Below are 57,671 nucleotides of genomic sequence, written 5' to 3' on the forward strand. Positions count from 1 at the left end.
TGTCGAGGAATCTCGCGTGCTGATGCCAGATACTATCTTTCGTCAGCACGCGAGATTCCTCGACAAGCTCGGAATGACGTTCAATAAGCCTTTAAAACGACTTGATAATCTCCGTGAAGTCGCGGGACTTGAGGGACGCACCGCCGATGAGGCCGCCGTCTACGTCGGGCTGGGAAAACAGCTCGCGGGCGTTCTGAGCGTTAGCTGAGCCGCCGTAGAGAATGGTAGTGTTGTCGGCCGCTTCAGCGTCGTAGGCGCGGGCTACCTGCTCACGGATGAAGGCGTGTACCTCCTGGGCCTGGGCGCTGGTAGCGGTTTTGCCGGTGCCAATAGCCCAAATGGGCTCGTAGGCAATGACTACCTGAGCAAACTCCTCGTTAGACAGGTGAAACAGGCCGTCTTTCAGCTGCTTGCTGATGAAGTCGAAAGTTTCTTCGGCCTCGCGGGTTTCCAGAGACTCGCCGATGCAGAAAATCGGCTTCAGGCCAGCGGCCAGGGCAGCTTTCAGCTTCTGGGAGAGCAGGAAATCGTCTTCCCGGAAATACTGGCGGCGCTCGGAGTGGCCCAGAATCACGTACTCGGCACCCACCGATTGCAGCATTTTGCCCGACACCTCGCCGGTGTAGGCGCCGCTTTCCTTGTCGGAGCAATTTTGGGCGCCTAGGTGGAAATTGCTACCCTGAGGTAGCTGCTTGCCCACACTATATAGGAAGGGAAACGGCGGGCAGATTACTACCTGCACCGATGAGCCGGTGGCCTCGTCGGCTACCATGTTGGTGATTTCGGAAACCAGGGCCAGGCCATCCTGGAGCGTGAGGTTCATTTTCCAGTTGCCGGCAACAATGTTTTGGCGCATAGCGAAAGAGCGTAGAGTTGAAGATTCGTCCGCAAGTTATGAGTTGCCAGTTACCCGTTGCGAGTTAGGAGTTCTACACCACCTCTTTCTTGGCTAGTCTGCGGCCCTCGAATGCATCAATACCAACTCCTGACAACTACGCACAAACAACTACAACCCCGCCGCCGTTTGCAACCGCCGCCGCGACAACAACAGGCCGCCCACCGTCACTACCACCGCGCTGCCCCAGGCCAGCCACATCAACTCAGGATAGGCATTTTGCCGCGCTACTCCAATGGCAACCAGCGCCCACACCGCTACCAACGGAAACGCTACCTCCCGAAACGCATAAGCCACCAGCAAGCCTAGGGCTACCACTACGGCCAGCAGCAAAGCCGTGAGTAGCACGCGTACGTTTTCCTCACCGTGCCACCCCCAACTCCACAAGCCCAGCGTAACATTAATAACGGTAGCTACTGAAATCCACCCCAGAAACAGCGCGAAGGGCAGACTGCTGAGCATTGCGCTTTTGTTGGCCAGCACCAGTGCTCGCGCCCTACCGTACACCAAGATCAGGCTAATCAGAATACCCAGCATCACCAACGCGCTCAGCGCCAGCCGCTCGTACGCAAACACCACCAACCACAGCCCCGTGAGCACATTAGCCAGCGTGAGAGGTAGGGCCACGGCGTCGGGCAACGGATTGCGGCGCTGGCTGGGTAGCAGCTGCCACACCGCATATACCAGCAAACTCAGAAAAATCAGCCCCCAGATGCTGAACGCGTAGCCGGCCGGCGTGAGTAGGGTAGGATACTTGCCGGATACCGCGCCGTTGGTTTGCCCATTGAATGGGTGAGCCTGCGACACGTAGTTCAACGCAATATTGCCGATGATACTGGCTGCCGCCACCCACCGCCACAAGCGGCCCGGCAACACAGATTCAGAGGAGGGCAATGGGGTAGAAAGTGCAGTCATAAAGCAATGCTAAGTGCGGGTAAATAGCAGTCCGGCTTCATCGGCGCCGGATCAGTAAGCGCTTATTCTTTGGGCAATTGCGGCTTGGGCTGACCAGCTACAGGTGTGGTAGAGGAAGCCAGCGCATCGGTTTTCGCTTTTACCAAGAGCGCCTGAATCTGAGTCAGGACGTTCTCGTCCTCCAGTTTTTCGATGAAGGCAATCAGCTCTTTCTTTTTGTGGGCGGGTATCATAGGGAGTGCAGGTTAAGGTAGTTGGCAAGAGGCCAATGGAGGCTATACGCAAACGCCCCGAATGGTTGTCCATTCGGGGCGGGTAGGGTGTGCGTGTAGTACCAGTTGCTACAGCTTTTCGGCCAAGAAACGGGCCGTGGAGTTGGTATCTTTCAGCTTCACCATTTCCTCGGGCGTGCCCTCGAAAAGTAGGTGGCCACCGTTGGTACCGCCCTCAGGGCCGAGGTCAATAATCCAATCGGCGCACTTGATGATGTCCATGTTGTGCTCGATGATGAGCACCGAGTTGCCTTGTTCCACCAGCGCATTTAGGGCCGTCATCAGCTTGCTGATGTCGTGGAAGTGCAGGCCGGTGCTGGGCTCATCGAAGATGAATAAGATCTTATCTTGCTGGAGGGTAGCACCTTTGGTCAGGAACGAGGCCAGCTTCACGCGCTGGGCCTCGCCGCCGGAAAGCGTGTTGGCCGACTGCCCCAGGCGAATGTAACCCAGGCCCACGTCGTGCAAGGGCCGCAGGCGTTCCACAATCTTGGGCTGGTCGGCGAAGAACTCTACGGCGTCCTCCACCGTCATTTCCAGGATTTCGTCGATGCCTTTTTCCTTGTACTTGATTTCCAGAATGTCCTGCTTGAACTTGTGGCCGTTGCAGGCCTCACAAGTCAGGTAGATATCAGCCATAAACTGCATCTCAATCTTCACCTGGCCTTCGCCCTGGCACACCTCACAGCGCCCGCCTTCCACGTTGAAGCTGAAGTGCGACGGTTTCAGGCCCCGCGCCTTGCTCAGCGGCTGATCGGCAAACAGACTGCGAATGGCGTCGTAGGCCTTCACATAGGTAACCGGGTTGGAGCGCGACGACTTGCCGATGGGGTTCTGGTCCACAAACTCCACATGCGTCACCTGGCCCTGCACGCCCATCAGACGGTCGAACTTGCCAGTGGCTTCGCCCGCGCCGCCGCCCAGCTGCTTGAGCACGGCCGGCGCCAAAATGCGCTTCACCAAGGTAGACTTGCCCGAGCCCGACACGCCCGTTACCACCGTCATCACGTTCAGCGGAAACTTCACCGACACGTTTTTGAGGTTGTTTTCGCGGGCGCCGGTCACTTCCAGCGCGTTGCGCCAGGGCCGCCGGGTTTTGGGCACCGGCACTGCCATCTGACCGCTGAGGTAGCGCCCGGTGTAGGTGGTGTCGTTCTCCAAAATCTCTGCGTACGTGCCCTGAAACATCAGCTTACCGCCGCCCGAGCCGGCCTCGGGGCCAATGTCGATGATCTGATCAGCCTGCTCCATCATCTTGTCTTCGTGCTCCACTACCACCACCGTGTTGCCAAGCTGCTGCAAGGAGCGCAGCACACCAATCAGTTGCTCGGCATCTTTGGGGTGCAGGCCGATGCTGGGCTCATCCAGAATATACATAGAGCCCACCAGCGCCGAGCCCAGCGAGGTAGCCAGCGAAATGCGCTGGCTCTCCCCACCCGACAGCGTGCTGCTGAGGCGATTGAGCGTGAGGTAGCCCAGCCCTACCCTGTTCAGGTAACTGAGGCGGTTGGTCACTTCCGTCACGAGGCGCTCGGCTACTTTAGCTTCGTGCTCGGTCAGGCTCAGGTTGTTAAAAAACTCTACCGCCTCCGAAATGGGCAGCAGCACCAAATCGGTGATGCTCCGGCCGTCGATTTTGACGTACTGGGCATCGTGGCGCAGGCGCGTGCCGCGGCAGTCGGGGCAGGTGGTGCGGCCCCGGTAGCGACTTTGCAGCACGCGGTACTGGATTTTGTGCGTCTGCTCCGACACCCATTTAAAGTACTTGTCGAGGCCGTCGAAGTACTTGTTGCCCTTCCAGAGCAACTGCTTTTCGGCCTCCGTCAGCTCATTATAGGGCCGGTGGATAGGGAAATCGAAGCGGATACCGTTTTTCAGCAGGGGCTTCAGCCACTCGCTCTGCTTGTCGGTGCGCCAGGGCGCAATGGCCCCCTCATACACCGTCAGCGACTTATCCGGAATTACCAAGTCTTCATCGATACCCAGCACCGAGCCGAAACCTTCACAAGTTTTGCACGCGCCGTACGGATTGTTAAAGGAGAAGAAATTGACGTTCGGCTCCTCGAACGTAATACCGTCCAGCTCGAATTTATCGGAAAACGTACGCCGCTCGTTGTCGAGCTGCACAATGCACGCGCCATGGCCTTCAAAGAAGGCCGTCTGCACCGAGTCGGACAGACGGAACTGCAAATCCTCGTCGCCGGGCCGAATGACGGCGCGGTCAATCATAATGTACACGTCGCCCTGCACCTCGGGCTTACCCTCGCCAATAAGGTCTTCGATGAACTCGGTTTCGCCCTTCACCACCACCCGCGAGTAGCCTTTTTGCAGCAGCAAATCCAGCTCCTTGCTCATGAGCCTACCCTCCTCCGAGGGTAGCAGCGGAGCCAGCAGCATCATGCGGGTGCCGTCGGGTAGGGTGAAGAGGTAGTCCACCACGTCGGCCACCGTGTCTTTGCGCACCTGTTCGCCGCTCACGGGCGAGTATGTGCGCCCTACCCTGGCAAAGAGCAGCTTGAGGTAGTCGTACACCTCGGTGCTGGTGCCCACCGTGGAGCGGTTGTTCTTGATGCTGACCTTCTGCTCGATGGCAATGGCCGGCGAGATACCGCGGATATAATCTACGTCGGGCTTGTCCATACGGCCCAGAAACTGGCGAGCGTAGCTGCTCAGGCTCTCTACGTACATGCGCTGCCCCTCGGCATACAAGGTATCAAACGCCAACGACGACTTGCCCGAGCCCGACAGGCCCGTGACGACGATAAACTTGTTGCGCGGCAGCGCCACGCTGAGATTCTTGAGGTTGTGCACCCGCGCATTCTTGATCAGAATAAAGTCGCGCGGGTCGAGTTGGTCGATGGGGTCGGCCGCGGGGGCGGCTACTTGCAAGGAGTCTTGGGCCATAGAGCGGTAAACAGCCAGCACCGGGGGTTTGGTTTCCGGCGGGGGTAGGGAGTTTACGAAGGTACGAGGTACGCAACTGCTGACTACCTATCGAGTAGCGCCAATCATGCTGCTATTAATATGCTTTGCGCTACTATCTTGCATATTAAGCACTAGTTGATGCTACACAAAGTAGCGGCAATATAGATGTTAGGTGTAGATCAAAACAATGACTTTGAGACTTTTACCTATTTTATTAATTATTATAACATCATGTAACACTGAACAGAATACAACACCTGTTCAGGATATTTTACAACCGACAGATACTACAAAAGAGATTAAAAATGCAATTAGCAGACGGCACAACATAGTAGAGAAAAGTGACTCAACTACCATTTTAGGTATCTGGAAAGACGGAAACAGCGAGAATGCCACTTTTGACATAAGAAAAGATAGCATCTATTATATAGATCAGTTTGCTACTTACAAATATTTCATTATTGGTGACAGTATAAAAATTTATTATCCTGACCGTGCATTTACTGGATTGGTCAGTTTATCAAAGGATACCTTGACTATTACATCCGAGGACGGTGCGACTAAATTTTGGAAGTTTAAAAATTAATTATGCCTAACATTCAATTTTGCATTATAGTGGCTTAATGAACATACACTGGACAGTAATTTTTCAATATATATTTTATATTATATTCAGTTAACTAACCGCTGTTGCCGTCACTAATATAAACCCAGCACTCGTTATAGCCAATTCAATAAATCACGAATGATAACAGCTATCAAGGTATTACTCATAATATATGCATCTTGGTTTTCTGCAAATACAGCATGGTATGTCGTCTTTGAGAATGATTTTGTATACAAATCAAATATGACATTCGACGAAACAGTGGAAGCTTTTAGAAAAATTAAAGTTGAAGAAAAACACCTGATATCGCCTACAGCTTCAATCGACGGTAGAACAATTTTATCCAAGGACACTTTAATGACTGTAGCGAAATATCATATTAACTACTACGATACTCTTGAAAAAGCAATATATCATGTAATGATCTACCAAGATGGACCCAATAAGAAACATGCAAAAAATAAAACATACATAAGATTCTACTATTTAGAATATTCAAATGGACAGAGTATACCTTATGTTCGTGGAAAATTAAGAATCAGGGAGAATAAAATCAGGAGAAAGCGATTTGAAACTGTAGTGATTAATAAAGTACGAAAAGACTTACACAGTTTGAATCATCAAACAGGTTATAAGAATCGTGTAAAGAGAGTAATACATTTCCTTCAATAGGAAACAGGCTATAACGACACTTAAATGTTAGGCCAACGCCCTCACCCGCCGTCTAGCTCAGCACGTTGGCAGCAATTATAAACAGAACAAACCAGTTCGGCAGGATTTCTAATCAGGTTGTTCGGAGTGTTGGATTTGCAATGCGCCCGTTCGCACCTTTCTCACGATCAAAAAGATTAGGTATGTCTTCCTGCATTTTTTGAAACCCCGATTGCGCCAACAATCGGGGTTTCGTCTTTTTACAGACGACCATTTATTCTTCAACAGAACTCGCGCCCTACCCTACGCGTTACAACTCAAGCGACTTTTCGATATATCTGGCTGCAAGGGCTAACACTATGATAACGACAGCGCAAATCAATTGAGGAAAAGAATCTGGCAGATGGCGGCCGACAAGAAGCGCATTGCCAATTATTTAGAGAATCCCCAGCAAGGTATCCCGGATGGCATTAAGTTCATCAAGCCCTTCACCCTACCCGCTGCAAAATAGTCCGCAAGGCTACACGTTCGTTACCGACCACGGCACTCCACTCATTCTACCTGTTTTCTCAGCAAGCGTGGTGCCTTCCCAACGACGAATCCTACTTTGCGCTTGACACGTACTACCGAAAAACCAATATCTTTGTATCAGAACCACAAACGGCAGCCAGCGCCGGAACGCTGACTGCCGTTATCCTACGGATGCCCGAGCCAGTGGCTAACCACAGCTCGAACTGTTCCCCCTAGTGCCGCCTTAAACAATTCTAGGGAGATGCGAAACCATTCAGCCTTGCTAGCTGGTTTCGCCTTCATACGCACCTTTCTCATGGTTAAGAAGATTGGGTGTGTCTTCACCCGCTTCTTGAAACCCCGGCTGCGCCAACAGTCGGGGTTTCGTCTTTTACAGACTACCGTGTTGGCGGGGTGTTTACCGTACGCTTACATCAAAGGTAGCGTAAATACTACCACCTAAAACCCTCCCGCACACGCCCCGTTGAGTAGGAAAACCGTCTCCTATCCATGCCTGAAGACAACCCCTTTCCTCCCAACGCCTTCCGCCGCCAGGACGAAACGCCGGACGCCAACTTCTACCACTTCCCGCGCTTCGTGACGCATATCGACGCGGGCGCCATTGCGGCCGTTACGCAGCTGTACCGCGAGTATCTGCCGGCTGGTGGCGCAGTGCTGGATTTGATGAGCAGCTGGATTAGCCACCTGCCCGAGGACGTAGCGTACGGGCGCGTGGTAGGGCTGGGCATGAACGAGCAGGAGCTGCGCGCCAACCCGCGCCTGAGCAGCTACGTGGTGCAGGACCTCAACCACGCCCCTACCCTCCCCTTCGCCGACAACGAGTTCGACGGAGCCGGTATCTGCGTATCCATCGACTACCTCACGCAGCCGGTGGAGGTGCTGCGCGAACTGGCCCGCGTGCTGCGCCCCGAAGCGCCGCTGGTCATTACGTTTTCCAACCGCTGCTTCCCCAGCAAAGCCATAGCCGCCTGGCACGCCCTCGACGACCACGGCCACCTGCAGCTGGTAGCCCAATACCTGCAAGCCGCGGGCGGTTGGCACCAACTAGAGCTGTTGGACCGCAGCCCCAACGAGTATCAGTCCGACCCGCTGTTTGCGGTGGTAGGAAGGGTAGTTTAAGGTTGTGAGGGAATAGTTGTTAGTTGGCAGGAAAAGCCGCCTGTCATCCTGAGCGGAGCGAAGGACCTTGTCACGTCAGAACGACTACCGTAACAACGATTCGTTCTCGCGTCATAAGGTCCTTCGCTCCGCTCAGGATGACAGGCGGCTTTTCCTGCCAACTAACAACTATCCCCTCACAACTATACCCTCATAGAACACCCGCTCGGCGTTTTGGTGGCAGACTTTCGCCCGCACCTTGTCGCTTAGCGGCGCCTGCTCTATCCAGCGGCTGGCCGTTTCGGATTCTTCGAACGGATAATCCACTGAGAACAGCACGTTGTCGTCGCCCAGAGCGGCCAGGGCGCACTGCAACGATTCATCGGCGCACACGCCGGTGGTGGTTACGACGATGTTGGACTTGATGTATTCTGACGGCAGCCTGGTGAGGCCTGGGGGTAGGCCGGCGAGGCGGGCGCGGCTGTCGAGGCGCCAGAGCAGGTAGGGCAGCGTTTCGCCCATGTGGCCTAGGATCAATTGAGCCTTCGGGAAGCGCTCGAACACACCGCCAAACACCAGCCGCAGGGCATGCGTGGCCGTTTCTACGGTCCAGCTCTAGGTGGCACCCAGCAACTCGGGGTGGCCTTCGTAGAGCTGTAGTTTCTGGTAGGAGTTGGCGGGGTGTAGGTACACGGGCACGCCCAAGTCCTGCACCCGCTCCCAGAACGGGGTATACTGGTCTTCGTCGAGGTAGTGGCCGTTGGTGTGGCTGTTAATCATGGCGCCTCGGAAACCCAACTGGCGCACGCACCGCTCCAATTCGTCGGCGGCAGCGGTGGGGTCTTGCAGGGCCAGGTGGGCCAGTCCGCCAAAACGGGTAGGGTGCAACCCAATTTTTTCGGCCAGAAAATCGTTGGTCTCGCGGGCCAGACGCACGGCGCGGGCGGTGTCGGGCTCGGTCTGCACGCCGGGACTGGTGAGCGACAAAAACGACCGCTCGATACCGGCCGCATCCATCGCGGCCAAGCGCTGCTCGCCGAAATCCTGCAAGCGCGTCAGAATATTCTGCATGGCTTCCGGAGGTAGGTCGCGCATGTGTTGTTTGAACGGCTCGACAAAGGCCGGGGCAAGAAAGTGTTCTTCTAAAGCAATCTTTTTCATAGGGTTTGGCAGGGTATTTACTAGGGTAAGACCGTTGGAAATCAGTTCTGACAGCACACAGAGCAGCCGCTCTTGCCTACCTAAACGCAGCGCCGCGACACGCGGCGACGTAACTTTTTGGCCTTTGTGGGCGCTATTTTGGGAAGTTTGGCTGTTATAGTTGGGCTAATGACGCGTGACCCGGCCACCTTTCGGGCAGGCTCTTTTTCTTATTCCTTTCGTTTCTGAACACCCTGCGGGGCCCTTTCCACTGGTATGCGTTTTTCTTCTTTTGGTAGTTTATTGGTTGCCCTGCTTGGCGCATCCACGGCTTTTGGGCAGCGGCCTACGGCCAACCTTTCCGGTCAATGGAGTGGCAACCTGCGTATTCCCACCGGCGCTACCCTGCAACTGCAACTAAACGTGCAGGACCAAAGCGGCCGCCGCACGGCCACCCTCGACATCCCTACCCAAAACGCACGCAACATTGCCGTGGACCGGGTAGAAACCAAAGGCGACAGTCTGCTGCTCACGGTGTCGGCCATTCGGGCGCGCTTTGCCGGTCAGGTGGCCTCCGATGGAAGCACACTGCGCGGCTTCTGGCGCCAGAACAACGCCAAGCTACCCCTCACCTTCCAGCACACGTCTACTACTGCGGCGGCCACGGCTGCCGCGCCCGCCGCCAGGCGTAGCGGCAAGGCTGGCCGGCCGCAAGAGCCGCAGGCGCCATTTTCGTATCAGGCCGAGGAAGTGCGTTTCACCAATAAAAGCGCTGGCGTAACGCTGGCCGGCACGCTTACCCTGCCGCCCGGCAAGGGGCCGTTTCCGGCGGCTGTGCTGCTCACTGGCTCCGGCCCCCAGGACCGCGACGAGGCCGTGTTCGGCCACAAGCCTTTTCTGGTGCTGGCCGATTATCTGACCCAGCAAGGCATTGCCGTGCTGCGCTTTGATGACCGGGGCGTGGGCAAATCGACAGGCAACGCCGCCACCGCCACCCTCACCGACTACACCCAGGACGCCGAGGCTGCCATGGCGTTCCTGCGCAGTCGCCCCGATATCAATGCCAAGAAGGTAGGCCTGATTGGGCACAGCGAAGGTGGCACTGCTGGTGTGCGCACGGCCACTCAGGCCCAGCCCCCGGCGTTTTTGGTGTTGCTAGGTATGGCCGGTGTGCCGGGTAGCGAAACGGTGGTGCAGCAGGCGCTGGCCAACGCCCGCCTCAAAACCAAAGACCCCAAAATCCTGGCCGGCGTAGAGCAGCGCCAGCGTGCTCTTATTGCTATTAGCCAGCGCGTGGCCGATGCTCAGCAGGCGCAGCAGCAGATGATAGCCGTGCTGATGCCCGATATTTCCCTACCCGCCGAGCAAATGAACCAGCTCCGCGCCGCCGCCGCCGGCCAAGCCGCCGCCATGACCACCCCCGCTTTCCGCGCTCTGCTAGGCGACAACCCTGGCCAAACGCTGCGCAATGTGAAATGCCCCGTGCTGGCCCTAGGCGGCGCCAAGGACATGCAGGTGATTTCCAGCACCAACCTGCCCGCCATCGAAAAAACCCTGAAAAGTAGTGGCAACCGCGATGTGACCACGCGCGAGTTGCCTGGCCTCAACCATATGTTTCAGACCGCCTCTACCGGTGCCATAGATGAGTACAGCCGCATTGAGGAAACCTTCTCGCCGACGGCCATGCAGGCCATTAGCAGTTGGATTCTGTCTCGCACAAAGTAACGAGCCGTGCTATCAACAAAAGCCCCCGCACCGATACAGTGCGGGGGCTTTTGCTGATAGCACGAATTGCACGGAACGCCGTAGTGCTGCTGTCTTCTGGCAGGGGTAGGCGGCGCGGCCGTTCAATCAACAGACCGCTACTTTTTCAGGTAGGGCTTTAGCTGCTTGGTCCAGATGGCGTAGCCGGCGGGCGTCATGTGTAGGCTGTCGGACACGTATAGCTCCGGGCGCGGGCGGCCGTTTTTGCCGAGCATTGCGGGACCGAAATCCACATAGCGCAGGTGCTGCGGATGGCGGTCGATGTAGGCTTTAATCTTAGCATTAGCCTGCTGCATCTGCGGGTAAAGCTTCCATCGCGACGGACTCGGTTTAATAGCCAAGTACACCAATTCCACGCCGGGCAGGTCGCGGCGCATGCGGCTCTCGAAGGCCAGAAAGGCTTGATACACTTCATCCACCGTATTACCGGCGTTGATGTCGTTGTCGCCCTCATACAGCACCACTTGTTTTGGCTTGTATTTCAGCACAAGCTGATCGAAGTAGTGCACTGCATCGGGAAAGCGCGAGCCGCCGAAGCCCCGGTTGAGCACCGGGTAGCTTGCAAAATCGTGCTTCAGCGTCTCCCACTTACGTACCGACGAGCTACCTGTGAAAACGATGGGCGCCGCGGGCGGCTTTTGCAGACTATCCTGACGGGCAAATGTTTTGATTTCGCCGACCCACTGCCCAAAGTTGAGCGGCTCGGCACGGCGCGGCGCCTGCGCCCACACCACAATAGGCAAAAACAAGAAAAGCCCTAACAACAAACAACAGGAACGGGTGGGAAGCGGCATAGAGTGCGGCAAACAAAAGAGAACAGAAAGTGAATACTGCGGCCAACATACACAGATGTGGCCAGATAAGGTGACAATGGCCCAGAAACTATATCGAGCAAACAAGCTCCCTGGTAGCTCCTCACACTGGTCTCACCGGGTTGTGCTGTATGCTTTCAATGTGCAACAGGACGTTGGCAAGATTCTGGCATTTATCACTTTTTCACAAAGAATATGCTCATACCGCTGCAAATCGGTATTTGATTTTCACTTTATGCCCAGAGTTATACGTCTCGCCTTTCTTTTGCTCCTTTTTCTGCCGTATGCTTTGCGCGCGGCCGATGCTCCTCTAAATGGCCAATGGCAAGGCCCCCTCACCGTACCCGGCGGCTCCCTGGATTTGCTGATTACACTGGTTCCGCTCTCCAACGGCTCCTACTACGCCGCCTTGGACGTACCTAAGCAGAAAATCAGCCGCATGCCGGTAGAGGTAGAGCTGAAGGGTAGCGACATCACCCTGAAAATTGATCAGGCGGGCAGCAGCTTTACCGGGCAGGTGCTGGAAGGCGGCCGGGTACTAAAAGGAACCTGGAAACAGCCTGGCCTCACGGCGCCGCTCACGCTGGAGCGCCGCGCCATGCCCACGGCCTCAGCGGCCGCCCTCACCCGCCTGACCCCGCCCTACCGCGAAGAAAACATTAAGTTCAGCAACGCAGCCGCTACCGTAAGTTTGAGCGGTACGCTCACGGTGCCCGCCGGGCCGGGGCCTTTCCCGGCCGTAGTGCTGGTGTCGGACAGTGGCCCGCAGGAGCGCGACGCAGCAGTGCAGGACTACCGTATGTTTGGCATGTTAGCCGACTACCTCACCCGGCGCGGCGTAGCTGTACTGCGCTTCGACGACCGAGGGGTAGGCCAGTCGGGGGGACGCTACTTCACGACCACCACCGCCGACTTGGTGACCGACGCGCAAGCCGCTATGCAGTATCTACGAGCCCACAAGCTCATCAACCACCGCGAAATTGGTCTTATTGGGCACGGCGAAGGGGCCAACGTATCGTTACTGGCCGCCGCACAGCCACAACCCCCAGCTTTTGTGGTAGCGCTGGCTGGCTACGGACAGTCGGGCCACGAGGTACTATTGCATCAGCAACTGGAGATTATGCGCCTCATCGGAGCCGACCAAACGCAGGTGAAGGCAGCCATTGAGCTGTACGAGCGCATGGTCACGATTATCCGGCAAACGCCCAACGACAATCAGGCCCGCGGCAAGGTAGCCGGCACGTTGCGCCTCAGCAATACCAACATCGACCCAACCATGGCTCGTGCCCGCGCTATTCAGCTCACGTCGCCTTGGTCGCGCTACTTCCTCGATTTCGACCCGCTCCGCTCCTTACCCGATGTGCGCTGCCCTGTGCTGGCCCTCAACGGCACCGACGACCTACAAGTAGGCGCGGCTACCAACCTGCCCCTCTTGCAAAAGGGTTTGAAAAATAGCCGCGACGTAACGGTAAAAAAGCTCGCTGGCGTCAACCACCTGTTTCAACCCGACCCACAGGATTGGCCCTTGGTAAACGGACAGCAGCAGCCCAACTTCTCGCCTAAGGCGTTGGATACTATACGGGAATGGATTGCCAAGCGCACCACTGAGGCCCCCTCGGCAGCAGCACCGGAAAAGCCCGCCGCCAGCAAAACCAAGAATAACACGGCTAGCAAGTAGCCGCAGCTTATTCGGAGGGTGCGGGGGTAGGCGCTGGGGTCAGATCGAGGCGGCGAAGTTTGTCGGCTTTGAAGGCCGTTAACAATACCACCACAATCGTCATACCCCCGCCAAATACCACTGAGGGTACTACGCCCAGCAGCCGCGCCATCGCGCCCGACTCGAACGAGCCAATTTCGTTGCTGGAACCGATGAAGATGTTGTTGACGGCCGACACCCTCCCCTTCATGTATTCTGGCGTGAAGGTGTGCACCAGCGTTTGCCGCACAATCACCGATACGGAGTCGAATACACCCGTCATAAATAGCAGGAACAACGACAGCCAGATATTGGTAGAAAGTGCAAAGCCGATGGTGGCTACCCCAAAACCCGCTACGGCCCACAGCAACTTGCGTCCGGCCTGCTGGTGCAGCGGGAAATAGGTAAGTACCGCCGCCATCAGCACCGAGCCAATAGCCGGAGCCGCCTCTAGGTGTCCTAGTCCGGCCGCGCCTACCTTCAGAATATCCACGGCAAAGACCGGCAGCAGTGCCACGGCCCCGCCAAACAACACCGCAAACAAATCCAACGACAGCGCAGCTAACACCAGCTGGTTGCCCCAGATAAAGCGCAGGCCGCTTAGCACACTTTCCTGTAGCGTGAGCTTGGCGCCCTCTATGGGGGGTAGGGGCCGCGAGGCAATCAGCATAAACTGCACAAGCGCCAGCCCCAATAGCCCCGAGGCCACAGCATAGGAATTAGCAACGCCCAAATGCGCAATAAGGTAGCCACCGATGGCCGGCCCCAGAACCGCCGCTGCCTGATAGGTGGTGCTATTCCAGGTAATGGCATTGGAGAGCCGCTCGCGACTGGGTAACAATTGTGGCATAAAAGAAAACAGAGCCGGCCCCAGAAACCCACGCGCAATGCCGCTCACAAATATTACCGCATATAGCGGCAGAGTGTGGAGCGAGCCGGGCGCCAGCAAATTCAGCCCCCAGGGCGAGGCAAAATACCAGAGCGCCAACGCGCATAGCACCAGCACAGCTACCCCGGCCACAATAATGTTTTTACGCCGCACCGAATCGGCCACGTGCCCGGCATAGAGTGACACAGCTATGCTGGGAATGGCTTCCGATAACCCAATTAGTCCCAGGGCCAAAGGGTCGTTGGTGATTTTGAAGATCTGCCAGCTCACGGCCAGCCCCTGTACGCGGGTAGCAATGGTGTAGCAAATGCGTGCTGAAATCAACCGGCGGAAATCTGGAATCCGCAGCGCGGCATATGGGTCGTGGAGGGGTACCGACATGCAAGCAAATCGAAAAAGACAGGAAACGAATGCCAAAAGTAACCCGAAACTCCGGCCGCTTCACTTAGCACAGTGGGTCAATACCACCCATTAGCTTACCTCGTTCTGCCTGATCTTCATATATAACAGAATATATATTCCACCATCATTCTGCTTATCGCTCAAAATCTTATGATATTCTTTTCACTATCTATTGCTTAAGAAAATGGCTGGATAAGCGTACTGCACAGTCATTTAAGCGCTATTGTTAGTCTATAAAGCACCTATGACCATAATTTTTTATAAAACTCAAAATAATGGATATACTATATAAAATATTAAGGTTTCATAATACACAAAAAAATATTCTGCTAGCAGCGTTAAAGCGTTGTGTTTGGTATAACCATTCTTTACATTTGATCTTCATCTGTTGCTCATTCAAGCACTGCTTTCCTACTATTTACCCGGTAACCCCACTCTATGGCCTGAAGCTCTACGTTCCCTAACTCGTAGCCTTTATGGAAACCATGCAGCCGAGCGATTCCGCTCTCATATCCCTTTACATTACCGGTAAAGAATCAGCTTTCGAAATCTTATTGGAACGGCATAAAAGCCGGGTGTTTACCACGATTATGCTGATCGTGCGCGATGAAGACGTGGCCGATGATTTGGTGCAGGACACCTTCATCAAGGCCATTCATACCATGAAAAGCGGGCGCTATAACGAAGAAGGAAAGTTCTCTTCCTGGATCTGCCGCATTGCGCACAATCTAGCTATTGACTTCTTCCGGCGCGAAAAACGTAGCCCTTTATTGAATCTGGATACAACAAGCCATGCCTTCAATTCGTTAAGCCTTGCGGAAGAGGGCGCGGAAGCGCAGCTCACCCGCGAGGAGACGTACGCCCGGCTCCGGGAGTTGATTCAGGACCTGCCAGCGGCCCAGAAGGAAGTGCTTATCATGCGTCATTATGGCGACATGAGCTTCCAAGAAATAGCCGATGCCACGGGAGTCAGCATCAACACCGCACTGGGTCGTATGCGCTACGCGCTGATCAACCTGCGGAAAAAGATGGCCGCGCAACCCGTGTTCTATGATCAAAACCTTTACTCAAGAGAAGCTGCTCCAGTACGTGTACAACGAGCTGCCAGCGAATGAACAACAGGCATTAGAGCAAGCGCTCCAGCACGACCCCGAGCTAGCCGCGCAGTGCGCCGACCTTCTGCTAACGTTACGCGCCCTTACGGCCGTTCGCCAAGCGCCTAGCGAAGCCGCTACCCAAAATATTCTGCGCTACTCGCGTACGTTCCCGCATTCTTCCTAAAGGCTACCCTACCGAGCTACGTTCGGCCCCTGCGTTTTTGACCAGGGCCGGACGTAGCTCGGCGCGGTTATGTACTTTTGACCGATGTTTCTCACCGGTCCTTCTTTCTATGCGCAAGCCTGAGCGGTATCGTCGCTTTCTGGAGTATTTCACTACGCACTTCCCCGCCCCCGAAACGGAACTGCACTACGCCAATCCCTACGAGTTGATTGTGGCCGTAGTGCTCAGCGCCCAGTGCACCGACAAGCGCGTGAATCAAATCATGCCGGCCCTCATCCAGCAATTCCCTACCCCAGCGCACCTAGCGGCGGCTTCGGCCGAGGAGGTTTTTCCTTTTATCCGTAGTGTTTCCTACCCCAACAACAAGGCAAAACACTTAGCGGGCTTAGGCAAGATGTTGGTAGAAGACTTTGGCAGCGAAGTACCCAGCACCATTGAGGAGCTACAGCGCCTACCGGGGGTAGGCCGCAAAACGGCCAACGTGGTGGTATCAGTTATCTACAACCAACCCGCTATGGCCGTGGACACCCATGTATTTCGGGTGTCGCACCGCTTGGGCTTGGTGAGCCGCACGGCTACTACGCCGCTGGCGGTGGAGAAAGAATTGGTACGATACATTCCAGAAGAGCTGATTCCGAAAGCGCATCACTGGCTGATTTTGCACGGCCGCTACATCTGCGTGGCCCGCTCACCAAAGTGCGGCAGTTGCCCCCTCACGGATTTTTGCCAGTATTACGCCACCCAAGTGGCTCCTGGCTTAGACACAGAAAAGCCGCTTTCGAAGCTGAAATCACCCAGAAAGCCTATCAGTTAGTACAACTTAGTCTAAAACCAGTATCTGTTAGTACAACCACAGGTCATAGCTGTTTTGCGCTCTGTTCCAGAATGTTCTGCATGGTGGCTGCAAGTTGCTGCCGGTCGAAATACTGCTGAGCCACTTGCTGCCCGGCTCGGCCAGCCGCTAGCACAGTAGTGGGGTCGGCAAGCACTTCTGCTACGCGTGTAGCTAAAGCCGACGCATTACTAGCAGGCACGTACCAGCCGCACTTGTGCGCTTCTACCAGTTCCTTCGTCCAGCCAGGATTCGTGACGATTACCGGCGTACCTACCGCCAGGCTATCGTAGAGTTTGGCCGGCGAATTGGCATCCAGTACGGGCAATCCCAGAAAGGAAACAATTGATAACTCGGCCAGTCGGAACCACGCGAAGATGGCGTGCCGAGGCTGGGGCGGTACTAACCGAATAGCTAGGCAACGGGACGCCGCAGCTTGCACTAATGGCTCGTCGTAGCCATGTCCCATAAATAGCCACACTACGTCAGGATGGTTGAGAGCTAATTGCTCGGCTGCTGCCAACAGGGTAGGAATATCGTTGGCCCGGCCGAAGGTACCGGCGTATAGTATTACTCGTCGGTTTTGTAAATCATATTCTTGCCGGAGTGCGACTACGGCCTCATCGGTAGCCAGGGCGGCTAGCTCTAGGTCCGTGCCGTTGAGAACAGTTGTCACCTTCTCTTCTCCGAAATACCAGCTCTTATCCTTCACCTGTCCGATCAGAGTTACATAGCTACTCATATCCGGCGAAAGCGTTACGATGTGCTGCGCCGAACGATACAAGCCAAATTCCATCTGATGCAACTCTGCTTGTGCCCAGCGGTAGGGCACAGCTCCCATAGCAATTGGGAAAGCAGGCCACAGGTCCTGCACTTCAAACACCCACGGCACCCCGCGCAGCCGCGCTACCTGCGCGGCCGCCCACGCAGCCGTAAGCGGGGTAGAAATTCCCCAAATAACGTCGGGCTTATCAATGCGCAGTCCTTCGCGAATAGCATAGGCGGCGTATCGTCCGAAAGAAAGGAGCCGCTTCCCTACCCCCATCTTGTTCTCGTACGACACTGCCGCGGCCCGTACTTCTACCTCTTCCGGTATCCAGGGGTAGTGGTGCGTGATGCGCAGTCGCTCCCATGTGTTCGTTGTAATCAGCGTAATGCGGTGCGTGCGCGCCAAGTGAGCCAGCAACGTGTAGTGCCGGCTGGTGGCCGGGCAGTCGGGGTTGGTGTGGTGCTGGCTGAATACGGCGATGTGCAAAGGAAGTAGTAGCTTTTAGTGTTGCAGGGTGAGTTTTTTACCCCATAATAAGGCTGTTCAGAGCATCATTTGTATTTCAACACTCACTCATACTCATATCCTCTACTTCCTCTTCGGCTTGTAGTGCGAGTCGTTGAGAATGCGCTGGGCATCGCGCTGGGCCATGAGCTGCGGCAGTGTTGTTTCGGGGTGCTGCTCCATGTATTTGCGCACAATCTGCAAGCCTACCCAGGCGCCCAGGCGACCGGGCGCCGTCTTGTCTATTTCGGGCGTAGCAGGTCGTTCGCCAATGTATTTTTTGATAACGAATGGGTCAGCTGTATACAGCAGATTCTTCTCGATGAAGTGCGCCCAGATTTTTCCCTCGTTGAACTGCACACCAGCCAACTCCTTGTTTGTGTAGCCCATCAGCAGCGAATCGGGTGTGCAAGGCAGCATTTTCTCGGCGAAATAGAGGCTTTTACCAAACTGCACCATATCGCGCAGCATGGTATGGTTGCCGGTCAAAGCGCGGTTGTACTTGCTGGAAATGGTGAGGGCCAGCGCCGGCAGCACGTGCGCAGGGGTATAGCGTCGGTTGATATAGGCCGGCACATCGGCACGGTAAGAGGCAGTAGGTCCCACAAAGAAATCCAGGCTGAGGACAATCAGGCTGTCGTTGGCAAATAGCGCATCCTTTTCTGGCTCCTTACCCAAGCCACTCACGAAGGTCTTCACTGGCGGCACCCGAAAACCAGGGTAGTAATAGCGCACATGTTGGAACAAACCGCGCAGTTGTTGCTGCAGGCTGTCCGTGTTCCGAAAGGCAATTTCCGTTTCGCGGCCTAGCTTCTGCAACCCCGCATTAGTAGCCAATTGGGTTATGGTTTGTGCTAGCTGCTCGGAGCCATAGCGTCCTTCCAGCAGGTATTGACGCGCAAACAGCGGATGCTGATTCAAAAACTGCTGGGCTTCGGCCGGGTTTTTGATTTGGAAAAAGGGCTTTTCCAGTCGCTCTAGCTGCACCGGCGCCTCTACTTTCGCTATGTCAGGGTTTTGCTCGCAGTCGGAGCCGGTGGAGCAAGCTGTGAGCAGGAACCCGCCCAGCAGGGCTACTAGCAAAGAACGCATCGGAATTAGCTTGTACATCACACGTATATTTGAGGCGAAATTAGCCAAAAGCAAACGCTACACCGTTTGCTTTCTTTTCTTACTGCCGATAATTCGGCCCGCTCTATGAAAAAACTTCTGCTTGCTCTGGGTGTAACCTTTCTTACTGCTAGCGCAGCTTCGGCCCAGGTTGAAATAGGCCTAAAGGTTTCGCCTTCTATCACCAATCTTCGGGCCGATTCACCCCGTAATGGTACTGGCGCTACTGGCTTTAAAAACGAAAAATCGAAGGTAGGCTTCGGTGGCGGTGTTATCATCGATTACTTTTTCGGCCAGAATTATGCGTTCAGTTCGGGCTTATTCCTAACGGGCAAAGGCGGTACCATTTCCTACCTCGATCCAGCCAAGAACCTGCGCTATGAGCAGAAAATTGGTATTCAATATCTTGAGGTGCCCGTTTCGCTGAAGCTGTTCACCAATGATATTTCTGAAGGAACCAAGGTATATTTCCAAGTGGGCGGCACACTGGCCGGGGCTATATCTGCTCGCATCGACGGCGAGAAATTTTACCAAGACCCTGGTAATAACAATGCCGAAACGCGCGCTAGTAAGCACGTTATCATTCCCGACGTGGGACTGCTCGGTGGTGCTGGTGTGGAATACCTCTTAGGCCAGAGTACTCGCCTGATAGCCGGTCTTTCTTACCATCATGGCATCGTCAACATTGACCGGTATTTTGATAACACTCGAGAATTCAGCAACGTGACGCTGAAGAACAGCGAAGTAGCGCTGGATTTGGGTATTAAGTTTTAGTGTGGCGAATTAAAACGTGTCTGTCATCCTGAGCGCAGCAAAGGACCTTATGCCAGTTGAACGGCTGACGCAATAGCGACTCGTTCTCACATGATAAGGTCCTTCGCTGCACTCAGGATGACAGATATTTTCACGATTTACTCAACAACTGAAAAACCCGCCCTACTCTCGGAGTAGGGCGGGCTTTCTTCTGATCAGGGGAGATTTTCGCAGAAAAATCAGTCCGTTATTTCTATTTCGCGGTCTTGCATCCGGCTCATGGCCGCCGCGGCCGAGTGCAGCTCGATATCCTCGCCGTGCTCGTCTTCGATGCGGTAGTCGGTGAGACCCATGCTCGTGTCCTTCATCACCTTCACCCACTTATAATATTTCAAGTACCACTTCATCTGCCTCGATACCAGACCTTTGGTGTAGTAGGCGTGCAGGAAGGGATGTACGTAGAGCGTAATGCCCGACTGGTTTTGCGTCAGCAGCAAATCATCAATGCTGTTGTCGATTTCGTCGGTAACCAAAATAGAGGCCGAGATTTTACCGGTACCGCCGCAGGTAGGGCACACCTCGCCGGTGACAATAGCCTCAGCAGGTCGCACACGCTGCCGCGTAATTTGCAACAGCCCAAACTTGGTAATGGGTAGAATGGTGAACCGTGCTTTGTCGTGCTTCATCACATCGCGCACGGCGTCTTCCACCTTCTTGCGGCTCTCCGGCGACTTCATGTCAATAAAGTCGACCACGATAATGCCGCCCATGTCGCGCAGGCGCAGCTGTCGGGCTACCTCTTTGGCGGCCAGCATGTTAATCATGAGGGCCGTGGCCTCCTGGTCGCCTTCCTGGTTGCTTTTGTTGCCCGAGTTCACGTCGATGACGTGCAGGGCCTCGGTATGTTCAATCACCAGGTAGCCACCACCGGGCACCGATACCGTTTTGCCAAACAGCGTTTTCAGCTGTTTTTCGATGTTGTGCTGCTCAAACACCTTCACCTTACCGGTGTGCAGCTTGAGCAACCCTAGCTTATCGGGGGCAATTTTCTGGAGGTAGCCGCGCATCTCGTCGTGCAAGGCCGGCGAGTCTACGATGATGGAGTCGAACGACTCGTTGAGCATGTCGCGCAGCATGGAGCTGCTTCGGCCCAGCTCACCCAAAATCTTATCGTTCGGCTTGGCCTTACGCAGGGTTTGGAAGAGCTGCTCCCAATTATCGATCATGCTTTGCATATCCTTATCCAGCTCGGCCACCTCGCGTCCTTCGGCTACGGTGCGGATAATCACTCCGAAGTTATCGGGTTTGATGGACTGAATAAGGCGCTTGAGCCGGTCGCGCTCCGTGCGGCTCACGATTTTCTTGGAAACGCTGATAACGTTTGAAAACGGCACCAGTACAAGGTAGCGTCCTGCCATCGAAATATCGGTGGATAGGCGCGGCCCTTTTGTAGAAATGGGCTCCTTCACGATCTGTACCAGCAACTGCTGGCCTTTTTTGAGCGTGTCGGCTACCTTTCCTACCTTATCAAGTGGCCCTTCAAACTGGAAGGTTTTGAGCGGACCAACGGTAATTTTCTGCGATTGTACGCCTTTCACCCACTTATTCAGCGACGGGAAGTTCTCGCCCAGGTCGCCATAGTGCAGAAAAGCGTCTTTTTGATACCCGATATCAATGAACGCGGCGTTCAGACCGGGCATAACTTTCTTGACCGTACCCAGGAAGATGTCACCAACGGAATAGTTGGTATCGTTGCGGTCGAAGTGATACTCGAGCAACCGCTTATCCTGGAGCAGGGCAATTCGTTCTCCCTCCTGAGTAGAATTAATGATTAATTCGTTACTCAATGGATTAGGTTAATTAAGCAACTCCCTGGCCGGCAAATCCTTATACCATCCGAAACCTGCAAAGGGAAGCCAGTGCACACGGCACCAGCTTCCCTTTCAGGCCACGGGGAAAGCATACGGCTAGCCACTCTCGGGGAATTTATATGAGAGATAGACGAGTGCTTCCTGCGTTGGAAACAGCCGCCAGCAGACCCCGGGAGGCTTACTTCTTCTTATGACGATTCTTGCGCAGACGCTTTTTCCGCTTGTGGGTGGCAATCTTATGACGCTTTCTCTTTTTACCGCAGGGCATGAGTTGATGGGTTAAGGGTTAAAACTTGAATTAGTAGACTTTAGAAACCTCGTACCAGCCGAGGGACGGCAAAGGTACGGATTTCATTTTGTAGCTTCTTTATTGCAGCTTTTGCAGTTGTTCGGCCACTGAAGCAGCTAAGCCAGGGTCGTTGCTCAGGCTTTTGGCCTTGGCAAATGCCGTTTTAGCTTCTTCTTTGGCGCCGGTTTGTGCCAGGGCAACGCCCAGATAAAACTGCCCCTCCACGTTGTTAGGATGGGCGGCTGTTAGCTCCCGGAAACGTTCCACTGCTTTATCGTACTGATTGCTCTGCATCGAGAGTAGCCCGAGGTTGTAGAGCGCCTTTTCGTTTTTGGGATCAGCAGCAATTACTTCCCGCAACAGTGTAACGCCCTGCACTGGGTTGTCGCTGGCCATGTAGGCCATGCCCAGATTAGTTTTTGCGTTCAAATTGTCGGGGTTGTTTTTGAGCACCCGCTCGTACAGCTCTCTTGACTTAGCACCCAGCATCTTGCCCCGCTCGGCGGTGGCCGCAAAGCTGAAGGCTTCAAAATATTCGTCGGCAGCACGCTGCCAGGCTTGCTCGCCAGGACGGGCCAAGGCCACCTGCTCGTAATAATAGCCTGCGCTATCAAACTTTTCGACTGCCTTATATTGCTTCGCCAGATCGGTGGCCAAGCGCAGCTTCGTGTCGCGGTCGGTGGTAGCGTTGTATTGCCCCAATAGGCCGTTGATGCTGCTTCGTTGCTGAGACGTAAGCGACATATGCGGCTGCTCAGCGGTTGCCCCGGCTGGACGGCCATCGGCTTCCACAGAAGCTGTGGAAGGAGCAGCGGCGCCTTGGTCGCGGTTAGCGGTGCGGGCAGCTGTTTGGGCCGTTAGCTCACTTTCACCTTGCTTAGGCTTTACAATTACCTTCGGCAACAGAAACAACGCAATAACCAGGGCAACGGCTACGGCAACAACAGTGAGCTGATGAGAAGATTTTGATTGAGCCATGCAGAAAAAGCAGGCCGTCGGGTTATTGCCTAGGATAGGCGCCCGACGGCTCCGCCGCAATAGTACAACAACAGAAAGTTAGGCGTTAGCCGTTTCTTTGATCTTTTTGCTGTTTTTGATTTTGCCGATGAAAGTTTTCGACGGCTTGAAGCTCGGAATAAAGTGCTCGTCGATAATGATCGAGGTATTTTTCGAGATGTTGCGGGCCACTTTCTTCGCCCGTTTCTTGTTTACGAAGCTACCGAAGCCGCGCACGTAGATGTTATTGCCTTCGGCCATCGAGTCCTTAACTACTTTAAAGAAGGCTTCAACGGTTGCGGACACGTCTGCTTTCTCAATGCCAGTTTTATCGGCAATTTCGGCGATTACTTCTGCTTTAGTCACGCTGGTAAGTGTACTATGGGGTGAAAAAATGTACTGGGCAAGTTCCCGATTCAAGACGTAAGCCTTTGCCCATTAGGCTGTTCGCTTCCGAATTGGGGCCACAAAGGTAGGTTGCTTTTTTGGTTTTCCAATTTTTTTCCCACAATCCCGGCCTCTGTCCTATTTTTTGACAAGTCTTTCTGACTCACTGTTTTGAACAACGTTCCTCCTACTTCTGTTCGTTCCGCTTTCGCAACTACCCTGCTCAACTGGTATCCGCGCCACCGCCGCGACCTGCCCTGGCGCCACACCCGCAACCCGTATGCCATTTGGCTGTCGGAGGTGATTTTGCAGCAAACCCGTGTGAAGCAGGGCCTACCCTACTATCTCGATTTCATCAACTCCTACCCTACCGTGCAGGACTTGGCGGCTGCCCCCGAAGACGAGGTGCTGCGCCACTGGCAGGGCTTGGGTTACTACTCCCGCGCCCGCAACATGCACCATACTGCCCAGCAGGTGGTGCGTGAGTACAGCGGCCAGTTTCCGACTACCTATGCTGAATTGCTGAAGCTGCGTGGAGTAGGCCAATATACAGCCGCCGCCATTGCTTCTTTTGCATTCGATGAAAAGGTGGCGGTGCTGGATGGCAACGTGTTTCGGGTGCTAAGCCGCGTATTTGGCCTCACGCAAGATATTGCCGCACCGGCTAGCCGCAAAGTGTTTCAGCAGCTCGCCGATACACTGATTTCGGCCGATGCACCGGCTGAGTTCAACCAAGCCATTATGGAGTTTGGGGCCATCCAGTGCACGCCCCTAAAGCCGGATTGTTTGTTTTGCCCATTGCAGGCGCAGTGCTACGCTTTTCAGCACGGTATGGTGGCTGAGTTGCCTATTAAGAGCAAAGCTAAGGCAGCCCGCACACGCTATTTTCACTACCTGGTGCTACGCCACGCCGATACACTATATATGCGCAAGCGCACAGGCAAAGACATCTGGCAAGGGCTGTACGATTTTGCCCTGACAGAAACGGATTCGGCTGAACTATCGGCGGTGGAAGTGTTGCGACAGGTAGAAGCTCTGGGTGGTACGATTGTTTCAGATAAAGCTGAAGAGCCTTCGGCAGCCTACCGTCATGTGCTTAGCCACCAAAAGCTGGAGGCCCGGTTTTATCCCGTTCAATTGCAAGCGGCCCTACCCGCTGAAACATTGCAGGAGCTGGGACTGGCAGCTTTTAATGCTGTCGAAATAGACGCCTTGCCGAAGCCTATTCTTATCACTAATTACATTAGCAAAACATAAAATAATTCAGCTAAAAAATTTGGAATATATATTTTCATCTATTACTTTTAGAACAGTAAATACTATGTCACACAGAACAAAAAAGTAACACTATGGCAGGCATCAACAAAGTCATCCTGATTGGCAACCTGGGCAAAGACCCGGAGATTCGGCATCTGGAAGGCGGCGTCAGCGTCGCGAACTTCACCCTGGCCACCAACGACTATTACAAAGACAAGCAGGGCAACCGCGTGGAGCGCACCGAGTGGCACAACATCACTGCCTGGCGTGGCCTGGCCGAAATGGCGGAGAAATACCTCAAAAAAGGCCAACAGGTGTACGTGGAAGGCAAGCTCCGCACGCGCCAGTACCAGGACAAGGACAACCAAACGCGCTATATCACGGAGATTGTGGCCGACGAGCTAACCATGCTGGGCGGCCGCCCACAGGGTGATGGTACTACCCCCGCGGCGGAGCAATCCGCCGCGGCTACGGTCACGTTCCGGCAAGAGCCGGAGCTTGACCAATTGCCGTTTTAACCTCGGCCCTACCCGGCTTTTCTGAGCCTCGGCACGCTGCCGGGGCTTTTTGCGTTGTAGGGGCGGCTTGCAGCCGCCCGTCGTTGCTGATGTTGCTTGAGAGTTGGTACGCCCCGGCAAGAGAGGCAGAGGGTACACTATAATTGATTGATACCTACCACCAGCAAACAACGGGCGGCTGCAAGCCGCCCCTACCGCCTTATCTGCTACCTTTACTACGTGAAATCTGCTCTGCTTTGTATGCCCGTTTCCGCTTCTCTACGTGGCCTTGGCGCCGCGCTAAGCTTTTTGCTGCTGGCAACCAGCTGCTCGTCGGCGCCCGATTACACGCCGAAGCCCAAAGGCTACAACCGCATCGACCTGCCGCCGCACAGCTACCAGCAGTTGGCACCGGGGCATCCGTATACGTTTCAGTATTCGCAGCAGGCGCGCATTCTGCGCGACTCGTCCTACCTGGCGCAACCGCACTGGCTGAACATCTACTACCCCCAACTGCACGCCAACGTGCAGATTACGTACGCTGATTTAAAGGGCAACCAAGCCTTATATAACAAGTTGCTAGAAGATGCCCGCAAGCTCACCAGCAAGCACGAAATCAAAGCCACGGCCATCGACGAAAGCACTATGAAAACGCCGAACGGCATGCGCGTATCGGTGTTTGAGTTACAGGGTGAGGTACCTAGCCAGTTTCAGTTTTATACCACTGACAGCACCCGGCACTTCTTCCGAGGCGCGCTGTATTTCCGCACTGCCACCGCTAACGACTCGCTGGCGCCGGTGATTGAGTACGTGAAGCAGGACGTGGTGAAGCTACTAAATACGTTGAAGTATCAGTAAGTTGGCTGTCAGCTAACAGCCGTTGCTGTTGGCTTTCTGCAAACTCCTTTTTTGAAGCAAATAGCTAACAGCCAACGGCTAACAGCTAGTAGATGAGTAACTTCTTTCAGACTAAAATAGAGTACCTGCGGGGCGTGGGCCTGCAACGAGCACAGCTGCTACAAAAGGAGCTAGGCATCTTCACCTACGGCGACCTGATTCAGCGCTACCCATTCCGCTACCTCGACCGCACACAGTTTTACAACATCGTAGACCTGCACGATGACCTACCCTTTGTGCAGGTGAAAGGCATTTTGCGTAACCGCGAGGTAATTGGTGAAGGCCCCAAGAAACGCATGGTAGCCAAGGTAGCCGACGCTAGCGGTGAGCTGGAGCTGGTGTGGTTTAAGGGGGTGAACTACCTGGAGAAGATTATCAAGAATCACCAGGAGTACATTGTATTCGGCAAGCCCACGATGTTCAACGGCCGCCCTCAGATGGCCCACCCCGATCTGGAAGAAGTAACGGAGCAAAAGGCCGGTCAGAGCTTTTTGCAACCGGTGTACAATACCACCGAGAAGCTCAAGAACTACCACCGTATCGACAGCAAAGCCATCATGCGCATGGTGGCCGATTTGCTGAAGTTGGCCCTGCCCCAAGTAACGGAGACCCTGTCGCCCTACCTTATTCAGCAGTATGGTTTGATGAGCAAGGCCAACGCCCTGCAGCAGATTCACTTCCCGCAAAGCACCGAGCTATTGCAGGCGGCGCGCTTTCGACTGAAGTTTGAGGAGCTATTTTATGTGCAACTCAAGCTCCTGCGCCAGCGCGACCAGCGCAAGGTAGAGCTGGCCGGGCAGATCTTTAAGGAGGTACCCTCGCTGGTGCATTTCTACAAAAACGTGATGCCCTTCGACCTTACTGGCGCGCAGAAGCGAGTTATTCATGATATATATAAGGATTTCTGCTCGGGCAAGCAGATGAACCGCCTGCTGCAAGGCGATGTGGGCTCAGGCAAAACCATCGTGGCGTTTATCTCCATGCTGATGGCTGCCGACAACGGTGCGCAAAGCTGCCTGATGGCGCCCACCGAAATCCTGGCCGACCAGCACTATACTGGCTTGAAGGTCTACGCCGACATGCTGGGCCTAAAAATCGGGTTGCTAACGGGTAGCACGCGCACAGCAGCGCGACGGGTGCTGCACGAGCAATTGCGCTCCGGCGAGATGCACATGCTGGTGGGCACGCACGCGCTGCTGGAAGACGTGGTGCAGTTCCGCAACCTGGGCCTCACCATCATGGACGAGCAGCATCGCTTTGGGGTAGCACAACGCTCAAAGCTATGGCAGAAAAATCCGCACGTGATTCCGCACGTGCTGGTAATGACGGCCACCCCCATTCCACGCACGCTGGCCATGACGCTCTATGGCGACCTGGATGTATCGGTGATTGACGAGCTGCCGGCCGGCCGCAAGCCCATCATCACGGTGCACCGCTACGACGCCAACCGCCTAAAAGTCTTCCAATTTCTGCGCGACCAGATCAACCTGGGCCGGCAGGTATACATTGTGTACCCGCTAATTGAGGAAAGCGAGGCTATGGCCGACTACAAAGACCTCATGGACGGCTATGAGAGCGTGGAGCGGGCTTTTCCGGAGTTTCAGATTAGCATTGTGCACGGGCGTATGACGGCTGGCGAAAAGGACGCCGAAATGCAGCGTTTCGTGGAGCGCAAAACCCAGATCATGGTGGCTACCACTGTGATAGAGGTAGGCGTGAACGTGCCCAACGCCTCCGTAATGGTCATTGAAAGTACCGAGCGGTTTGGCCTCTCGCAGTTGCACCAGCTGCGCGGCCGGGTAGGGCGCGGCGCCGACCAGAGCTACTGTATTCTGATGTCGGGCTACAAGCTCAGCAAGGAGTCGCGCACCCGCATCGAAACCATGGTGCGCACCAATAACGGCTTCGAAATCGCCGACATCGACCTGAAGCTGCGCGGCCCCGGCGACTTGATGGGCACCCAGCAAAGCGGCGTACTGGATTTGTTAATTGCTGACCTAGCCAAGGATGCCCGCATTCTAACAGAGAGTAGAGCTGCTGCTAACCAACTATTGCAGGAAGATCCAACCCTACAATTGCCCCAAAATCAGAACATCCGGACCCATATTGAGTCGTTGCCGGCTACGGCCGTCAATTGGAGCCGTATCAGCTAGCAAAGCTCTCAGGCATTACACAAAAAAGACGACCTAATGGGTCGTCTTAAGGATCTGCTTACTGGTTTACTACTTCGTTAGTGGCGAAATAAGCCGGCGTAATTCGCCAGGGTTGCTGGTTTTCCTGTACCCTCACCACCCGAGGATATAACTGGCGAGTGAAAAAAGAAATTGGTTGCGCGGAGGTCGCTTCTATCGATAATGAATCAGGTGCAATAGTGATAACTGCTTCAGGCGACTGCTGCTTCACGAACTTGCCAACTACAAGTAACCCTGAAAGCAACAACGATTTCGCTAAGAACTTCATAAAGGAAAGGTATTTGTAATCTTTCTGACACAAAGTTGAGACCAACTTCTATGTTAGTGTCTATTTTTTGTATTTAGCCAATCTTATTCTTCAGCACAAAGTCACTTTTTCGCCACTTTTACACCGCACATTTTTCCTTTTCTTGCCGTATCAGACTGCAAAGTAAAGGCATTTTTAGCTAACAGCAGGTAAACAGACGATTAAGCTTCTATGAAACTTAGGCTACGTGACGGCCCATTTTTCATCAGTCCGGCTCGTATACGTAAGCCTCTGATATCTGGCTACTTTTGCACGATACTTTTCACTTCTTTTTTTCCGACCTTCTCTTAACTTCCTTTTTCTGTGAGACTTACTTCATTATTGTTTACTATTATATTGAGCGGTACTTTACTGGCTCCACAGGTGGTACGAGCGCAGAAAACGAAAGCGGTATCGTTTGCATACCTCCCAGAGCCATCTTATGACCGATATAATCAACGGGTCTCTCAAAAAACGCTTCCGCAGTCAGATGGTGGCGTTCTGATTTTAGCACATAAATCAGTTGCGGGCTACGCGGTAGAGCGGTATGATGCCGAGCTAAAACGGGTGTGGAGTACCGATTTACCGCTAACAGCTGAAGAAAGCGTTGAAGGGTTTGGGCAAAGTAGCCAACAAGCCACCGTAGTAATATACCGCAAAGCCAGTGCAGCCCAGCAACTAACGGCTTATACATTTAATCTTAAAACGGGACAAAAAAGTCCCGGCAAGAAATTAATCGAGACCGGTCTGCGTGACCGACGCCCAGGCGTTTCTTTCTCACCTGATGGCACCCACACAGTAGTATGGCGCTACCTCACGCGCGACCAGCAAATAAAGGCTGTTGTTGCCAATGTGTATGATGCGCAGCTTACTCAAGTGAAGGAGCGCACTTACGATTTTCACGATCAGGGCGCTTTTTTCTCGACCACTGTCAACATTGGCAACGATGGTACACAATACGTTACGTTGCTCAGCGACGGGATGAAAAAACTAAGCGTACGGCGCTACCTTAATGCCAGCACGGAAGTTAAGGTGATGTCCGTAGCTTTGGGGGGAGTATTTGGGGGGCAAGAGGTGATGGTGTTCGATACAAAGTTCAGCTTGCAGCCTGATAATACGTTGTACGCTGCTGCCATTTGTACCGAACGTAAAACGGGCCTCTACCACAGTCTGAAAGCCGTTCGATTTGATTTCAATGACGAGGGCGACATGAAGTTTGCACCGGAAGTGAAATTTTCGCCCGAGTATCTGGCCGAGGTCAACAAAGCAACCCAGGGCACTAGTAAGCGTCTGGAGGATATTTACCTGGCGCAACTGCTGCTGAACGAGGACAAGCAGTTAGTCATCATCGCGCAGAAACAATATGAGGAAGGCGGCGAGAACTCACCAATTCACTCACGTGAACTGCACCTATTTGGATATAATGAGTTTTTGGCACCGCGCTGGCACACCATTATCAACAAAAATCAGGTAGCACCGCCCACTGAGGCCTTTACCAGTATTGGTTTCCGCGCCGCCGTATTTGGGCCCGACCTACAGCTCGCAACGGAGGAGACTATTAAAGGAAAGTCTGACCTGTATGTGCGCCACGTGGATATGACGACCGGTGTGGTGCAGGACCCCAAAGGCCTGGGCCTAAAGGTAGCCAACGACCAAAACCTGGCCTACGTGAAAGATTTTACTACCTGGGCCGACGCCAAAACCATTATCGGCGTGAGCCGCCCAAGCAAGAAATCCGCCGCACTGATGCTCAATAAGATTGTGGTGAAGTAAGTCTGAACCACGGATTCGCTCGGATTTATCGGATGACACGGATTTTGTGGACGGCTGATCTACCGTATGATTGATACAGAAAGAGGGCGACCCGTTGGGTCGCCCTCTTTTATTACTGAGTAGGCAATGAACGTATCAGATTAAGCGTTTACGAAATCCGTGTCATCCGATAAATCCGAGCGAATCCGCGGTTCAGATATTAATACACGTATTCGTTCGCCTCGATCAGCTTGGCGGCGATACGGCGGCGGGCTTCCTTAGTATTGAATAGGTCTACCTTCGTGAAGCGCTTGAGACCGAGTGACAGCAGGCGTTGCTCGTCGCCTTCTACCATAGAGGCAATTGCATCCTTACCGGCTTTGTTCACAATATCCACTGCATTGGCGAGGTAGACGCGGGCAATGTCGATTTGGGTAGCCAAGGCCTCTTCGCCTTTCTCGCCAGCTTCTTTCTCCACCCGCAGAAGGGTGCTTTCGGCCACGTAGGTTTTGATGGCCATATCAGCAATATTCATCAGAATTTCCTGCTCTTTGGCCAGCGAGTTCATGTACTTCTGCACGGCTGTACCGGCTACCATCAGAATGGCTTTTTTCAGTTTCTGAATGGTCTTTTTCTCGGCAGCAAACAGGCCGGTTTCCTCTTCTACGTTAAAATCGGGAATAGCCATCAATTCGTTTTGCACCGCCTGAGCTGGGCCCATGAGGTCCAACTCACCTTTCATGGCCTTCTTCAAAATCATATCCACCGAGAGCAGGCGATTGATTTCGTTGGTGCCCTCGAAGATGCGGTTGATGCGCGAGTCGCGGTAGGCGCGGTCCATGGGGTAGTCGGCCGAGAAGCCGTAGCCGCCGTAGATCTGCACACCTTCGTCGGTCACAAAGTCCAGCACTTCGGAGCCTTCTACCTTCAGCATAGCGCACTCCACAGCAAACTCGCGGGCAGCGCCCAGCAGCGCCTCGTTGGCACCCTGACCTTGGGCTAGCAACTCCTGCTCGGTGCGGTAAATGTCCATGCCGGCGCGGTAGATAGCGGATTCTACCGCATAAATACGCACAGCTTGTTCGGCCAGCTTGTGGCGGATGGCACCAAACTTCGAGATAGGCAAATTGAACTGTACCCGCTCGTTGGCATACTTCACGCTCAGATCGGCGGCCATTTTGCAAGCGCCCAAGCAAGCCGCGGCCAGCTTGATGCGGCCAATATTCAAGATATTGAAGGCAATAAGGTGGCCTTTGCCAATCTCACCCAATACGTTTTCCTTCGGTACCTTCACATCAGACAAAAACACCTGCCGGGTAGAAGAACCCTTGATGCCCATCTTGTGCTCCTCATTGCCGAAGGTGAGACCAGGCGTGTCGCGTTCCACAATGAAGCCAGTAAACTTCTCGCCATCGATTTTGGCAAACACAATGAAGACGTGCGCAAAACCGGCGTTGGTAATCCACATTTTCTGGCCGTTGAGCACGTAATGCTCCCTGTCTTCAGTCAGCACGGCTTTGGTTTTGGCACCCAATGCGTCGGATCCGGAGCCGGGCTCGGTGAGGCAGTAAGCGCCTACCCACTCGCCGGTAGTGAGCTTGGGAATGTATTTCTGCTTCTGCTCCTCGGTTCCAAAATACAGAATAGGCAGCATGCCGATGCCCGTGTGCGCTGCAAATGCCACCGGAAATGAGTGGCCGCCCCCTACCCCTTCCGTCACCAGAAGGGCTGTATTGAAATCCATGTCGTAGCCGCCGTACTGCTCGGGAATGCTCACGCCGAATAGACCCAACTCGCCGGCTTTTTTCATTAGATCTTCCATCAGGCCTTCCTCGTGGTTGTCGAGGCGTTCTAGCAGGGGCTGCACTTCACTGGCCACAAAGTCGAGGCACGTCTGGTGCATCATGCGCTGCTCTTCCGAGAATTCGGCGGGCGTGAATACATCCTGGGCGCTGGTTTCTTTGATAATAAACTCGCCGCCTTTAAGGGGTTTCTGCGTTACTTCCATGGTAGGGTGCGGTATGTTCTTGTTGAGTGGAGATTCAGGTAAAATTTATTTAAGTAGTCGGCATGCAGCGTATTTACATCTATACGCTGTCTACCCGCTAGCTGTATCGAAAGGTACAAAAATTTGTTATGCTTGCCGAGTAGTTAACAAAAAGAAAACCCCGATTGGTTCGGGGCCGTCTGTTGTCATTCCAAGCGGAGCGAGAAATCTGAGTAAACGCTGTTGACAGTGTAATCCAGATTCCTCGCTCCGCTTGGAATGACAGGTTACTTCAGCAACTCATAAATACCTGCCACGCCTTGGCCACCGCCCACACAGGCGGTTACTAGGCCGTACTTCTGGCCACGCTGACGCAGCTCATCAAACAGCTGGATAGAGAGCTTGGCGCCGGAGCAGCCCAGCGGGTGACCGAGAGCAATGGCGCCGCCGTTCACGTTCAACTTGTCGGGGTCGATGCCCAACTCGCGCTGCACGGCAATGCTTTGGGAAGCGAAGGCTTCGTTCAACTCAATCAGGTCGATATCTTCGAGCTTCATGCCGGCTTGCTTCAGCACTTTCGGTACGGCTTTCACGGGACCCATGCCCATGATGCGCGGGTCTACCCCTTCGGTGGCATAGTTCACCATGCGAGCAATGGGTTCCAGGTTCAGCTCCTTCACCATGCGCTCCGACATTACCAGCACGAAAGCCGCGCCGTCGGAAGTCTGGGACGAGTTGCCAGCCGTTACGGTGCCGCCCTGCGCAAATACCGGCCGCAGCTTGGCCAGCGCTCCCAAGGAGGTATCGGCGCGGGGGCCTTCGTCGGTGTCTACCACGTAGGAGCGGGTTTTCTTCTTACCGCTGGCAGCATCTACGTAGGTTTCCTCTACCGTGATGGGTACAATCTGGTCTTTGAACTTGCCCTCGGCAATGGCTTTCAGGGCTTTTTGGTGCGAGTTGTAAGCAAACTGGTCCTGGTCTTCGCGGGAGATGCCATAGTCTTTGGCTACGGCTTCGGCCGTCAGGCCCATGCCCATATAGTAGTCAGGGTGAGCCTTGGCGAGCTTGTAGTTGGGCACGGTTTTCCAGCCTACGGTGGGCACCATGCTCATGCTCTCGGCCCCGCCGGCCACGATGCAATCGGCCATGCCGGCCGCAATTTTGCCCACGGCCATCGCAATGGTTTCTACGCCGGAGCCGCAGTAGCGGTTCACGATAAGGCCAGACACATTGAGAGGTAGGGAGAGCAAGGAAATCAGGCGGCCCATTTGCAGGCCCTGCTCGGCCTCGGGCACCGCGTTGCCCACAATCACGTCGTCGATGCGACTCGGGTCGAGGGCGGGCACGGCGGCCACGAGGTGCTTGATGACGTCGGCAGCGAGGTCATCGGTACGGGTGAAGCGGAAGCCGCCGCGTGGGGCTTTGCCCACGGCAGTACGGTAGCCGGCTACGATATATGCTTGTTGGTTAGACATGGTAATTTCTTTTGTCATCCTGAGCGCAGCGAAGGACCTTATCACGCCCGCGCCGCTGGGAGTATGAATGCCGACGAAAGCAGCCGTGATAAGGTGCTTCCTTCGTCAGCATGACAAACGATTAGTTTCTGAGCGGCTTGCCCGTAGTCAGAATCGACTGAATGCGTTCCAGCGTTTTCCGCTCGCCGGTCAGGCTTAGGAAGGCTTCGCGCTCCAGGTCCAGCAGGTACTGCTCGCTCACTTCGGTAGGCGCCGATAGGTCGCCGCCGCACATGACGTAGGCGAGTTTGTCGGCAATTTTCTGGTCGTGGGCCGAAATATAGTTCCCTTCTTTCATCGCAAACACGCCGGTATTGAACATCGCCAGTGCGCCGCGGCCGTGCACTTTGATGTTAGTCTGGGGCACAGGTTGGGTGTAGCCGGCATCGGCCAGTTCCAAAGCAGTGGCTTTGGCTTGCGCAATCACGCGGTTGCTGTTTACTACAATTTCGTCGCCGCGGCGTAGGAAACCCAGGTCGAAGGCCTCAGCGGCGGAGGTGGAAACCTTGGCCGTGCTGATGGTCATGTAGGTGTTGCGCAGTAGGTTATACTCTGGCTCGCCTTCCTCATACTTGGCGGCGGTGCGCAGGGTCATTTCTTTGGTGCCACCCCCGCCGGGAATCAGCCCTACCCCAAATTCGACGAGACCCATATAGGTTTCGGCGGCAGCTACCACCTTGTCGCAATGTAGGTTTAGCTCGCAGCCGCCACCCAAGGCCAGGCCGTGGGGCGTACCCACCACCGGAATACTGGAGTAGCGCATGCGCATCATGGCCTGCTGAAACTGCGCAATCATCAGGTTCAGCTCGTCGTAATCCTGCTCCAGGGCAAACATGTACACCAAGCCCAGGTTAGCGCCGGCCGAGAAGTTGGGCGCGTCGTTGCCGACTACCAGGCCGCGGTAGCCTTTCTCCGCCATGTCCACACCTTTCATCAAGCCCTGAATCACGTCGGAGCCCATGGCGTTCATCTTCGAGTGAAACTCCACGTTCAGAATACCATCGCCGAGGTCGAGTACCGAGGCACCGGCGTTTTTCCAGAGCACCTTGCCGGCAGCCCGCAGGTTGTCGAGGATGATGAAGTTCTCTACCCCCGGAATCGGTTGGTAGGACTTCGAGTCAATATCGTAGTACTGGCGCGTGCCTTTTTCGTCTACTTTATAAAAAGTAGTGTGGCCGGCGGCCAGCATCTCCCCTACCCACGGCGCCACCGTTTTGCCTTCGGCTTCGGCCAGTTCCAACCCTTTCTGAACACCTAGGGCATCCCAGGTTTCAAACGGTCCCAGTTCCCAGCCAAAGCCAGCGCGCAAGGCATCGTCAATCTTGTAGAGGGCGTCTGTAATTTCGGGGATGCGGTTGCTCACGTAGGCAAACAGCCCGGCAAACGACTTGCGGTAGAACTCGCCGGCCTTGTCTTTGCCGCCTACTAATACCTTGAAGCGGTCGGCTACCTTCTCGATGGGCTTGGTGGCTTCTAGGGTAGGAAACTTGATCTTCTTGCTCGGCTGGTACTCCATCGAGTTCAGGTCGAGGGCCAGGATTTCAGTTTTGCCGCCCGCACCTTTGGTTTTCTTGTAGAAGCCCTGACCAGTTTTATCGCCTAGCCACTTGTTCTCGCTCATTTTCTGCACGAAGTCGGGTAGGGTGAATACCGCTTTGGCTTCGTCGTGGGGTAGGCTCTGGCCGAGGCCTTTCGCTACGTTCACGGTGGTATCCAGCCCTACCACATCGGAGGTACGGAAGGTAGCCGATTTGGCGTGGCCAATCATGGGGCCGGTGAGCTTATCTACTTCCTCCACCGTCAGGCCCAGTTCCTGCATCACGTGCATGGCATCGAGCAGGCCAAACACGCCTACCCGGTTGGCAATGAAGCCGGGCGTGTCTTGGGCCAGCACCACCGTTTTACCCAGGTATAGGTCGCCGTAGTGCAATAGGAAATCTACTACCTCCGGCTTGGTGTCGGGGGTCGGAATGATTTCGAGTAACTTGAGGTAGCGCGGCGGATTGAAGAAGTGCGTGCCGCAGAAGTGCTGCTTGAAATCTTCGGAACGGCCCTCGGCCAGCAGGTGAATCGGAATGCCGGAGGTGTTGCTGGTGATGAGTGTGCCAGGCTTACGGAACTGCTCTACTCGCTCGTACACACTCTTTTTAATATCGAGGCGCTCTACCACCACCTCAATGGTCCAGTCGCAGCCGGCAATATCTTTCAGATTATCATCGAAGTTGCCGGTCTTGATTTTAGACACATCCTGCTTGCGGTATAGCGGCGAGGGGTTGGCCTTCACGGCAGCTTCCAGGGCGCTATTTACAATGCGGTTACGCACCTGAGGCTTGTCCAGCGTCAGGCCTTTTTTCTCCTCGTCAGGCGTCAGCTCTTTCGGCGCAATGTCGAGCAGCAGCACCTGCACGCCAATGTTCGCGAAGTGGCAGGCAATGCGTGAACCCATCACGCCGGAGCCCAGCACCGCTACTTTCTTGATAATTCTATTCATAAGTGGGTGAGTAGGGGCGCCTTGCCGGCACCCGTGAAGTAGATAGATGTAGTTGCAAATGGATGAACCAACGCAATAGAGCAGCTACAGACCACCCCTATGCGGGCAGTTCCTTGCGTGGCGGTTTCACCGCGAAATCATCGAAAAGCGTTTTGCCCTCAATCATGCCCGTAATCTGCCCTACCACCTTAAAGAACACGTCGAGCTGGTTTTGCGGAATCTGCTCGTGCACCTTTTGGTTGAAGTGGCGCACCGTTTGGCGGGAGATTTCCTTGCCGCGCAGCCCCTCTTCGGTCAGGAAGATGCGTACGGAGCGCTTGTCGTGGGCGTCGGCCTGTTTGTAGATCAGGCCCTTCTCTTCCATACTCCGCAAAATGCGCGTGAGCGAGCGGGTTTCCAGGCCTAGCAGCGGCGCTATTTTAGTAGCAGGCGTGCCGTTTTCCTGGTCGATATTCAACAGCACAAAGCCGATGCTCGTGGTGATATCGTGTTTGGCGGCCTGCGTATTATACATACGCGAAATGGCGTGCCAAGCTACTTTGATGTTATAATCGACGGTTTCTTCCGGTTTCATGGGCGGGGTGAAGTCTGGTAAACATACGATTATTTGTTATGCTTGCATACTAAGTCAAGGCAAAAAATTTGGCAGGGTAGGGATGCACGCGCCCCCTACCCTGCCCGACTTACCGCTTCTCGTTGAACTCGTAGATGCTTTCAATCACATCCTTCAGGTTCTCCGAAATCACCTTGCGCTTCAGCTTCATGGTAGGCGTCATCTCGCCGGTTTCTACCGACCACTGCTTGGGCACCAGCACAATTTTCTTGACCTGCTCCCAGTGCGCGAAGCTGTCGTTGTAGCCGTGCACGAGGTCGTTGTACATTTTCACCACCTTCTCGTTTTGCACGGCATCTTTCAGTGAGCCAATTTCGATTCCGTTCCTTTTACCCCAGCTTTTCAGCTCGTCTAAGGCGGGCACTACCAATGCTGAGGGAAATTTGCGGCCGTCGCCTACCACCATAATCTGCTCCACCAGCGGCGACTCCTTCACTTTGCTCTCAATTACCTGTGGGGCAATGTATTTGCCCCCCGAGGTTTTAAACATCTCCTTCTTCCGGTCCGTGATTTTGAGGAAACGCTCTTGTACAAACTCACCAATGTCGCCGGTGTGGAACCAGCCGTCGGCGTCGATGGCTTCGGCGGTTTTCTCGGGCTGGTTGTAGTAGCCCTTCATCACGGAAGCCGAGCGGGTTAGAATCTCGCCGTCGGGTGCAATCTTCACTTCAATGTTGTCGATGAGTGGTCCTACCGTGCCAATGAGGTTGTTTTCGGGCTCGAAGCCGCCTACGGCAATAACAGGCGAGGTTTCGGTGAGGCCGTAGCCCTCCATCACCCGGATGCCACCGGCCCAGAACACCCGCGCCAGGCGTGGTTGCAGGGCACCGCCCCCGCTCACAATGCAACGCAGATTGCCGCCCAACGCCTCGCGCCACTTATTGAAAATGAACTTATTGGCCAATGCCAATTGCGTGTTGTATAAGAAGCCCTGGTCTTTTTGGGTGTCATATTTCAAGCCCAGATCTAGCGCCCAAAAGAACAGCTTCTTGCTGACGCCTTCCAGCGTGTGGCCTTTTGCCACTATTTTTTCATACACCTTCTCCAGCAGACGGGGCACGGTAGTGAAGATTTCGGGCTTCACCTCGCGTAGGTTATCGGCAATGGTTTCCATGCTCTCGGCGTAGTAGATGCTCACACCGTGCGTCAGGTAGAGGTAGGTGACCATCCGCTCGAAGATGTGGCAGAGGGGTAGGAAACTCAGGGCCTTGTCTTTGGGTCCTACCGGCACGTAGGGCGCGGCACTGCGCAGGTTGCTGAGCAGGTTGTCGTGGCTGAGCATCACGCCTTTGGGCTTGCCCGTGGTACCGGAAGTATAGATAAGCGTCAGCAAATCATCGGGTTGCACAGCAACGCGCAGCGGCTCTAGGTCGGCGGGGTTGCCCTGCCGGCCCATGTCCAGCAGCTCCGAGAAGTGCCGGGCGCCGTTTATCTTATCGAAGCTGAAAATATGGTCGTGGGCAATATCCATCCCCTCGATGGCGGCCAGTACCTTCTCGTGCAGTTTTTCGTCCGACACCAGCACAGCCTTCACATCGGCGTCGCTGAAAATGTGCTTATAGTCCTCAATCGTGATGCTGGGGTACATGGGCACTACCACGGCACCAATCTGCGAAATACCGAAATCGGCCAGCATCCACTCGGGCCGATTCATGGCAATAAGGGCCACTTTATCATCCTTTTTCAAGCCCAATTTCACCAAACCCAAACTCACCAGGTTGATTTGGTCGATGGCCTCCTGGGTGCTCATCTTCTGCCAGTTGCCGTCGTGTTTAGCAGTCAGGCAATCGGCTTGGGGAAATTTTTCCTGTTGAGCGGGTAGAATATCAAATGCGCGACGAACGTCCATAAAGAGAGAGCAGAAGGATGGGAAATGCTGCTTAAATAACCGGATTTTTCATAGAAAAGCTACGGTTCGACTGCTGAGCCAGTAGGTAACGCGCTGACTAGCTACTTTCTAGTACGTAAAAAGCCCTTGGGTAGTGCCTTTTGCGTAATTTTGGGCCTCTACGCTTTGCTCGCACTCATGAATCTGGGTATCTTTTTTGATCCGCTTCGGGAAGAGGTAGTAGCCCCGCCGGCTGCCCCTACAGCCCTGGCGGCGTACATCGCCCCGTTCGTGCACACGTTCCCCGATTGGCGCACGGCCGACTTGGCACTCATCGGCCTTGACGACTGGCGCGGCACGGCCGCCGGCGCCCCCGCCCACCACGGCGCCGATGCCGTACGGCAGCGCTTCTACCACTTGCAGCGCGGCGTAAGGCCGGCCAAGCTGGTGGATTTGGGCAACTTACGCCCCGGTCTTACGCTGGAAGACACCTATCTACGTCTGCGTGAAATTGTAGCTACCCTACTGGAACACAACACGGTAGCCATCCTGCTCGGCGGTGGTCCTGATCTGGATTATGGGCAGTTTCTGGCTTACGAAACCCTGGACCGCCCCATCAGCTTTGCTTCCGTGGATGCTCGCGTGGACATGGCCGAGTACGACTGCGCGCCGGCCGAGGAGGCTCACCTGCGGCGCATGATTATGCACGAGCCCAATTTTCTGTTCAATTTCGCGCAGCTGGGGCACCAGCAATACCTAGTGGCGCCCGATGTGCTGGCGGCGCTGGAAAAACTGCACTTTGAAACCATGCGCCTGGGGGCCATCCGCACCGATGTGCGCCAAGCAGAGCCCCTACTCCGCCAAGCCGATTTCGTAACGTTTGACGTGGCCGCGCTGCGCTGGACCGAGGCGCCGGGCTATTACCCTGCTAACTCCTTCGGCCTCAGCAGCGAAGAAGCAGCGCAGCTAGCCTGGTATGCTGGCCACAACGACCAACTCACATCTTTCGGCCTCTACGGCTACCGCCCCGACCACGACGCGCACGGCCTGGCGGCCGGCACGCTGGCTACCATGCTGTGGTATTTCGTGGAGGGCTACTACCACCGCTGGGGCGAAATGGACTTTCAGAGTCGGCGGTTTATCCGCTACGCGGTGGGGCTACCGGGTACGCCGGCCAAGCTGGTGTTCTACAAGGCCAAGCGCACCGAAAAGTGGTGGCTGGAAGTGGAAAGCCTGGCTGACCAAGACATCAAGCGCATTGTGCCGTGCAGCTACGACGACTACATCCGCGCCGCCCAGGGTGACCTGCCCAACCGCTGGATTCTGACCCAAGCGCTGCTAGGGTAGACGCCAGCGCAAGGAAGTTTAGCCGTTTCGCTGGTTATTTGCTGTATCTATGAGCGAAACGCACGCAAACTCATCTACCCCCAATAGCCTACCCTCGTTGGCAGACGCGTTATTGCCTACCTACACCCGCGCCCAATTGGCCCTACGCAACGGGCAGGACCGGGACGAAATATGGGTGGCCTACCAGGGCAACATCTACGACGTGAGCCGCTCCCGGCTGTGGCGGCGCGGCAACCACTATGAGCACTGGGCCGGCCAGGACCTCACCCGCGAGCTGGACCACGATGCCCCGCACACGCCCAACGTGTTCGATAATTTCCCGATTATCGGCCGGCTTATTTCGCCTATTACCTAATGCACTCTGTAGCTTAGTCTCTCTGTAGCCAGGCCGTGCTCATCTCCAAATACCTTGTAATGAAGGCCTTTATCTTCGACCTAAACGGCACCATGATCCACGATATGGAATACCATACCAAGGCGTGGCAGCACATTTTCAACCACGAGCTGGGCGGCAATTTCACTTGGGAAGAGGTGAAACCGCAGATGTACGGCAAAAACGGGGAGGTATTGGAGCGCATGTTCGGGCCGGATCGGTTTACGGCCGAGGAAATCGAGCAGCTGTCGGTAGCCAAGGAACAGCGGTACCAAGACGAGTTTCGGCCGTATTTGCAGCTGCTACCGGGCTTGGCGGAGTTTCTGGAACGCGCCTACCAGCAGGGCATTCCGGTAGCTATTGGGTCGGCGGCTATTCCGTTTAACATTGATTTTGTGCTCGATACGCTGGATATCCGACGGTATTTCCGAGCCATCGTCAGCGCCGACGACGTGACGTTGAGCAAGCCGCATCCAGAGACCTTCCTAAAAGCCGCCGCCCAGCTAGGCGTAGCACCTGCCGATTGCCTGGTGTTTGAGGACGTACCCAAAGGCGCCGAAGCCGCTCAAAATGCCGGCATGAACACCGTTATCCTCACCACTACCCACCAGCCGCACGAGTTTGCGCACCTGCCCAACGTGCTGCACTTCGCCGAGGACTTCACCGATTCGTTCTTTCAAACTCTCCTGTAACTCCTTTCGCCCCTACCCCATGAGCACCACCGAAAGCGCCTCCCTGTTCAATAACCTCGAAACGCTGTCGACCCACGAGCTGCTGGCCGACATGAACAGCCTGGACCAGACCGTGCCCCAGGCTGTAGCCAAAGCCATACCCCAACTAGAGGCGCTGGTAGAAGCCACCGTGGCGCGGCTGCAACAGGGCGGGCGACTGTTCTACATCGGAGCGGGCACCAGCGGGCGGCTGGGAGTAGTAGATGCGTCGGAGTGCCCGCCTACCTTCGGGGTGCCGCATGGGTTGGTAGTAGGCATTATTGCCGGCGGCGATACCGCCATCCGCAAAGCCGTGGAAAACGCTGAGGACGACGCCCAGCAGGCTTGGCGCGACCTGCAAGCCCACGACATCAACGAGAAGGACATGGTGGTGGGCATTGCCGCCTCGGGCCGCACGCCCTACGTGATTGGCGGGCTGCAACAGGCCCGGCAGCATGGCTTAGCCACCGGCTGCATCGTGTGCAACGCTGGCTCGGCGGTAGCGGCCGCCGCCGAGTTTCCCGTGGAAGTCGTGACCGGCCCGGAGTTCGTAACCGGCAGCACGCGCCTGAAAGCCGGCACCGGCCAGAAGCTGGCGCTCAACATGCTCACTACCGCTACCTTCATTCGGCTGGGTAGGGTGAAGGGTAATAAGATGGTCGACATGCAGCTTTCCAACGCCAAGCTGGTAGACCGCGGCGAACGGATGCTGATGGACGAGCTAGGGATTGAGCAAGATGAGGCAGCGGCTTTGCTGAAGAAGCACGGTTCCGTGCGGGCAGCGCTGGAGGCACGAGGGTAGCGTGCATTTCTACTCTGTCATCCTGAGCGGAGCGAAGGACCTTCTCACGCGTGAACGACTGACGTACCAACGACTCGTCCTTGCATGATAAGGTCTTTCGCTCCGCTCAGGATGACAGGCGGATTTGTTTCCTACCCTCAAAACGACAGCGCAATTGTCGAAGTCAAGTTACCGTAGGTGTGCCGAAAGGCACCATTCGTATTAGCAAAAATGGGGTTTCGGGCGTTCAGCACTTTGCCTTCCAGTCGGGCTAGTACGTGCTTATTGGGGCGGTAGTCGAAGTTAAGAGAGCCGCCGCGCACGAAGTAGTCGGGTTCGTTGGGGGTAGGACCCAGGTCGCGGACTACCACGCCGTTGCGGGCGTAGTAATACTCGCCGCGGGCGGCTACAAACCACTGCGGAGCCAGTTGGTAGCGTACAATGGCCGCCGTGGTGTGCCAGACGTCGTCTCTCCGATTGGGCTGCCGCTTTTCCTGCTTGCCGATATCAAACCACAATAGCGCCTGCAAGCGGCTGGTAGCCGTGTAGGTCACGTAAAAATCGTGGAAGTAGCGGAAGCGCGGCACCGAATCCTGGGGCTGCTCGTTGCCGAAAAACGTGCTGTAGTTGAGCAGCAGCTTCTCAGTGGGGCGCCACTGCACCTGCGTGCCCACCGACTTTGCGCGGTTGTTGTCGCGGATGTTCTGCCAGCCATTGAGCGCCAGCGCTGTGAGTGTGAGCTTGTTGGAGGCTTCGTAGGTGAAGCGTGCACCGGCCTCGTAGTAGGGCGAGCCCTCAGCGGCCAGCGAGTGCGTCACGGTCCAGTTGTCTTTGCTGATGGCCGACTCAAACCCGACGTGTGCGCCAAACACCCCGATATCGAGCCAGGTTTTCTTCAGCGGCCGGAAGCCGGCATACGCTTCGTAAATGCTACGTAGTAGTGTAGGCTCGGCGGCGTAGTTAGCCTCGGGGTAGGTACCGGCTTACAGGCCCAGCGCCCCACGGATCTGGCCGTCGTCGTAGCGCAGACCAATCAGGGCCTGATTTACCGTAAACTCATTCTGACGGTTGTGGGAGTAAAAAAAGCCCGGCCGGCTGGTGTTGTCAGGGTGCGGAAAATCATAACCGTAGTACCCGTCAATATACCCATAGAGCGTGATGGGCGAAGAACGAGTAGTGGTATCAAGCGAAATCTGGGCAACTCCTAGCCGGGTTAACAGCAGTAGCAAGCTTAGCAATACGTAGCAGTGTTTCATAGCCGACCGTAACGCGAAAATCCTGCAAACGTTGAGTTTGCAGGCGAATAGCCGTGGGCAATTCATCAAGTTTCTTCTGCTTGCCCCAACGCTTCCTGCCGCAAACAGCGGCCTTTGGGCGAACACTTCGATTCGGTGTTGCGTTAGCAAGCAACGGCCCTGGCGTCCGGGGCCGCTTTGTCCTACCTCTAGCTCTACCTGCGTGCATACCATCGAGCCACACTACGCCTGGATCGACCAATACTCGGCTTCCGAAGACCCCCGTTCTCCCCTGCACGGTGCCGAGAATAGCCTCGACAGCTATGTCAATACCATCTACGGCTACTACATTCACCCGCAGTGGGACGACTTTGGATCGGACACGCTGTTTATCAAGATTTTATTTGTCGATTACGAGCAGCAATCGGCCATTCTGGAGTTTATCGGGGAGTGGAACGATGCCATCGAAAACGACATCATGCAGCTCAAGCGCGAGATTATCGACCCGCTGCTACAAGAAGGTATTGCCCGCTTCGTGCTGGTGGGCGAAAACGTGTTCAACTTCCACGGCTCCGACGATTCGTACTACGAAGAATGGTTTGAGGACGTGGAAGACGGCTGGATTGCTGGCATCAACTTCCAGGAGCACGTTTCGCGCGAGATGCGCCAGTACAACCTCGACAGCTACATCAACTTCGGCGGCCAGCTCGACGAGCTTCCGTGGCGTACGTACTCGCCCAAAAAGCTATTCAAGGTGATAGATGGGCTTCTACAGCGCCGCCTGGGGTAGGAAATTATTCAAGCAGGACGTCATTTCGATTAGAGGGAGAAATGACGTCCTGTTTGTTACGAAACAATATACACCACAAACAAAAAGGGCTTCCCGTAGCGGGAAGCCCTTTTTGTTTGCTTGAAAAGCTAGTCAGACTACTGAGCAGTCGTGCCAGTGGTAGCAGGAGCAGTGGTAGCAGGAGCCATGTTGTCGGCAGCGTCTTCCATGTTGTCAGCCTTAGCGTCAGCCGAGTCACGTACTGCGTCAGCTTGCTCTTCCATAGCGTCAGCTTTGGCTTCGCCAGCAGCTTCTACGTTGTCAGCAGCTTGCTCGGTAGCTTCCTCTTGCTTGCTTTCGCAAGAAGCGAACGAGAACGAAGCGGCAGCCAGGGCGAGGAACAGAACTTTTTTCATGATGGGGGTAAGTTGAAAAATGAAATTTCAGGTTTGGCGAGCTTCACGTGTTCCGGCTAGGCCGGAGGCGAAATTCGGGGGTTTATACTGGTATTGGCAGAAGGTAACCCGGCTCCCGAAAAAAAATCTTAAAATTTTTCTACCCTACTTCTTCCGGAACACAATACCAATGGGAACCCCCTGAAAACCAAAGTTTTCGCGCAAGCGATTTTCCAGGTAGCGCGTGTAAGATTCCTTTACATACTGCGGAAGATTGCAGAAAAACGCGAATACCGGGTTATGGGTAGGCAACTGCGTGACGTACTTTATCCGTACCATCTTACCCTTAATGGCGGGCGGCGGCGACTTCTCAATCTCGCGCAGCATCACCTCGTTGAGCTGGGAGGTAGGGATTTTGTGCATCTTGTTCTCGTACACTTGAATGGCCGTTTCGATGGCCTTATGCACGCGCTGCTTGTTCAGCACCGAGATGAACACGACGGGTGGGTAGGCAATCGGCGCAATCTTCTCCATGATTTTCGCCTCAAAATCCTTGGCTGTGTTGGTTTCCTTGTCCTCGATAAGGTCCCACTTGTTCACCAAAATCACGATGCCCTTGCGGTTTTTGTCGGCCAGGGAGATGATGTTCACGTCCTGGGCCTCAATGCCACGGGTAGCGTCCAGCATCACCACGCACACGTCCGATTCCTCCATGGCCCGGATGGCGCGCAGCACGGAGTAGAATTCCACGTCTTCCTTCACCTTGGTTTTGCGGCGCAAACCAGCCGTGTCTACCAGGATAAACTCGTTGCCAAACGCGTTGTAGCGCGCCGAAATGGAGTCGCGGGTGGTGCCGGCAATATCGGTCACGATGCTGCGGTCGGTGCCCAGCAGCAGGTTCACGAACGACGATTTGCCGGCGTTGGGGCGGCCTACTACCGCAATTTTGGGTACGCCGGCATCGGGTTCTTCTACCCCTTCTTCCTCGAAGTGGCTTACCACAGCATCCAGTAAGTCGCCGGTGCCGGAGCCGCTTTGCGAGCTGATAGAGTAGATTTCACCGTCGCCCATGCCCAAGGCATAGAACTCGCCAGCGGCGTGGGCGCGGGCGTTGGTGTCGGCCTTGTTGGCTACCAGGTAGATGGGCTTTTTGCCCTGGTAGCGGCGCAGTACGTTGGCAAACTCCTCGTCCAGAGGGTGCAAGCCGGCGTCTACGTCCACCATAAACAGCACCACGTCGGCCTCATCAATAGCCAGCTTCACCTGCTTGTTGATTTCCTCTTCAAACACGTCCTCGGAGTTGTGCACGTAGCCACCGGTGTCAATCACGGTGTAGTACTTGCCAATCCAGTCGCCGTAGCCGTAGTGCCGGTCGCGCGTCACGCCCGACTCGTTGTCCATGATGGCTTTGCGCTGCCCCACCAAGCGGTTGAACAGCGTGGACTTGCCCACGTTGGGGCGGCCCACAATTGCAATGGTATTTTTCATTTGTCTGACTCCAGCCGCCGGCCCGACCAGTTTCGGCAGTGCCCGGAGTAGTTAAGTGAGTTGTTGAGGTCGGAAGTGGTGAAATTGTGAGATGGTGAAATGGTGAGTTTGATGTTCTGATGGCTCATTTTGCGCAAGCGGCACAGCTAGAACATCAAACTCACCATTTCACCATCTCACAATTTCACCATTTATTGATAGCCAAACCGGCTCAAGGCCTTAGGATCGGCGCGCCAGTTTTCGTTGACTTTCACGTGGATTTCGAGGAACACTTTTTTCAGGAAAAACTTCTCCATTTCTTCCCGTGCCCAGGTTCCTACCTTCTTCAGGGCTTCGCCGCCCTTGCCAATGATGATGCCTTTTTGACTGCTGCGCTCCACGTAAATCGTGGCGCGCATCCGGATGATGTCGTCTTCTTCCTTGAACTCCTCGATGCCTACCTCGCAGGAGTAGGGCACCTCTTTTTTGTAGAGTTTGAAGATTTTTTCCCGAATCATTTCAGCCGCGAAGAAGCGCTCCGGCTTGTCGGTTAGCTCATCTTTGGGGTAGTAGGGCGGGTGGATGGGCAGCTTTTCCAGAATCAGGTCGAGCAGCTCGCCGGTCCCGAATTTTTCCAGCGCCGAGATGGGTAGGACCCGCGTAGCGTTGGGCAGGTGCTCCTGCCAGTACGCCACTTTGGCCTCTACCTCCGCCTGATCAGCTTGATCTATTTTATTGACCAGCAGAAAGATGGGCGTATCCTGCATTTTGCGCAGACGCTCCACCACTGGTTCCTCGTCGTGTTTCTCGTAAATATCCGTCACGAACAGCACTACGTCGGCATCTTCCAGCGACGAGTACACAAACGACATCATAGCGCTGTGCAGCTCATATTTGGGCTGAATAATGCCGGGTGTATCGGAGTACACCAGTTGGAAATCGTCGCCATTTAGGATACCCAGAATGCGGTGGCGCGTGGTTTGGGCCTTGCTGGTAACGATGCTGAGCCGCTCGCCCAGCAGCGCGTTCATTAGCGTCGACTTGCCCACGTTGGGCTTGCCAATGATGCTCACGAAGCCGGCGTGATGCGGTTTTGGTTCGGTATTCACGGGTTGTCAGGGAATTAGCCCGCAAAGGTACGATTTTTCGGGCGGCTACGGAAGCTTGGTTAGAGAAGTCGTCCTTACTTCACGCCCTACCTACCTTTGCCCCGATGCCACTTACTACCCTTCTCTTCGACCTCGACGATACCCTGTTCGACCACGCTGGCACGGCCCGCGCCGCCTTGCGCGCCAGCACCGCACAGTTTGCCAGCCTAGCCGAAGTGCCGTTGGATGACCTATATGCGCGTTACAGTGAGCTGTTGGAGGAAATACACCCGCGCGTCATGGCTGGTGAGGTGAACTATCTCGATGCTCGCCGCATGCGCTTTAAGCAATTGCTAGCGCCCTACCATGTGCTCAAGTCTGAGGCTGAGGCCGCGGAATTTGCTGCGTTTCACTACGACCACTACCACCGCCTGCGCCGGCCAGTGGCGGGGGCAGCGGCACTATTGAAAGCTCTCAAGCCACGCTACCGAATTGGCATTATCACCAACAACCGCACCGCCAAACAGGAGGAGAAAATAGCCTTTCTGGGCCTAACGCACCTCATAGATACCCTCATTACTTCTGAGGACGTGGGCGTAATCAAGCCCGACCCACGTATTTTTTGGGCAGCGCTGGAGAAAATGCACGCTCTACCCGAAGAAACCGTGTTGGTAGGCGACAACTGGACCGCCGACGTACTGGGCGCACGGGCCGTAGGCATCCGGCCGGTGTGGCTGAACCGCTTTGGCGCTGCCAGCCCCAACCCTACCGTGGCCGTACTAACGGGCCTGGAGCCACTGCCGGATGTGCTGCGCGTGTTAGAAAGCGCCGCGCAGTAGTAGATCCAACTCCGCGGCACCGGCAATTGTCAGCGTAAGCACAACAGAAAAACCTATAAAAAGACCTGTTTCGCTGCAAACTTACCGGCCCCTACCTTTGTCTTGCTACGGACTATTCGTCTCTTACCCATGCCTACTCCCGCCACCCCCAAACGCCGCGTGGGCGTGCTGCTCGTCAACCTCGGCACACCCGACTCGCCCCGCACGCCTGACGTACGCCGCTACCTCAACGAGTTTCTCACCGATGCCCGCGTGATTGACATGCCGGCCGCCGTGCGCTACCCCTTGTTCCAAGGGCTGGTAGTGCCGCTGCGGGCGCCCAAATCGGCCAAAATCTACCAGCAGCTTTGGGACACGGAGCGCGGCTCGCCGCTGCTCTACCACGGCCTGGATTTGCAGAAATTGGTGCAGCAGCAGCTAGGCGACGAGTACGTGGTGGCCTTCGGGATGCGCTACCAGAACCCCAGCATCGAGAAAGCGCTAGAGGAGCTACGCGACGCGGCCGTGGACCGCATCATTGTGCTACCCTTGTTTCCGCAGTACGCAGCGGCCAGCACAGGCTCGGTGCAGGAAAAGGTGATGGAGATTGTGAGCAAGTGGTGGATTGTACCCAGCATCAGCTTCATCAGCAACTTTGTAGAGGCACCCGGCTTCGTGGATACCTTCGTGACGCTGGGTAAGGCCGAAATGGCCAAGCACGACTACGACCACGTGCTATTCAGCTACCACGGCATTCCGGAGCGCCACGTGCTGAAGGGCAGCTTCAAAGGCTATTGCCAGCTAGGCAAGTGCTGCAACACCTACAACAAAAACAACCGCTACTGCTACCGGGCACAATGCTTCGAAACCTCGCGCCTACTCGCTAAAGGCCTCGGCCTGCGCGACGACCAGTACACGGTAGCCTTCCAGAGCCGCCTGCAAAGCCGCCTGCGCGACCCGTGGCTGCAACCCTACTCCGACGAAGTACTCAAGGAGTTTCCCGCCAAAGGCATCCACAACGTGCTGGCCTTCTCCCCCGCTTTCGTGGCCGACTGCCTGGAAACGACCATCGAGGTAGGCGTGGAGTTCAAGGAGCTGTTTGAGGAAGTTGGTGGCAAGCACTGGCAGCTGGTGCCTTCGCTGAACTCGCACCCGCAGTGGGTAGAAGGCGTAGTGAATATGATTCGGGAGAATTAGCGCCGGCTAATCAATTAGAACGTCATTTCGACCAGCGGGAGAAATCTCGCGTGGTAGTAATTCCAGTCCTGAAGAGTTACTACCTGACATCAGCACGCGAGATTTCTCCCGCTGGTCGAAATGACGTTCTGCATGCTTTTTGGCTATGCTAAACAGCCCGGTCAGAACCTTTCCTGCCTTCACTAGTTATATCCGACCTGCTACGTATAGCGGGTCGGATTTTTTTTATTTGTGATTCTCGGCGCTGTGTCTTTACCTTTGTGCCACCAATTCTTTCCCATCAAAGGATTGTTTTTATACAGAGGCGTGGAGAGACAGGCTCGACGAAACGCCGGCAACCTCCGTTTATCGCGGAACGGTGCCAAGTCCTGACCATATAAAAACAAACAACCGTGGTCCATTCCAACAACCTCCGCACGCTTGCTTCCCCTACCCTCTCCGGCCCTGTGGCCGCCTGCATGGGTATGATGTGCTGCTGTGCCTGTTGTTGTTGAAACGACCGGGAAGCATTTCCCTTTGAGCTGAGTCTGACTGCCTAACGTGCCCCCGGCACGGCCCCGACTCCCCATCCGTACTGTGCGCAAGCAGCCGTAGCTGCCGCCGGTTACCCTTCCGCGGCCTCGCCCGCATTTTCCCCGCTACATTTCCTTGTTTTATGGCTATTTCCCTCGAATCGCGGGTTTCTGACCTACGCCAGCAGTTTGCTACCCAGGATGCCCTGGATATCCTGCGCACGGCGGTAGAAGAGGCTCCCGGCAAAATCACCTTCTCTACCTCTTTTGGTATTGAGGATCAGATTATCACCCACCTGATTTTTGCGCACGACCTACCCATCGAGGTATTTACGCTGGATACGGGCCGCAATTTTCAGGAAACGTATTCCACCTGGAGCAAAACCATTCTGAAATACCAAAAGCCTATCAAAGCCTACGCGCCGCAGACGGCCAGCGTGCAGGCCCTGGTAGAGGCCAAAGGCCCCAATAGCTTCTACGAGAGCATCGAGAACCGCAAGGAATGCTGCGGTATTCGCAAGGTAGAGCCGCTGAACCGGGCATTGGAAGGTCAGCAGATTTGGATTACCGGCATCCGCGCCGAGCAGTCGCAGAACCGCCAGACCATGGAGCCGGTGGAGTGGGACGAGCCGCATCAGCTCATCAAAATACACCCCTTGTTCAACTGGACCTGGGAGCAGTGCTGGGCCTTCGCCAAAGACAACGGCGTGCCGACCAACCCCTTGCACCAGCAGGGCTTTGTGAGCATCGGCTGCGCGCCGTGCACCCGCGCCATCAAGCCGGGCGAGGATTTCCGGGCCGGCCGCTGGTGGTGGGAAAATGCTGACGCCAAGGAGTGCGGCCTGCACGCCACCCACAACGGCCCCGACCCGGTGGTAGAATCGGTGCCGGCGTAGGGGGTAAGAAGACCGTCATGCTGAGCGCAGCGGAGTCGTAGCATCTCGCGTGCTGACGAAAAATAGTAGCTCACATCAGCACGCGAGATTCCTCGGCAAGCTCGGAATGACGGTCTGCTCCTCCCTACCCCCGCCCATATCACAAACAACTGAATACAGACAACTCACTATATGCCTACCCTTGATTACCTGGACCGGCTCGAAGCCGAGGCCATTCACATTTTGCGCGAAGTAGCAGGCCAGTTTGAGCGGCCAGCCCTGTTGTTTTCGGGCGGCAAAGATTCGATTGTGCTTACCCGTTTGGCTGAAAAAGCGTTCCGGCCGGGCAAGTTTCCGTTTCCGCTGGTGCACGTGGATACCGGCCATAACTTCCCCGAGGTGCTGGCCTTCCGTGATGCGCTGGCCGCGCAGCTCGGCGAAAAGCTGGTGGTGCGCAAGGTAGAGGATACCATCAAGCAGAAAGGCTTGCAGGACCCGACTGGCAAATATCCCAGCCGCAACCCACTGCAAACCTACACGCTGCTGGATGTGATTGAGGAGTTTGAGTTTGATGCTTGTATCGGCGGGGCGCGCCGCGATGAGGAGAAGGCCCGTGCTAAGGAGCGCATCTTCTCGGTGCGCGATGACTTCGGCCAGTGGGACCCCAAGCGCCAACGCCCCGAGCTGTGGAACATCTACAACGGCAAGATTCAGAAGGGTGAAAACGTGCGCGTATTCCCGATTTCCAACTGGACCGAGCTGGACGTGTGGAATTACATTCGCCGCGAGAACATCGCCCTACCCGAAATCTACTTTGCCCACGAGCGCCAGTGCGTGGTGCTACCTGGCGGCCAGCTGCTGGGCCTCACGGAACACCTGCACCTCGATGCCGACGATGAGATTGTGAGCCGCCAAGTGCGCTTCCGCACCGTGGGCGACGCCACCTGCACGGCCGCTGTGGCCAGCGACGCCAGCACGGTAGAGGACATCATTGCCGACATCATCCAAGCCAAAGTAAGCGAGCGGGGCGCCACCCGCCTCGACGACACCATCTCGGAAACCGGTATGGAAGACCGCAAACGCAACGGCTATTTCTAAATGGTGAAATGGTGAGTTGGTGAGATAGTGAGTTTGATGTTCGAGCAGCGCGAGCGGCTTGTATCAAACAACCAGCTCCCAGCTCATCCAGAACGTCAACCTCACCATTTCACCATCTCACAATTTCACCTTATGGATCTTCTTCGATTTATTACGTGCGGCAGCGTAGACGACGGCAAAAGCACGCTGATTGGCCGGTTGTTGTACGATTCTGATTCAGTGTCGCTGGACATTCTGGCGGCGCTGGAAAGCCGGGGCGCGGCCCAGGGCAACGTGGATTTGGCACTGCTGACCGACGGGTTGAAAGCCGAGCGCGAGCAGGGCATCACCATTGATGTGGCGTATAAGTACTTTACCACGCCACGCCGCAAGTTCATCATCACCGACGCGCCGGGCCACGTGCAGTACACCCGCAATATGGTAACGGGCGCTAGCAATGCTGACCTGGCCATTGTGCTGGTAGACGCCCGCCACGGCGTAATTGAGCAAACGCGCCGCCATAGCATCATTGCGGCGCTGCTCGGTATCAAGCACTTTGTGCTGGCCGTGAACAAGATGGACCTGGTAGGCTACGACGAAAACGTCTTCAACAAGATTGTGGCTGACTACCAGGACATCACCAAGCTGCTAAAGCTGACCGACGTAACGCCGATTCCGATGAGCGCCTTGCAGGGCGACAACATTGTGCGGCGCTCGGAGCACATGACGTGGTATACCGGCCCCAACTTGCTGGAACACTTGGAAGCCGTGCCCGGCGCCGAGGAGACCAAGGCTGAGCCGCGCTTTCAGGTGCAGTATGTGGTGCGCCCCCAAACCGCCGAGCTGCCCGACTACCGCGGCTACGCCGGCCAGATCCAGAGCGGCAGCTACCGCCGCGGCGACAAGGTGCACGTCCTACCCTCGGGGCTAGAATCGACCATCGAAGCCATCGAAATCAACCAGAAGGAAGTAGAGGAAGCCGTGGCCCCGCAAGGCGTCATTATCCGCTTGACTGATGACGTAGACATCAGCCGCGGCGACACCATTGTGCCTGCGCACTATGTGCCGCACCTCACCCGCGAGCTGGAAGCCACCCTGTGCTGGATGGCCGAAACGCCTCTGCGCGCTGGTCGCCGCTTTCTGTTGCAGCACCACGCGGCCCTGGTGAAGGCTTCGCTGCCAAGTATTCTCTACCGCCTGGATGTGCAGAGCCTCACGCACCTCGGCGCCGAGGAAGCCCGCCTGAACGACATTGTGCGGGTGCGCCTGAAAACCGCCGTGCCGCTGGCTGCCGATATCTATCGGCAAAACCGGAAGTCGGGCTCTTTCATTCTTGTGGATGAGCAAACCGGCAACACAGTGGCCGCGGGCCTTATCGAAGCCGTTGATCCGGATTATTTCACGGTGGCCGAACCCGGCGCGGTGGCGTTTTCCATCTAGAAAACTAAAAACTAGCTCCCTTCCTTGAAAAAAGGAGGAGAGCTAAAAAACTAGTCTCTTACCCTCGTCATCACCATGCCTACCCTCTCTACCCCCCGCCTTACCGTAGTAGGTGCCGGCCCCGGCGACCCGGAGCTACTGACGCTGAAGGGCGCCCGTGTGCTGGCGGAGGCCGACGTGGTGCTCTACGACGCGCTGGCCAACGACGAGCTGCTGACTTATGCTCCCAAGGCCTTGCAGATTTTTGTGGGCAAGCGGCGGGGAAAGCGCGCCTACTCGCAGGACGAAATCAACGCCCTGATTGTGGAGCAAGCGCGCCAGCACGGCCACGTGGTGCGCCTGAAAGGCGGTGACCCATTTGTATTTGGGCGCGGTCGGGAAGAAATGTTGTATGCCGAGGCGCACGGCCTGACCACGGCCTACGTGCCCGGCATCAGCAGCGCCGTGGCGGCGGCGGGTAGCCTGGGCATTCCGGTCACGCACCGGGGGCTGAGCGAGGGCTTTCGGGTGATTACGGCTACCACGTCGAGCGGCGAGCTATCGGGGGAAGTGGCAGCAGCGGCGCAGGCCAACGCTACTACGGTAATTCTGATGGGCTTGAGCCGACTGGGAGAAATTATGCAGCTGTTTGCCCGGCACGGTGCGGCTCAGCGGCCAGCCGCCGTGGTGCAGAATGGCACCCTACCCAACGCTCGCCTCGTGGTGGGTACCGTGGCTACGCTGGCCGCACAAGCGGCCGCGGCCGGTATTGGCGCGCCAGCCATTATCGTGGTAGGCGATGTGGTGAAGCTGGCTACCACGCAAGCTACGTCCCAGGAGGCGGCCACTATTCTTTATCAATACGCTCAAGTAGCCTAAGGGCTTTCTGCATGTCAACTCCAACCAACTCCCTACCCTTCGGCCTCGATCCGGCCAGCCTCGACCAGCAAAGCGCCACCCTGAAGCCGGAGCAATTGCTGTGGCTGAGCGGCTACTTCTATGGTCGCTACGCGGCCACTGGTGCTGCACCAGCCGGTGGGCAAACGGCCGCTGCTCCGGTGGCAGTGTCTGCCGCACCGGCGGCGCTACCGCCCATCACCATCCTGTATGGCTCTCAAACCGGCAACGCCAAAAAGGTAGCGCAGCTGGCATCTGAAGCGGCCGCCGCAAAAGGCTTGCAGGCGGTGGTGAAAGACATGAACGACTACGCCCCGCGGCAGCTGGCGCAAGAAAAATTGTTGCTAGTAGTCGTGAGCACCCAAGGAGAAGGCGAACCGCCCATTGCTGCGGAGGAGTTGCACCGCTTTCTGCTTGGCAAGCGGGCGCCCCAGCTGTCGGAGCTGCGCTACGCCGTGCTAGCCCTCGGCGACCAGAGCTACCTGCAATACTGCCAGACCGGTAAGGAGTTCGATGCCCGTTTGGCGGAGCTGGGTGGCCAGCGTCTGCTAGATCGGGTAGACGCCGATGTGGCGTTCCTACCCCCCTCGAAGCAGTGGATTGAGGAGGTACTGACGAAAATTGCCGCGGAGGCTACGCCAGCGGCTGGTGTATCATCTGATGCAGCCGTGACGGGCGGCGCACCCGCACCCGTAGCGCCGGTGTACTCGCACGATCATCCGTTTGAAGCCCGCGTGCTGGAAAGCATCCAGCTCAACGGCCGCGGTTCTACGAAGGAAACCTACCACTTGGAGTTGGACCTGGCCGATTCGGGCCTTGTGTACCAGCCCGGCGATGCATTGGCGGTGGTGCCCGTGAACGAAGCCCCGCTGGTAGAGCACACACTACGCGCTGCTGGTTTAGGTGAAAGCGACACCGTGGAGCTCGACGGTAAAACCCTACCCCTGAGCACCGCCCTTACTGAGCACCGCGAGCTGTCTACCCTCACACGCGATGTGCTGGAGCGCTACGCCGCCCTCACCGACCGTACGGAGCTACGCGAGTTGCTGGCCGACAAAGCTAAACTGCAACCCTACCTCTACGGCCGCGATGTAGCTGATTTGCTGGCCGAATATCCCACCCAGCTATCGGCTCAAACGCTGATAGACACGCTACGGCCGCTGCCTACCCGCGCCTACTCCATTGCCAGTAGCCTGCTGGCCCACCCCGATGAGGTACACCTCACAGTAGGTGCCGTGCGCTACGAGGCCCTGGGGCGAAACAAACAAGGCGCCTGCTCTACCTTCCTCGCCGACCGCGTGCAGCCCGACGATATCGTGCGCGTGTTTGTGGAGCAGAATGAATACTTCAAGCTGCCTCAAGACCCTGGCACCGATATCATCATGGTAGGAGCTGGCACGGGCGTGGCACCGTTTCGGGCCTTTGTGGAAGAACGTGTAGAATTGGGTGCCACCGGCCGCAACTGGCTGCTGTTCGGCAACCCGCACTTCACCACCGACTTTCTGTACCAAACGGAGTGGCAGCAATACCTGAAAAAAGGCGGGTTGAGCAAGCTGGATGTAGCCTTCTCCCGCGACCAGGCCGAAAAGCTCTACGTACAGCATCGCCTGCTTCAGAACTCCCGCCAGGTGTACGAGTGGCTGGAAAACGGCGCCCATTTCTACGTGTGCGGCGACAAAGCCCGCCTCGGCAACGCCCTGCAACTGGCCCTCACGGAGGTAGTGCAGCGCGAGTCGGGCTTGGATACTGAAGCCGCCACCGACTACGTGCGCAACCTGCGCAAGCAGCGCCGCTATTTGGAGGACGTGTATTAAGTCCTCAACTCATCACTCTCAATGCATTGCTATCCTCGAAGCTGCTGTTGTTGTAGGTAGCCGTGGCTCTCTTGGCCGCGGCCCCGTTTCCCCGACCAATTACCCCACCCCTTCCTTTTTCTTTTGCACTTCACAAGACAGCGCACGCATTGTCATGAGACAACTATATCCTTTTTTCTGGCTTTTCAGCTTTCTGCTGCTAACTGCCCGAGCGGCCGTGGCGCAGGACCCCATTATTGCAGTGAGTGGTAACGTACGCGATAATACCCATCAGGCTCTTCCTGGCGTCACCATTAGCGTGAAGGGCGGTAGCGTGGGCACACAAAGCGACGCCGACGGCAATTTTATTTTAAAAGAACGGCTTCGATTTCCGTTTACCCTAGTGTTCAGCGCCATTGGCTACGACACGCGCGAGGTGGAAGTAGCGCGCGCCAGCAGCCGCCTTCAAGTGTCCTTGGAGTCGAAAAACATGCTGATGAACGAAGTGGTAGTATCGGCTTCCAGAGTAGAGGAAAGCCGGCTTCGCTCGCCGGTGGCTATTGAAAAGCTCGACATTCGGGCCATTAAAGAAACACCCGCGCCCAGCTTCTACGATGCTCTGGAAAACGTGAAAGGCGTGCAGATGACCACCAGCAGCCTCACGTTTAAAGTGCCCAACACGCGTGGGTTCAACATCCCGAACAACTTCCGCTTCATGCAGCTCGTGGACGGTGTGGACATGCAGGCCGCTACCCTAGGCGTACCTTTAGGCAACGCCATTGGTCCCACGGAGCTGGATATTGCTAGCGTGGAAATTACGCCTGGCGCTGCCTCCGCGCTCTACGGCATGAACGCCATTAACGGTATGGCGAACCTCACCACCAAAAGCCCCTTCACTTACCAGGGCCTGAGCGTGTACCAGAAGCTGGGTGTGAACCACGTAGATGGTATCGACCGCGACCCGAGCGTACTGACTGAATCGGCGGTGCGGTGGGCACAGGTGGTAGGCCCCAGCCAGCGCTGGGCGTATAAGGTGAACCTGTCCTACCTACGCGGTACCGACTGGCTGGCTAACACTCAGACCGACCAGAACCCCCAGACGGCTTCTTCGGCTAACCCACGCTTTCCGGAGCTGAGCGGTGCCAATAACCCTGCCGCCGACCTCTGGAACCGCTACGGCGACGACAACGCTGGCAACGTATCCATCACGATTCCCTACCAAGGCCGCAACGAAACCTTCAACGTGCGCCGCACGGGCTACTACGAGCGGGATTTGGTGAACCCTATCGTGCGCAACATCAAGGCCGATGCCAGCTTGCACTATAAGCTGACAGATAAGCTAGAGCTATCGTACGGCTACCGGTTTGGGCTGATGGACGGCGTTTTTCAGCGCGGCAACAAGATTCAGCTGGATGGCGTGACGGTGCAAAACCACAAGCTGGAGTTGCGCGGTAAGGATTTTACGGCCCGCGCCTACATGCTGATTGAAAACACCGGCGACTCCTACAACCTCAACCCGCTGGCCCTCAATCTCGACTTGCAAAACGGCTCTAATGCCGTGTGGGGTGGCCGGTTTCGGACTGCACTGCAAAGCCAGCTCGGCGAGGGCGCCAGCCTGGCCGATGCTATGCGCCAGGCCCGCGTAGTGGCCGACGCTAACCGCGCCGTACCGGGCACCGCCGCGTTCAACGACCTGAAAAACCAGATTGTACACACCAACAACTGGGACAGCGGCGTGAACGTACCGGGCGCTCCTATTCCGGGTGGGGCGGCTCTCACACAACGCAGCCACACCTACCACGCCGAAGGCATCTGGAACCTGGGGCAGCGCATCAAGTTTGCCGATGTGATTGTGGGCGCCGATGCGCGGGTGTATGCCGTCATTCCGGACGGTAACAACTTTGTGGATTTTGGCCGCCCCATCAACGAGCGTACCCAGCCCGGCGGCGACAATCAGTACTACCGGAAGGTAGGGGGCTTTGCGCAGGCTACCAAGTTGCTGTTCGCGGAGCGTCTGAAAGTAACGGGCTCTTTGCGCCTCGACTACAACCCTGAATTCAACCCGAAGCTGAACCCGCGGATTGCGGCTGTCTACACGGCCGCCGAGAAGCATAGCTTCCGGGCATCGTACCAAAACGGCTGGCGTTTCCCAAGCTTGTTTGAGGCACTCTCGTTTGTGAACAATGGTAACGTGCGGCGGGTAGGCGGCCTGGCC

At 55.7% G+C, this 57,671-nt stretch carries 48 protein-coding genes, 2 pseudogenes and 1 riboswitch (1 of these 51 running past the window's edge); of the genes and pseudogenes, 28 read left to right on the forward strand and 22 right to left on the reverse strand.

From position 1 onward, the window contains the following. Positions 1 to 91: 91 nt before the first annotated feature. From tpiA to uvrA, 4 genes are all read right to left on the reverse strand, one after another. The gene (tpiA, locus tag H8B15_RS04300; protein WP_187318442.1) at positions 92 to 856 is read right to left on the reverse strand and encodes a triose-phosphate isomerase; all 765 of its coding nucleotides are present in this window, start codon (positions 854 to 856) and stop codon (positions 92 to 94) included. Between the two features lie 150 nt (positions 857 to 1,006). After that, a complete protein-coding gene (locus tag H8B15_RS04305; protein ID WP_187318443.1) occupies positions 1,007 to 1,810 on the reverse strand; it encodes a tryptophan-rich sensory protein in 804 nt (267 codons plus the stop codon). A 62-nt stretch (positions 1,811 to 1,872) separates the two neighbouring features. Next, positions 1,873 to 2,043, reverse strand: coding sequence for a hypothetical protein (locus H8B15_RS04310; protein ID WP_187318444.1), 171 nt, complete (start codon positions 2,041 to 2,043; stop codon positions 1,873 to 1,875). Positions 2,044 to 2,151: 108 nt separating this feature from the next. Next, complete coding sequence (uvrA, locus tag H8B15_RS04315) at positions 2,152 to 4,986, reverse strand: excinuclease ABC subunit UvrA (RefSeq protein WP_187318445.1); 2,835 nt, start codon at positions 4,984 to 4,986, stop codon at positions 2,152 to 2,154. 208 nt (positions 4,987 to 5,194) lie between these two features. Between uvrA and H8B15_RS04320 the strand changes: the two genes are divergently transcribed. The 4 genes from H8B15_RS04320 to H8B15_RS04330 all read left to right on the forward strand — a co-directional run bounded on the left by H8B15_RS04320 (position 5,195) and on the right by H8B15_RS04330 (position 7,915). Beyond that, complete coding sequence (locus H8B15_RS04320) at positions 5,195 to 5,593, forward strand: hypothetical protein (RefSeq protein ID WP_187318446.1); 399 nt, start codon at positions 5,195 to 5,197, stop codon at positions 5,591 to 5,593. A gap of 264 nt (positions 5,594 to 5,857) precedes the next feature. Next, positions 5,858 to 6,286 (forward strand): hypothetical protein, encoded by a 429-nt coding sequence (locus H8B15_RS04325; RefSeq protein ID WP_187318447.1) that lies wholly within the window; start codon positions 5,858 to 5,860, stop codon positions 6,284 to 6,286. 361 nt (positions 6,287 to 6,647) lie between these two features. After that, positions 6,648 to 6,776: a hypothetical protein gene (locus H8B15_RS21170; protein ID WP_281383875.1), complete on the forward strand. Its 129-nt coding sequence runs from the start codon at positions 6,648 to 6,650 to the stop codon at positions 6,774 to 6,776. Between the two features lie 509 nt (positions 6,777 to 7,285). Beyond that, positions 7,286 to 7,915, forward strand: coding sequence for a class I SAM-dependent methyltransferase (locus H8B15_RS04330; protein WP_187318448.1), 630 nt, complete (start codon positions 7,286 to 7,288; stop codon positions 7,913 to 7,915). A 168-nt stretch (positions 7,916 to 8,083) separates the two neighbouring features. On the opposite strand, the pseudogene H8B15_RS20955 reads toward H8B15_RS04330, so the two are convergent. Next, a pseudogene (locus H8B15_RS20955) lies at positions 8,084 to 9,055 on the reverse strand (amidohydrolase family protein). Positions 9,056 to 9,310: 255 nt separating this feature from the next. On the opposite strand from H8B15_RS20955, the gene H8B15_RS04340 reads away from it, so the two are divergent. Beyond that, positions 9,311 to 10,759 (forward strand): alpha/beta hydrolase family protein, encoded by a 1,449-nt coding sequence (locus H8B15_RS04340; protein ID WP_187318449.1) that lies wholly within the window; start codon positions 9,311 to 9,313, stop codon positions 10,757 to 10,759. 137 nt (positions 10,760 to 10,896) lie between these two features. Here the strand turns inward: H8B15_RS04340 and H8B15_RS04345 are convergent, their stop codons facing one another. Beyond that, entirely contained in the window at positions 10,897 to 11,592 is a 696-nt protein-coding gene (locus tag H8B15_RS04345; RefSeq protein ID WP_246455318.1) for an SGNH/GDSL hydrolase family protein, read from the reverse strand. Between the two features lie 283 nt (positions 11,593 to 11,875). Here H8B15_RS04345 and H8B15_RS04350 point away from each other — a divergent pair, with 283 nt between their 5' ends. Continuing rightward, a complete protein-coding gene (locus tag H8B15_RS04350) occupies positions 11,876 to 13,288 on the forward strand; it encodes an alpha/beta hydrolase family protein (protein ID WP_187318450.1) in 1,413 nt (470 codons plus the stop codon). Positions 13,289 to 13,295: 7 nt separating this feature from the next. On the opposite strand, the gene H8B15_RS04355 is transcribed toward H8B15_RS04350, so the two are convergent. Further along, the gene (locus H8B15_RS04355; protein WP_187318451.1) at positions 13,296 to 14,576 is read right to left on the reverse strand and encodes an MFS transporter; all 1,281 of its coding nucleotides are present in this window, start codon (positions 14,574 to 14,576) and stop codon (positions 13,296 to 13,298) included. Positions 14,577 to 15,073: 497 nt separating this feature from the next. Here H8B15_RS04355 and H8B15_RS04360 point away from each other — a divergent pair, with 497 nt between their 5' ends. The 3 genes from H8B15_RS04360 (at position 15,074) to nth (ending at position 16,692) form a co-directional block, all read left to right on the forward strand. Further along, positions 15,074 to 15,712: an RNA polymerase sigma factor gene (locus H8B15_RS04360; protein WP_187318452.1), complete on the forward strand. Its 639-nt coding sequence runs from the start codon at positions 15,074 to 15,076 to the stop codon at positions 15,710 to 15,712. Then, entirely contained in the window at positions 15,648 to 15,878 is a 231-nt protein-coding gene (locus tag H8B15_RS04365; protein WP_187318453.1) for an anti-sigma factor, read from the forward strand. The genes H8B15_RS04360 and H8B15_RS04365 overlap by 65 nt, the downstream gene beginning before the upstream one ends. 109 nt (positions 15,879 to 15,987) lie before the next feature. After that, positions 15,988 to 16,692: an endonuclease III gene (gene nth / locus H8B15_RS04370; RefSeq protein ID WP_187318454.1), complete on the forward strand. Its 705-nt coding sequence runs from the start codon at positions 15,988 to 15,990 to the stop codon at positions 16,690 to 16,692. 43 nt (positions 16,693 to 16,735) lie between these two features. Here nth and H8B15_RS04375 read toward each other — a convergent pair whose 3' ends face one another. Continuing rightward, positions 16,736 to 17,965, reverse strand: a complete 1,230-nt coding sequence (locus tag H8B15_RS04375; RefSeq protein ID WP_187318455.1) for a glycosyltransferase family 4 protein — start codon at positions 17,963 to 17,965, stop codon at positions 16,736 to 16,738. Positions 17,966 to 18,067: 102 nt separating this feature from the next. Continuing rightward, on the reverse strand, positions 18,068 to 19,075 hold the full coding sequence (gene gldB / locus H8B15_RS04380) for a gliding motility lipoprotein GldB (protein ID WP_187318456.1): 1,008 nt from the start codon (positions 19,073 to 19,075) through the stop codon (positions 18,068 to 18,070). A gap of 105 nt (positions 19,076 to 19,180) precedes the next feature. On the opposite strand from gldB, the gene H8B15_RS04385 reads away from it, so the two are divergent. Then, on the forward strand, positions 19,181 to 19,867 hold the full coding sequence (locus tag H8B15_RS04385; RefSeq protein WP_187318457.1) for a porin family protein: 687 nt from the start codon (positions 19,181 to 19,183) through the stop codon (positions 19,865 to 19,867). 218 nt (positions 19,868 to 20,085) lie between these two features. On the opposite strand, the gene H8B15_RS04390 is transcribed toward H8B15_RS04385, so the two are convergent. The 3 genes from H8B15_RS04390 to H8B15_RS04400 form a co-directional block, all read right to left on the reverse strand. Next, positions 20,086 to 21,693 carry an Rne/Rng family ribonuclease gene (locus tag H8B15_RS04390; protein ID WP_187318458.1) on the reverse strand — a complete coding sequence of 536 codons (1,608 nt, stop codon included), beginning with the start codon at positions 21,691 to 21,693 and terminating at the stop codon, positions 20,086 to 20,088. A 391-nt stretch (positions 21,694 to 22,084) separates the two neighbouring features. Further along, positions 22,085 to 22,984 carry a tetratricopeptide repeat protein gene (locus tag H8B15_RS04395; protein WP_187318459.1) on the reverse strand — a complete coding sequence of 300 codons (900 nt, stop codon included), beginning with the start codon at positions 22,982 to 22,984 and terminating at the stop codon, positions 22,085 to 22,087. Between the two features lie 78 nt (positions 22,985 to 23,062). Further along, entirely contained in the window at positions 23,063 to 23,368 is a 306-nt protein-coding gene (locus H8B15_RS04400) for an HU family DNA-binding protein (protein ID WP_185282339.1), read from the reverse strand. 192 nt (positions 23,369 to 23,560) lie between these two features. Here H8B15_RS04400 and mutY point away from each other — a divergent pair, with 192 nt between their 5' ends. The 4 genes from mutY (at position 23,561) to recG (ending at position 28,193) form a co-directional block, all read left to right on the forward strand. Next, positions 23,561 to 24,646 carry an A/G-specific adenine glycosylase gene (mutY, locus tag H8B15_RS04405; protein WP_187318460.1) on the forward strand — a complete coding sequence of 362 codons (1,086 nt, stop codon included), beginning with the start codon at positions 23,561 to 23,563 and terminating at the stop codon, positions 24,644 to 24,646. 92 nt (positions 24,647 to 24,738) lie between these two features. Further along, positions 24,739 to 25,164, forward strand: coding sequence for a single-stranded DNA-binding protein (locus H8B15_RS04410; RefSeq protein WP_187318461.1), 426 nt, complete (start codon positions 24,739 to 24,741; stop codon positions 25,162 to 25,164). Positions 25,165 to 25,404: 240 nt separating this feature from the next. Continuing rightward, positions 25,405 to 26,001, forward strand: a complete 597-nt coding sequence (gene gldD / locus H8B15_RS04415; protein ID WP_187318462.1) for a gliding motility lipoprotein GldD — start codon at positions 25,405 to 25,407, stop codon at positions 25,999 to 26,001. Between the two features lie 92 nt (positions 26,002 to 26,093). After that, positions 26,094 to 28,193: an ATP-dependent DNA helicase RecG gene (recG, locus tag H8B15_RS04420; protein WP_187318463.1), complete on the forward strand. Its 2,100-nt coding sequence runs from the start codon at positions 26,094 to 26,096 to the stop codon at positions 28,191 to 28,193. 58 nt (positions 28,194 to 28,251) lie between these two features. Here recG and H8B15_RS04425 read toward each other — a convergent pair whose 3' ends face one another. Further along, positions 28,252 to 28,500: a hypothetical protein gene (locus tag H8B15_RS04425; protein WP_187318464.1), complete on the reverse strand. Its 249-nt coding sequence runs from the start codon at positions 28,498 to 28,500 to the stop codon at positions 28,252 to 28,254. Positions 28,501 to 29,394: 894 nt separating this feature from the next. On the opposite strand from H8B15_RS04425, the gene H8B15_RS04430 reads away from it, so the two are divergent. Further along, positions 29,395 to 30,291, forward strand: coding sequence for a hypothetical protein (locus tag H8B15_RS04430; RefSeq protein ID WP_187318465.1), 897 nt, complete (start codon positions 29,395 to 29,397; stop codon positions 30,289 to 30,291). 199 nt (positions 30,292 to 30,490) lie between these two features. On the opposite strand, the gene H8B15_RS04435 is transcribed toward H8B15_RS04430, so the two are convergent. The 5 genes from H8B15_RS04435 to H8B15_RS04455 form a co-directional block, all read right to left on the reverse strand. Beyond that, positions 30,491 to 32,278, reverse strand: a complete 1,788-nt coding sequence (locus H8B15_RS04435; protein ID WP_187318466.1) for an acyl-CoA dehydrogenase family protein — start codon at positions 32,276 to 32,278, stop codon at positions 30,491 to 30,493. A 266-nt stretch (positions 32,279 to 32,544) separates the two neighbouring features. Continuing rightward, positions 32,545 to 33,732, reverse strand: a complete 1,188-nt coding sequence (locus H8B15_RS04440; RefSeq protein ID WP_187318467.1) for a thiolase family protein — start codon at positions 33,730 to 33,732, stop codon at positions 32,545 to 32,547. Between the two features lie 121 nt (positions 33,733 to 33,853). Then, positions 33,854 to 36,262, reverse strand: a complete 2,409-nt coding sequence (locus tag H8B15_RS04445; protein ID WP_187318468.1) for a 3-hydroxyacyl-CoA dehydrogenase/enoyl-CoA hydratase family protein — start codon at positions 36,260 to 36,262, stop codon at positions 33,854 to 33,856. Between the two features lie 97 nt (positions 36,263 to 36,359). Further along, positions 36,360 to 36,836 carry a MarR family winged helix-turn-helix transcriptional regulator gene (locus H8B15_RS04450; protein WP_185282329.1) on the reverse strand — a complete coding sequence of 159 codons (477 nt, stop codon included), beginning with the start codon at positions 36,834 to 36,836 and terminating at the stop codon, positions 36,360 to 36,362. 109 nt (positions 36,837 to 36,945) lie between these two features. After that, a complete protein-coding gene (locus H8B15_RS04455) occupies positions 36,946 to 38,724 on the reverse strand; it encodes an AMP-dependent synthetase/ligase (RefSeq protein ID WP_187318469.1) in 1,779 nt (592 codons plus the stop codon). A 177-nt stretch (positions 38,725 to 38,901) separates the two neighbouring features. Here H8B15_RS04455 and H8B15_RS04460 point away from each other — a divergent pair, with 177 nt between their 5' ends. From H8B15_RS04460 to murQ, 4 genes are all read left to right on the forward strand, one after another. Further along, positions 38,902 to 40,050: a formimidoylglutamase gene (locus tag H8B15_RS04460; RefSeq protein ID WP_187318470.1), complete on the forward strand. Its 1,149-nt coding sequence runs from the start codon at positions 38,902 to 38,904 to the stop codon at positions 40,048 to 40,050. Positions 40,051 to 40,162: 112 nt separating this feature from the next. Further along, on the forward strand, positions 40,163 to 40,405 hold the full coding sequence (locus tag H8B15_RS04465) for a cytochrome b5 domain-containing protein (RefSeq protein WP_246455328.1): 243 nt from the start codon (positions 40,163 to 40,165) through the stop codon (positions 40,403 to 40,405). 59 nt (positions 40,406 to 40,464) lie between these two features. After that, positions 40,465 to 41,115 carry an HAD family hydrolase gene (locus H8B15_RS04470; RefSeq protein WP_187318472.1) on the forward strand — a complete coding sequence of 217 codons (651 nt, stop codon included), beginning with the start codon at positions 40,465 to 40,467 and terminating at the stop codon, positions 41,113 to 41,115. A gap of 19 nt (positions 41,116 to 41,134) precedes the next feature. Beyond that, positions 41,135 to 41,935, forward strand: coding sequence for an N-acetylmuramic acid 6-phosphate etherase (gene murQ / locus H8B15_RS04475; RefSeq protein ID WP_187318473.1), 801 nt, complete (start codon positions 41,135 to 41,137; stop codon positions 41,933 to 41,935). Positions 41,936 to 42,072: 137 nt separating this feature from the next. On the opposite strand, the pseudogene H8B15_RS04480 reads toward murQ, so the two are convergent. Beyond that, positions 42,073 to 43,383, reverse strand: a pseudogene (locus H8B15_RS04480) (porin). Between H8B15_RS04480 and H8B15_RS04490 the strand changes: the two are divergent. Next, positions 43,373 to 43,939, forward strand: coding sequence for a hypothetical protein (locus tag H8B15_RS04490; RefSeq protein WP_187318475.1), 567 nt, complete (start codon positions 43,373 to 43,375; stop codon positions 43,937 to 43,939). The pseudogene H8B15_RS04480 and the gene H8B15_RS04490 sit on opposite strands and share 11 nt — an antisense overlap. Positions 43,940 to 44,076: 137 nt before the next feature. Here H8B15_RS04490 and H8B15_RS04495 read toward each other — a convergent pair whose 3' ends face one another. The 3 genes from H8B15_RS04495 to era all read right to left on the reverse strand — a co-directional run bounded on the left by H8B15_RS04495 (position 44,077) and on the right by era (position 46,889). Further along, positions 44,077 to 44,334 (reverse strand): hypothetical protein, encoded by a 258-nt coding sequence (locus H8B15_RS04495; RefSeq protein WP_187318476.1) that lies wholly within the window; start codon positions 44,332 to 44,334, stop codon positions 44,077 to 44,079. Between the two features lie 144 nt (positions 44,335 to 44,478). Continuing rightward, positions 44,479 to 45,801 (reverse strand): ribosome biogenesis GTPase Der, encoded by a 1,323-nt coding sequence (gene der / locus H8B15_RS04500; protein ID WP_187318477.1) that lies wholly within the window; start codon positions 45,799 to 45,801, stop codon positions 44,479 to 44,481. A gap of 191 nt (positions 45,802 to 45,992) precedes the next feature. After that, positions 45,993 to 46,889, reverse strand: a complete 897-nt coding sequence (era, locus tag H8B15_RS04505; RefSeq protein ID WP_187318478.1) for a GTPase Era — start codon at positions 46,887 to 46,889, stop codon at positions 45,993 to 45,995. A 104-nt stretch (positions 46,890 to 46,993) separates the two neighbouring features. On the opposite strand from era, the gene H8B15_RS04510 reads away from it, so the two are divergent. The 8 genes from H8B15_RS04510 to H8B15_RS04545 all read left to right on the forward strand — a co-directional run. Continuing rightward, positions 46,994 to 47,707 (forward strand): HAD family hydrolase, encoded by a 714-nt coding sequence (locus H8B15_RS04510; protein ID WP_187318479.1) that lies wholly within the window; start codon positions 46,994 to 46,996, stop codon positions 47,705 to 47,707. A gap of 129 nt (positions 47,708 to 47,836) precedes the next feature. Next, positions 47,837 to 48,883 (forward strand): ferrochelatase, encoded by a 1,047-nt coding sequence (hemH, locus tag H8B15_RS04515; protein WP_187318480.1) that lies wholly within the window; start codon positions 47,837 to 47,839, stop codon positions 48,881 to 48,883. 291 nt (positions 48,884 to 49,174) lie between these two features. Next, positions 49,175 to 49,266: riboswitch (SAM riboswitch) on the forward strand. Between the two features lie 272 nt (positions 49,267 to 49,538). Continuing rightward, complete coding sequence (locus tag H8B15_RS04520) at positions 49,539 to 50,291, forward strand: phosphoadenylyl-sulfate reductase (RefSeq protein WP_187318481.1); 753 nt, start codon at positions 49,539 to 49,541, stop codon at positions 50,289 to 50,291. 171 nt (positions 50,292 to 50,462) lie between these two features. After that, a complete protein-coding gene (gene cysD, locus H8B15_RS04525; RefSeq protein WP_185282316.1) occupies positions 50,463 to 51,368 on the forward strand; it encodes a sulfate adenylyltransferase subunit CysD in 906 nt (301 codons plus the stop codon). 132 nt (positions 51,369 to 51,500) lie between these two features. Then, positions 51,501 to 52,787 carry a sulfate adenylyltransferase subunit 1 gene (locus H8B15_RS04530; RefSeq protein WP_187318482.1) on the forward strand — a complete coding sequence of 429 codons (1,287 nt, stop codon included), beginning with the start codon at positions 51,501 to 51,503 and terminating at the stop codon, positions 52,785 to 52,787. Between the two features lie 75 nt (positions 52,788 to 52,862). Continuing rightward, a complete protein-coding gene (gene cobA / locus H8B15_RS04535) occupies positions 52,863 to 53,645 on the forward strand; it encodes a uroporphyrinogen-III C-methyltransferase (RefSeq protein ID WP_187318483.1) in 783 nt (260 codons plus the stop codon). Between the two features lie 11 nt (positions 53,646 to 53,656). Beyond that, positions 53,657 to 55,477 (forward strand): assimilatory sulfite reductase (NADPH) flavoprotein subunit, encoded by a 1,821-nt coding sequence (locus H8B15_RS04540; RefSeq protein WP_187318484.1) that lies wholly within the window; start codon positions 53,657 to 53,659, stop codon positions 55,475 to 55,477. Positions 55,478 to 55,631: 154 nt separating this feature from the next. Further along, on the forward strand, positions 55,632 to 57,671 hold the 5' portion of the coding sequence (locus tag H8B15_RS04545) for a TonB-dependent receptor (protein WP_187318485.1). It continues 858 nt past the right edge of the window; the window shows 2,040 of its 2,898 coding nt (coding positions 1-2,040); the start codon lies at positions 55,632 to 55,634; its stop codon lies off the right edge, out of view.

The organism is Hymenobacter citatus (assembly GCF_014333615.1).
In the GTDB taxonomy this organism is placed as follows: domain Bacteria; phylum Bacteroidota; class Bacteroidia; order Cytophagales; family Hymenobacteraceae; genus Hymenobacter; species Hymenobacter citatus.

What these genes read in the sequence shown, in the direction of transcription:
- H8B15_RS04365 (WP_187318453.1), top strand. Translation starts at nt 15,648, where the DNA reads ATGATCAAAACCTTTACTCAAGAGAAGCTGCTCCAGTACGTGTACAAC.
- H8B15_RS04305 (WP_187318443.1), bottom strand. Translation starts at nt 1,810, where the DNA reads ATGACTGCACTTTCTACCCCATTGCCCTCCTCTGAATCTGTGTTGCCG.
- H8B15_RS04340 (WP_187318449.1), top strand. Translation starts at nt 9,311, where the DNA reads ATGCGTTTTTCTTCTTTTGGTAGTTTATTGGTTGCCCTGCTTGGCGCA.
- H8B15_RS04425 (WP_187318464.1), bottom strand. Translation starts at nt 28,500, where the DNA reads ATGAAGTTCTTAGCGAAATCGTTGTTGCTTTCAGGGTTACTTGTAGTT.
- H8B15_RS04320 (WP_187318446.1), top strand. Translation starts at nt 5,195, where the DNA reads ATGACTTTGAGACTTTTACCTATTTTATTAATTATTATAACATCATGT.
- uvrA (WP_187318445.1), bottom strand. Translation starts at nt 4,986, where the DNA reads ATGGCCCAAGACTCCTTGCAAGTAGCCGCCCCCGCGGCCGACCCCATC.
- H8B15_RS04325 (WP_187318447.1), top strand. Translation starts at nt 5,858, where the DNA reads ATGACATTCGACGAAACAGTGGAAGCTTTTAGAAAAATTAAAGTTGAA.
- recG (WP_187318463.1), top strand. Translation starts at nt 26,094, where the DNA reads ATGAGTAACTTCTTTCAGACTAAAATAGAGTACCTGCGGGGCGTGGGC.
- der (WP_187318477.1), bottom strand. Translation starts at nt 45,801, where the DNA reads ATGAAAAATACCATTGCAATTGTGGGCCGCCCCAACGTGGGCAAGTCC.
- H8B15_RS04450 (WP_185282329.1), bottom strand. Translation starts at nt 36,836, where the DNA reads ATGAAACCGGAAGAAACCGTCGATTATAACATCAAAGTAGCTTGGCAC.
- cysD (WP_185282316.1), top strand. Translation starts at nt 50,463, where the DNA reads ATGCCTACCCTTGATTACCTGGACCGGCTCGAAGCCGAGGCCATTCAC.
- H8B15_RS04360 (WP_187318452.1), top strand. Translation starts at nt 15,074, where the DNA reads ATGGAAACCATGCAGCCGAGCGATTCCGCTCTCATATCCCTTTACATT.
- H8B15_RS04410 (WP_187318461.1), top strand. Translation starts at nt 24,739, where the DNA reads ATGGCAGGCATCAACAAAGTCATCCTGATTGGCAACCTGGGCAAAGAC.
- H8B15_RS04330 (WP_187318448.1), top strand. Translation starts at nt 7,286, where the DNA reads ATGCCTGAAGACAACCCCTTTCCTCCCAACGCCTTCCGCCGCCAGGAC.
- H8B15_RS04495 (WP_187318476.1), bottom strand. Translation starts at nt 44,334, where the DNA reads ATGAAAAAAGTTCTGTTCCTCGCCCTGGCTGCCGCTTCGTTCTCGTTC.
- gldD (WP_187318462.1), top strand. Translation starts at nt 25,405, where the DNA reads ATGCCCGTTTCCGCTTCTCTACGTGGCCTTGGCGCCGCGCTAAGCTTT.
- H8B15_RS04345 (WP_246455318.1), bottom strand. Translation starts at nt 11,592, where the DNA reads ATGCCGCTTCCCACCCGTTCCTGTTGTTTGTTGTTAGGGCTTTTCTTG.
- murQ (WP_187318473.1), top strand. Translation starts at nt 41,135, where the DNA reads ATGAGCACCACCGAAAGCGCCTCCCTGTTCAATAACCTCGAAACGCTG.
- H8B15_RS04460 (WP_187318470.1), top strand. Translation starts at nt 38,902, where the DNA reads ATGAATCTGGGTATCTTTTTTGATCCGCTTCGGGAAGAGGTAGTAGCC.
- gldB (WP_187318456.1), bottom strand. Translation starts at nt 19,075, where the DNA reads ATGCGTTCTTTGCTAGTAGCCCTGCTGGGCGGGTTCCTGCTCACAGCT.
- H8B15_RS04355 (WP_187318451.1), bottom strand. Translation starts at nt 14,576, where the DNA reads ATGTCGGTACCCCTCCACGACCCATATGCCGCGCTGCGGATTCCAGAT.
- cobA (WP_187318483.1), top strand. Translation starts at nt 52,863, where the DNA reads ATGCCTACCCTCTCTACCCCCCGCCTTACCGTAGTAGGTGCCGGCCCC.
- H8B15_RS04395 (WP_187318459.1), bottom strand. Translation starts at nt 22,984, where the DNA reads ATGGCTCAATCAAAATCTTCTCATCAGCTCACTGTTGTTGCCGTAGCC.
- H8B15_RS04310 (WP_187318444.1), bottom strand. Translation starts at nt 2,043, where the DNA reads ATGATACCCGCCCACAAAAAGAAAGAGCTGATTGCCTTCATCGAAAAA.
- H8B15_RS04510 (WP_187318479.1), top strand. Translation starts at nt 46,994, where the DNA reads ATGCCACTTACTACCCTTCTCTTCGACCTCGACGATACCCTGTTCGAC.
- H8B15_RS04435 (WP_187318466.1), bottom strand. Translation starts at nt 32,278, where the DNA reads ATGGAAGTAACGCAGAAACCCCTTAAAGGCGGCGAGTTTATTATCAAA.
- H8B15_RS04440 (WP_187318467.1), bottom strand. Translation starts at nt 33,732, where the DNA reads ATGTCTAACCAACAAGCATATATCGTAGCCGGCTACCGTACTGCCGTG.
- H8B15_RS04470 (WP_187318472.1), top strand. Translation starts at nt 40,465, where the DNA reads ATGAAGGCCTTTATCTTCGACCTAAACGGCACCATGATCCACGATATG.
- H8B15_RS04455 (WP_187318469.1), bottom strand. Translation starts at nt 38,724, where the DNA reads ATGGACGTTCGTCGCGCATTTGATATTCTACCCGCTCAACAGGAAAAA.
- H8B15_RS04385 (WP_187318457.1), top strand. Translation starts at nt 19,181, where the DNA reads ATGAAAAAACTTCTGCTTGCTCTGGGTGTAACCTTTCTTACTGCTAGC.
- H8B15_RS04520 (WP_187318481.1), top strand. Translation starts at nt 49,539, where the DNA reads ATGGCTATTTCCCTCGAATCGCGGGTTTCTGACCTACGCCAGCAGTTT.
- H8B15_RS04530 (WP_187318482.1), top strand. Translation starts at nt 51,501, where the DNA reads ATGGATCTTCTTCGATTTATTACGTGCGGCAGCGTAGACGACGGCAAA.
- nth (WP_187318454.1), top strand. Translation starts at nt 15,988, where the DNA reads ATGCGCAAGCCTGAGCGGTATCGTCGCTTTCTGGAGTATTTCACTACG.
- hemH (WP_187318480.1), top strand. Translation starts at nt 47,837, where the DNA reads ATGCCTACTCCCGCCACCCCCAAACGCCGCGTGGGCGTGCTGCTCGTC.
- tpiA (WP_187318442.1), bottom strand. Translation starts at nt 856, where the DNA reads ATGCGCCAAAACATTGTTGCCGGCAACTGGAAAATGAACCTCACGCTC.
- H8B15_RS04445 (WP_187318468.1), bottom strand. Translation starts at nt 36,262, where the DNA reads ATGAATAGAATTATCAAGAAAGTAGCGGTGCTGGGCTCCGGCGTGATG.
- H8B15_RS04540 (WP_187318484.1), top strand. Translation starts at nt 53,657, where the DNA reads ATGTCAACTCCAACCAACTCCCTACCCTTCGGCCTCGATCCGGCCAGC.